Raw genomic sequence first — 57671 nt, forward strand, 5'->3', positions numbered from 1 at the left:
GCGCAGGGCTTTTTTTACTTTGGCTTTTAACAGCAGTTCGGCCTTCTGCTGATGGGCGAGCGCCAGACAGCAGTGCTCTAATTTACCGGTGATTTCGCCGGTGCGAATCATCGACAGATAGATCGGGGGAAATGCCTGCGGCCACTGCTGAAGGCCCTCAGAGAGCGAGATGCCCTGTGCCAGTCGTTCGGCAAGCGTGCTGAGCAGCGCCCGCCACTGCGGCGCAGGGGGCTGCTCAGCAAGAAGCGCTAGCCCGTCGGAGAGCGTGAGACCGGCCTGTAGCAGCGTGGCGAGCTGGCTGATAACCGCGCTGCTATGCTGCGCTCGCCATAAGGCGCCGTTGACCGTCCGGCGTTTCAGTTTTGTCACGGTGATGTGCTGGCGCTGTAAGGCCAACAGTGCCGCCGGCCGATGGGCCGCCCACAGGGTACCGCTTTGTGCGTCGCCGTCGGCCGTTAATCCCCACCAGTACCATAGCTGTTCACTCATCTTTCGGCATTCCGAGAACGCGGAATAGCTCTTCCTGCGTTGTCAGCCCTTGTTCGACAGCCAGGCAGCCGCTTTCAAATAGCGTACTCATACCCGCCAGCCGGGCGTGGTTCATGAGTTCAGCAGGCGTTGCGCCATTGGCAATACCCTGGCGTATGGGCGCGGTGACGGGGAGAACCTCAAACAGCGCCAGGCGCCCCTGATAGCCGCCGTAGCAGTGGCGGCAACCGGGAGCCGCCCAGTGCGGCAGCGGGCGTGGCCATAGGGCGTGTGGGAACCTGTGCTCACCGCTGGTTTTCTGGCGGCAGTGCGGGCACAGCTTGCGCACCAGACGCTGTGCGACAACCATCACCAGCGCCGATGACACCATCCAGCGCGCTACCCCCATTTGTTCTAAGCGGATTAAAGTTTCGACCGTTGAGTTGGTATGCAGCGTTGAGAGCACCAGATGCCCGGTTTGCGCCGCTTTGATGGCTATCTCCGCCGTTTCACCGTCGCGGATTTCACCGACCATCACAATATCCGGGTCCTGACGTAGCAGGGATCGTAGGACGCTTTGAAAGGTCAGCCCGCTTTTCACGCTCACCTGAGTCTGATTAAGACCATCCAGCGGAATTTCGATCGGGTCTTCCACGCTGCAAATATTCACCTCAGTATGGTTCAGGCTTTGCAGTGCGCTATAGAGCGTGACCGTTTTCCCACTGCCGGTAGGGCCGGTCACCAGGATAAGCCCTTGCGGCTGACTCAGTGCGGCCTGAAATAGTTCTAAGGCCGTGGATGACATGCCGAGGCGCTGGAGATCCAACGCCTGTTCGACCTTATGTAGCAAACGCAGCACCACCTTTTCGCCGTAGCGGCAGGGCAGCGTCGAGATGCGAAAGGAGAGCGGCTTCCCAGCGATATCCAGCGTAAATTGACCATCCTGCGGCAATCGACGTTCAGCAATATCCAGGTTGCCGAGCACCTTGAGGCGGGCAATCAGTGGCGTCATCAGCGGCAGCGGTACCGTGGGTAGCGCATGCAGCACACCGTCTACCCGCAACCGGATGCGCAGGTAGTGTTCTGAAGGTTCAAAATGGATATCGGATGCCCGCTGCGATAGCGCCTGCTTGAGGAGCCGATCGAGTCTGACTACCACGTTGTCACTCTCTTCGGGAACGGTTGGTGTCGCCTTCTGAGCATTTTGCTCCAGGTATTTGTCCATTCGCTCCTGGTCCCAGCACTCAATATCGACCCGCTTTTGGGTTGCGAAGCGCAAGGCCTCCAGCAGTTCCCCTGGCGGCGCGCCGACGACGGCAATATTCAACTCCCCTTCGTCGTTATTCAGCAGCACCGCGTGATGGCGCTGGCACAGCGTTAACAGCTGTTCGTTTTTCATGGTGAGAGCCCTGGTTTATTGTGCGTCAAAGCGGAAGACATCCTCACAGGCTTGCTGCAAGGCGCTGTCGCTCTGGATAGCGCAGGTACGCTGCCAGCCGGTAATGCCATTGGCGTTATCCCAACCGGGGACCAGCGTAACGCTCAAGCCGTTCAGACTCTCTTGCCCGGTGAGCGTGACCGTGCCTTTGGCAATGCTCATGCCTGAGACGTAGCGCGTGGTGGTCGGTGAAGGAATACCGTTACTGCCCGCATCGCAGTTATCCACGCCGCCGCGATCGAGCGCGCAGAGTTCGACCGCCGTACGATAGGGGACGAAGGTTTGTAGCATGTCGGTGAGTGCGGCTTTGCGCAGGTAGTTCTGATAGGCCGGAATGCCGATGGCGCTGAGAATGGCGATAATGCCGATAACCACCATCAGTTCGATAAGAGTGAAGCCCTTTTGATTGTCCATGATCTGCTCCTTGCTGAATCTGGTGCCACTGTGTCAGAGCGGTACCGGCATCGCGAGGGACAAAAACGCAGACAGGAAACGGCCTTCCAGATTTTTTACAGCAGTTGCAGCGTTGCAGGGGATAGGGGAATCAGGTTCGAAAAAAATGCCCTCGCGCAGGAGGGCATCGGGTGACGATTTAGCGGAAACGCATGGAGAGGTCGAGGGCGCGGACGTGCTTGGTCAACGCGCCGACGGAGATGTAGTCCACGCCGGTTTCGGCAAATTCACGGAGGGTGTCGAAGGTGACGTTGCCGGAGACTTCCAGCTGTGCCTGGCCTTGGGTGATGTTCACCGCTTCACGCATCTGCTCGGTATTAAAGTTATCGAGCATGATGATATCGGCCCCGGCCTTCAGCGCTTCGGTCAGCTCCTGCAGGCTTTCTACTTCGACTTCCACCGGAACGTCCGGGTGCAGCCAGAAGGCTTTTTCTACCGCCTGACGCACGGAGCCGGAGGCAATAATGTGGTTCTCTTTAATCAGAAATGCGTCGGAAAGCCCCAGTCGATGGTTCGCACCGCCGCCGCACAGCACGGCATATTTCAGCGCGGTGCGCAGGCCCGGCAGCGTTTTGCGGGTATCCAGCAGTTGGGTGTGGGTGCCTTCCAGCAGTTCGACATATTTGCGGACTTCGCTGGCCACGCCGGAGAGCGTTTGCACGAAGTTCAGCGCGGTGCGTTCACCGGTCAGCAGCACACGGGAAGGGCCATCGATTTCAAACAGCGGCTGGTCGGCTTTCACCGCGTCGCCGTCGGCTACATGCCAGGTGAGCGTGACGTCATCGCCGGCGAGCTGAATAAAGACTTCTTCAACCCAGCGTTTGCCGCAAAATACGCCATCTTCACGAGTAATGACCACCGCATGTGAGTGGCTGTTTTCCGGCAGCAGTTGTGCGGTAATATCATTATGGGCATCAACTTCTCCTCCCAGATCTTCACGCAGCGCTTGGGCAACCGCGTTGGGGATATCGAGGTTGATACGTTCAAGTAGCGCGTCACGTCGATGGTCTGAGTTATAACGGCGAGGCGGCATAATAAAGCTCCAAATTGGTAACGATGCGAAAGTTTGAAACATGCTACTCTGAACCGACTGGCATAACCATATATACTCGTCGTACTTCAAGCCGCAGCTGCGTTAGCTTTCTTCGCTCACCCCAGTCACGTACTTATGTACGCTCCCGGGGATTCGCTGCGTCGCTGCCTTGCTGCAACTTGAATTACTTAGAGTATAAAGGTCGTATACAAGGAGATCCTGAATGCAGTTAGATAAGGGCTGGCTGGTGGGCGTACGGCACGTGCCGTCTCCGCACCATGATGGTCGCCCGGAGGATGAAGCGCCTTCATTGTTGGTTGTGCATAATATTAGTCTGCCGCCAGGCCAGTTTGGCGGTCCGTGGATTGATGCGCTGTTTACCGGCACGATCGACCCCGATGCCGATCCGTTCTTTGCGGAAATCGCCCATTTGCGTGTTTCTGCCCATTGCCTGATTCGCCGGGATGGCGAAATTGTGCAGTACGTTCCTTTTGATAAACGCGCCTGGCATGCCGGAGTCTCCTCCTATCATGGCCGTGAGCGCTGCAATGATTTTTCTATCGGCATTGAGCTTGAAGGCACCGATACGCTGGCCTATACCGATGAGCAGTACCAGCAGCTGGCGGCGTTAACCCAGTTGCTTATTCGCGAGTACCCCGCGATCGCCGACAATATGACCGGCCACTGTGATATTGCGCCCGTGCGTAAAACTGACCCCGGTCCAGCGTTTGATTGGGCCCGTTTTCGTGCACTGGTCACCCCCGTCGAATAAGGAGATGACATGACGCTGTTTACCACGCTTCTGGTTCTGTTTGCGGAGCGACTGTTTAAGCTCGGCGAGCACTGGCAGCTCGATCACCGCCTCGAGACGCTGTTCCGGCGAGTGAAGCACTATTCCATGGCGGCAACGCTGGTGATGACCATCGTGGCGATGGTCATTGTGGGTATTATCCAGCGTGCGCTGGATGGGCTGCTGTTTAACGTTCCGGAACTGCTGTTCTGGATCCTACTGGGCCTGCTTTGCATCGGCGCGGGTCGCGTGCGTATGCATTATCATGCCTATCTTAAAGCGGCTTCCCGCGATGATGCCCATGCGCGTGAGGCGATGGCCAGCGAACTGACGATGATCCACGGCGTACCGGCGGGCTGCGATGAGCGCGAATTCCTGCGGGAGCTGCAAAACGCGCTGCTGTGGATTAACTACCGCTTCTATCTGGCGCCGCTGTTCTGGTTCGTGGTGGGCGGTACGTGGGGGCCAGTGGCGCTGATGGGGTATGCGTTTTTACGCGCCTGGCAGTCCTGGCTGGCGCGCTACCAGACGCCGCATCATCGTCTGCAGTCGGGTATTGATGCGATTTTACACGTGGTGGATTGGGTTCCAGTACGCTTGGTCGGCGTGGTGTACGCGCTGGTTGGACATGGTGAGAAAGCGCTTCCGGCGTGGTTTGCGTCACTGGGCGACCGTCACTCTTCGCAGTATCAGGTACTGACCCATCTGGCGCAGTATTCGCTCGCTCGTGAGCCGCACGTGGATAAGGTGGCGACGCCAAAAGCCGCGGTATCGATGGCGAAGAAGACCTCGTACGCGGTAGTGGTAGTGATGGCGCTGCTGACGATTTACGGAACGTTGGTGTAGTTTAGCGCCTCCTCGGAGTCGACGTGAACGTCTCGTCCGGGCGACAAACAAACGCCCGCAGGTCGCTGCGGGCGGGATAGGTTTACAACGTATCTGCCGGTGGAATACCGAAGTCGGGCATGCCATCCTCTTTCCAGCGCACCGTTTTCAGGCGCGTATGGCGATTCGGGTCATACAGCGGGTCACCTTCAATTTCCGTGTAGTTCCTCGCGTGATAGACCAGCACATCTTCGCCCTCAGGGGTCTGCGTAAAGCTGTTATGCCCCGGCCCATACTGACGATTTTCATAGCTGGTGGTAAACACCGGCTGCGGTGATTTGTGCCAGTTGGCGGGCTGCGTCATATCGGCGTCTTTATCAATCCACAGCAGCCCCATGCAGTAGTTTTCGTCGGTGGCGCTGGCGGAGTAGCTGATAAACAGACGGTTACCGTGCGTCACCACGGCGGGCCCTTCATTGACCAGAAAACCTCGACACTCCCAGTCGAACTCCGGTTTGCTGAGCAGCACTGGCTCGCCCTTAATCGTCCACGGGTTTTCCAGCTCGGCCAGATACAGGTTGGAGTTACCGGCAATATCCGGCGATTTCTGCGCCCAGAGATACCACCGTTTTCCCTGATGCTGGAAGGTGGTGGCGTCCAGACAGAAGGTATCGAACGGCGTTTTGACCTGGCCTTTCTCTACCCACGTGCCGGTTAACGGGTCGGCATCGCGACATTCCAGTGCAAACATACGATGCTGGAACATTCCCAGCGCATCCAGCGCCTGTGTGTGGGCCGCCGCAAAGTAGATGTACCATTTACCGTCGATAGCATGCAGTTCGGGAGCCCAGATGAGATTGCTCATCGGGCCGCTTTCCGGTTTACGCCAGACCACAACCGGCGCTGCGGTTCTCAGGCCGTCCAGGCTATTGGCGCGACGGATCTCCAGCCGGTCATACTCTGGCACCGAGGCGATAAAGTAGTACGCCCCCTGGTGATGCAGAATAAACGGGTCGGCGCGTTGTTCAATAAAGGGGTTCGGCCAGTTCTTCATCAGGCTTTCCTTGCGTGTTCAGTGGATTGCAACTCTTGCTGGTATTCATTCAGCTCACGGTAGTTGGTGCGGCGTTTTTCCAGATCTTCCTGAATCTGTTTCATCAGGCTGCGGTCTACTTTCAGCAGGCGGACGACGCCCGCGGTAATCAGATAGCCTACGCCCGGAATGACGGTGAACAGCAGCATAATGCCGTTGATAGTGGTATCGCTTTGCGCTTTGGCACCCGCGTCGTAGCCGTACCAGGAGAGCAGGAAACCCACCATTGCCCCTGCTACTGCCAGGCCGACTTTCAGGAAGAACAGGTTACCGGAGAAGCTGATGCCGGTAATGCGTTTACCGGTTTTCCATTCGCCGTAGTCGTCCACGTCAGCCATCAGCGACCAGTGCAGCGGGGAAGGGATCTGGTGCAGCACGTTCAACAGGAAGTAGAGCACCACAATCAGCGTGGTGGCGTGTGGGTCGAAGAAATAGAAGGCCACGGAGAAAATCGCCAGCGCAATGTTGGTCCAGAAGAAGACCTGCAGTTTGCACCAGCGGTCGGTCAATACTTTCGCCAGCATACTGCCGATCATCATACCGACCACGCCGAGGCTGATGAAAATAGTCGCGAAGTGGGTGCTTTCCCCCATAACCCAGGTGACGTAATACATGGTCGCCGCCATGCGGATAAAGCCGGGGCAGACGTTACACAGCGTCAGCAGCAGAATGCGTACCCACTGGTCGTTTTTCCAGACGTCTTTTAAATCCTGCTTCAGTTCGTCGTTGGTTTGCACTGCAGGGCGTACACGTTCGCGTACGGTGGCAAAGCAGAACAGGAACATGCACATGCCGATAAACGCCAGCACGGTCATTGCCATCTGGTAGCCTTTGGCTTTATCCGCGCCGCCGAACCAATCAGCCATTGGCAGCAGGGTCAGCGACAGCAGCAGCGTGGCAATACCGACCAGAACAAAGCGGTAGGACTGGCAGGCCACGCGCTCTTTCGGATCGTTGGTGATAACGCTTCCCAGAGAGCAGTAAGGAATGTTGATCGCGGTGTAGGTGATGGAGAGCAGGAAGTAGGTAACAAAAGCATAGATAACTTTGCTGCTATAGCTCCATTCCGGCGTAGTGAACATCAGCACGCTGAACAGGGCGTAGGGGAAGGCTATCCACAGCAGCCAGGGACGAAAGCGGCCATATTTACTGCGAGTGCGGTCGGCCATGGCGCCCATGATGGGGTCGGTGACCGCATCAATCACGCGAATGGACAGCAGCAACACGCCCACCAGCGCCGGGGCTAAACCAAAAATATCGGTATAAAAGTAGTTAACGAACAACATGATAGCGCCGAAGATGATGTTGCATCCCGCGTCGCCCATACCATAGCCAATCTTCTCTTTTACTGACAGTTTACTTGTGTTCATCGCCAGGTCTCTCATGGGGAGTATAGAGACGATTATTGGCCGCAGAATGGGGGAACGCTTAGCAGGATAACGTTGTTGATATGGATAATATTGCTGCTATGGGGAAAGTGTGAAGCAGGTAACAGGCCGTGGTAGCGGTTTGCAGCCGCTACCACATGTGGATAATCAGCGAAGATCGGCGGCTGGAACCAGCACGCGGGTTTTGCCGTAGATGATAGTGAGGATCATCGGGACGCTAAAGGCGACGATAATCGCAAACACTTCATAAATGGCTTTCGACTCTGGCCCGCTAAACAGCCCCAGCTCGAAGACGTTGAGCACCGGCAGGAAGCTGTAGGTTTTGACCTCCAGCAGCCCGGTGATTGCCCCGCCCAGCGCCGCGCCGATACAACCGAAGATAAACAGCATCCGGTACTTCAGGTTCACGCCGTACAGCGCCGGTTCAGTGATACCGAAGAAGGCCGAGATAGAGGCGGAGATAGCCAACTGCTTGTCCTTGAGGTTACGGGCAATAAAGATAGCGCCAAACGCTGCGCCGAACTGCCCCATCACTGCGGACATAAACATCGCCATCACCGTATCGTAGCCGTTAACCTGCATGTTAATCAGGGCAATCGGGATGATCCCCCAGTGCACGCCGAAGACCACAAACAGCTGACCAATTCCCGCCAGCAGCGCACCGGACAGCATCGGACTCAGGTTATAGAGCCAGGTGTAGCTGTTAGCGATACCAATACCGACATAGTCAGCAATGGGGCCAATCACGGTGAAGACCACGAAGCCACTGATAATCAACGACAGGCACGGCACGAACACCAGCGCGGCGATTTCTGGCACCCACTTTTTACACCAGCGCTCGACATAGCTGAGGAACCAGACCGCAAAAATCGCCGGGATCACCGCACCGCCGTAGATTTTCAGCGGGAAGGCGAGGTTGAAGATCTCAACGTGGTCCGGCGTGGTTGCGTCGGTCAGCGGGAAGACCATCGCAGCGGTCAGCGCCAGTGCGGTGAAGCGGTTGGTTTTGAACTTATCCGATGCGGTGACGGCAATAAACAGCGGTAGCATCACGAACACGCCGCTGGAAAGGGCGTTAAAGACCACGAACAGCCAGGATTTGGTCGAAATAAGCTCCAGCGTTTGCAGCAGCACGACCAGACCTTTTACCACCCCAACGCCTGCCAGGACGCCGATGTAAGGGGTAAAAATCGCTGAAAGCGTGCTCAGCAGGCGGTTAAACGCGGACGCCTTCTGCTCTTGCTCCTGCTTATGCACCGGGGCGGCACCCTGCGCGCCGGGCATCAGCTCGCTCAACGCCGCAAAGATCTTCTCCACCTTAGGACCAATCACAATCTGGAACTGACTGCCGTTATTGACCAGCTTCACGACCTCGGAAAGCTCATACAGGCTTTTCTCATCGACCTGCGAGTCGTCTTTCAGATTCAGACGCAGGCGAGTTGCGCAGTGGTTTGCGTGTTCGATATTCTCCTGACCGCCAACGGCGGTCAGGATCTGTTGTGCAACGGCTAAATATTGAGTCGCCATAACGAGGCACCTTTATCAGTAGGTAGGGTACAGGCTGTTGTTCAGGCGTAGTCGCCTGGTTTGGTTTTACTTTTTACCGCCACGCCGAAGTCGGTGAAGATGCGCTGCGGCAGGTTATTGCCTTTTGCCTCGGCGATGTGATGCGCGAGGATCTGGAACGGAATCACCATCACCAGCGGCAGTGCGGTTTCCGGCAGCGCAACGTTGAGCGCCAGGGTATGCGGGTCATCGCTTGCCTGCGGGGTGACGGTATAGACGTAGTCGGTATGACGCTGTTCATACTGGCGCAGCAGCACCAGGCGCTCGCGGGCCACGCTCGGCACGTCGAGGAAGAACAGGCGGTGCTGTGGATTAATCTCGAAGTACGGGCCATGCATAAAGACTTCCATCTCAATTCCCTGAGAAGGGACGCGCACCGTTTCGGTAAATTTGGTCGCCATCTCCATGCATACGCCGACCGCCGGGCCGTAGCCAATGCTGGTGAAGCGCGGGGAGGCGGTCAGCTCTGGCTGCCAGCGGGTAAAGAACGTTTCGGTCGCATCAATGATTGATGGGATAGCGTTGACCGCCTCGCGCAGCATCGCCAGCTCCTGCTGCTCACGCGCGTCGTCGATAGCGTCAACGGCGCGAGCGTGGCGCAGCCCCAGCAGCATCAGCGTCAGGATGGTGGCCACGTAGCCTTTGGTCACGTAGCCCACGCGTTCTTCACCGATATCAAGCAGGACAAAGCGGTCAGCCGTTTTTGCCAGCTCGCTCTGGGGCTTGCTGGTCAGGCCGACGGTTTGCACGGCGTACTGCTGTTTCAGCGTTTCCAGCGCGTGCAGCGTTGAGGTGCTTTCACCGCTTTGTGAGACGGCGACAACCGTGCCAATCGCCGGGTTATGTTTTTCAAAATGCTGATAGTGGAACGGTTCTGCGATGGTCAGACGAACCGCGGAGAGGCTTTCCACATAGTATTTTGCACTGACCGCCGCGTTTGCGCTGGAGCCGGTTGCCAGCACCAGCCACTCGCGAGCATCGGTAATGGCCGGAACGTTGTGCGGGTAGTTATCCAGGATATGGGCAAGCGTCGCCTGCTCTTCGTGGATATAGGTCATCATGGTGGGTTTCATTGCGGCCTCTCTTGACTGAAAACTGAAAACGTTTTCAGTAAAATATTATGAGAGAAAATGTATCGTCAATTTTACGTATATTGATTTGTGATGCGGATCTGAATATTTAGTGTTCAGCTGGCCCGCAGGCCAGCCGGGGAACTACGCGGATTCACCGGCGACCAGCACCGGCGTGATGGTGTGGGCTTCTGGCAGCATATCCTGCAGCAGGGTCATCATCTGGCGGATAACCTGTTGACCAATCTCGTCATTTTTATGGTTAACGGTGGTAATGCGCGGAATGAAATATTCACTGCCGGGGAAATACTCGCAGCTGGCAATGGCCACGTCGTCGGGAACGGACAGGCCGTTATCTTTCAGCGCCCGCATCGCGCCCATGGCGACGCGATCGTTAATTGCCAGAATCGCCTGAGGCAGGGGACGTTCAGATTTAATCAGCCGTAGCGCGGCCTCATAGCCATGCTCCGGGTAGAAGTTGGTTTCGATAATCACCGCGCTGTCGCTGGCAATACCGGCGGCATTGAGCGTGCCCAGGAAGGCGTTGACGCGCTGCCCGGTCATGTAGACGTTGGATGAACCGCCGATAAACGCCATCTCGCGATAGCCTTTGTCGAGCAGATGACGGGTGACCATTTGCACGCAGTTGATCTGGTCACGTTCGAGGCAGGTGTAGTCGTAGCGCGCCAGCTTGCGCCCAACCACCAGTACCGGCAGCGAGGCGATAAGCTTCTGTAACCCTTCAAGATAGCTCTCAGGGATTTTCAAATAGTCGATGTTGCCGCCAAGGATAATCACGCCGTCGAGCTGGCTATCGATGATGGTGCTGAAGATCTGATCTTCGGCAATCACCTGCGAGGAGCTGGAGCGTTTGTTTGCCGATTGGGTATCGAAGAGGATGATTTTGTACCCGGCCTGCAGGCAGGCTTTTTCGATTTGCTCAACCAGGGTGGCGAAGTAGGGGTTGGTGATGTCCGAGACGACAACGGCCAGCGTCATGCTTTTGCGCGAAATCATGCTGCGCGCCATCAGATTGGGGCTGAACTGGTGTTCGTCGATGACCTGCTGCACTTTGGCGCGGGTCTTGTCGGATACCCAACTGTTGTTGTTGAGCACGCGGGACACGGTGGCAATAGAGACGTTTGCCAGCTCGGCAATGTCTTTGATCGTGAGGTTTTTTTTCATTAGCCACCCAGGTCCTTTTGTCGACGGTAACGCTGGAATGGTACATCACTTTTGCGCAGGGGAGAACGCTCTGCACCCAATGGGTACAGAGCGTGGACAGGATTAATGTGCTTTCGCGGTTTTGGCGCTTTTCTGTTTGAACATAAAGCCAATACCCAGAATGACGATCCACACCGGAATCAGCCATACCGAGATAGCCATGCCCGGCGTCATCACCATGATGACCAGAACGGCCGCCATGAAGATCAGGCAAATCCAGTTCCCTAACGGGTAGAACAGTGCCGGGAAGCGAGTGGTAACGCCCTGCTGCTGTTTGGCTTTACGGAATTTCATGTGTGCCAGGCTAATCATCGCCCAGTTAATCACCAGCGCGGAGACCACCAGGGCCATCAGCAGGCCGAACGCGGATTCTGGTGCCAGGTAGTTGATCAGCACGCACAGTGCGGTAACCACGGCGGAAACCAGAATGGTGTTCACTGGCACGCCGCGTCTATCAACGCTCAGCAGCGCTTTCGGGGCATTGCCCTGCTGCGCCAGGCCAAAGAGCATGCGGCTGTTGCAGTAGACGCAGCTGTTGTACACGGAGAGCGCAGCGGTCAGGACCACGATGTTCAGGGCATTCGCCACGAACGAGTCGCCCAGTTCATGGAAGATAAGCACGAACGGACTGACGTCTGCGGTGACGCGGGTCCACGGCATCAGAGAGAGCAGTACCGCCAGCGAGCCCACATAGAAAATCAGGATACGGTAGATAACCTGGTTGGTGGCTTTTGGAATGCTCTGCTCTGGGTTATCCGCTTCTGCTGCGGTGATACCTACCAGCTCAAGGCCGCCGAAGGAGAACATGATAATTGCCATCATCATCACCAGCCCCATCCAGCCGTGAGGCAGGAAGCCGCCCTGTTCCCACAGGTTGCGTACGGTAGCCTGCGGGCCAGCGGTGCCGCTAAACAGCAGCCACGCGCCGAACAGGATCATGGCGATAACGGCAACGACTTTAATGATCGCAAACCAGAACTCCATCTCACCGAACACTTTTACGTTGGTCAGGTTGATGGCGTTAATGGCGATAAAGAAGACGGCCGCTGATACCCAGGTAGGGATCTCAGGCCACCAGAACTGGATGTATTTACCGACGGCGGTCAGTTCCGCCATGGCAACCAGTACGTACAGCACCCAGTAGTTCCAGCCCGATGCGAAGCCTGCGAAGTTGCCCCAGTATTTATAGGCAAAGTGGCTAAAGGAGCCTGCAACCGGCTCTTCAACCACCATTTCGCCGAGCTGGCGCATGATCATAAAGGCAATAAAGCCCGCGATAGCGTAACCCAGAATGATACCCGGACCGGCAGACTGGATAACGGAGGCGCTGCCGAGAAACAGGCCTGTGCCGATAGCGCCGCCCAGAGCGATCAGCTGTATATGGCGGTTCTTAAGGCCGCGCTTAAGCTGTGCGCCTTGTTGTTGACCTTCCATTGTGAAACCTCGTGTGTGGTTATTATTGTCACGCTGTCTGCGTATGTACTTAGAAAATTCCGTTTTCTGTATTGTTATGTTTACGAATCGCTTTTCTGAAATAGAGGTAAGACTCTTTCGTCATGTGCAGAATAGTGGTAAGTGCGCCGGAATGCACCTGCTTTATGAAGGGATGATGACGACCTGGGTAAAAAGCCGACAGCTGTCACGAGAGCGTGCAAATATTACATTGCCCACTATATGGGTATTTATCACATAAAAATGAATTTATATTCATTTTATTGGTAATTGAAACGGTTCAGTTTGCGTAATATTGTTTTTATTTAGTTAATTGTACTTCTTTATAGGTAAAGCTGTTTTTTGTGCAAAGTTACATTTCTGAAACATCATTTCTGTAATGTTGTTAAAAAGTGCCGGGTTTACTGATTTCAATCAAAACCTGTATGGACATAAGGTGAATACTTTGTTACTTTAGCGCTACGAACTTGAAATTGGTAAGACCAATTGACTCCGGGCTAATGGCAGAGACAGGGAACAATGGCCTACAGCAAAATCCGCCAACCAAAATTATCCGATGTGATTGAGCAGCAGTTGGAGTTTTTGATTCTTGAGGGGACGTTACGCCCCGGCGAAAAACTTCCACCTGAACGCGAACTGGCAAAACAGTTCGACGTTTCTCGCCCTTCGCTGCGTGAGGCTATCCAGCGCCTCGAAGCCAAAGGGCTCCTGCTTCGTCGCCAGGGCGGCGGGACTTTTGTTCAAAGCAGCCTATGGCAGAGCTTCAGCGACCCGCTGGTTGAGCTTCTGTCCGATCACCCTGAATCCCAATTTGATCTGCTTGAGACCCGTCACGCGCTTGAAGGTATCGCGGCTTATTACGCGGCACTGCGCAGCACTGATGAAGATCGCGTACGCATTCGCGAGCTGCATCAGGCCATCGAACGGGCTCAGCAGTCGGGCGACCTCGACGCTGAATCTGACGCCGTCGTCCAGTATCAAATTGCGGTCACCGAAGCCGCCCACAACGTAGTACTGCTTCATCTGCTACGGTGTATGGAGCCTATGCTGGCGCAAAACGTTCGCCAAAACTTTGAGTTGCTGTATGCCCGCCGGGAGATGCTCCCGCAGGTCAGTAACCACCGTACAAGCATCTTTGATGCGATTATGGCCGGCGAGCCCGAGCAGGCGCGTGAAGCGTCGCACCGCCACCTGGCCTTCATCGAAGAGATTTTGCTGGACAGAAGCCGTGAACAGAGCCGCCGTGAGCGCTCGTTACGCCGTCTCCAGCAGCGAAAGGATTAATATTTTTTCCGGCAGTCGTTTGACCGGAAAATGTGGAAAATGCGCCATTAGAGCGCGGCAACTAAACGCAGAACCTGTCTTATTGTGCTTTCCCACGAAAACACAATGGGACAGGTTCCAGACAAATCAACGTACTAGATAGATAAGGAATAACCCATGTCAGAACGTTTACTCAATGACGTGGATCCGATCGAAACTCGCGACTGGCAACAGGCGATCGAATCGGTCATCCGTGAAGAAGGTGTTGAGCGCGCTCAGTATCTTATCGACCAACTGCTTTCTGAAGCCCGCAAAGGCGGCGTTCAGGTAGCTGCGGGTGCAGGTGCTAGCGGTTACGTCAACACTATTGCCGTTGAAGATGAACCGGAATACCCGGGTAATCTGGAGCTGGAGCGTCGTATTCGTTCTGCTATCCGCTGGAACGCCATCATGACCGTGCTGCGTGCGTCTAAAAAAGACCTCGAGCTGGGCGGCCACATGGCTTCCTTCCAGTCTTCAGCGACCTTCTACGAAGTGTGCTTCAACCACTTCTTCCGTGCGCGCAACGAGCAGGATGGCGGCGACCTGGTTTACTTCCAGGGTCACATCTCTCCGGGCGTATATGCACGTGCGTTCCTGGAAGGTCGTCTGACCGAAGAGCAGATGAACAACTTCCGTCAGGAAGTTCACGGTAAAGGTCTGTCTTCTTACCCGCACCCGAAACTGATGCCAACCTTCTGGCAGTTCCCGACCGTATCTATGGGCCTGGGTCCAATCGGTGCTATCTATCAGGCTAAATTCCTGAAATACCTGGAACACCGTGGTCTGAAAGACACCTCCAAGCAAACCGTTTATGCCTTCCTGGGCGACGGCGAGATGGATGAGCCAGAATCTAAAGGTGCGATCACCATCGCGACCCGTGAAAAACTGGACAACCTGGTCTTCGTTATCAACTGTAACCTGCAGCGCCTTGATGGCCCGGTTACCGGTAATGGCAAGATCATTAACGAACTGGAAGGTATCTTCGCGGGTGCTGGCTGGAACGTTATCAAGGTTATCTGGGGCGGTCGTTGGGATGAGCTGCTGCGTAAAGATACCAGCGGTAAACTGATCCAGCTGATGAACGAAACCGTTGACGGCGACTACCAGACCTTCAAATCCAAAGACGGCGCTTACGTACGTGAGCACTTCTTCGGTAAATATCCAGAAACCGCAGCGCTGGTTGCCGACTGGACTGACGAGCAGATCTGGGCCCTGAACCGTGGTGGTCACGATCCGAAGAAAGTCTTCGCTGCACTGAAAAAAGCGCAGGAAACCAAAGGCAAAGCAACCGTAATCCTCGCCCATACCATTAAAGGTTACGGCATGGGTGACACCGCTGAAGGTAAAAACATCGCTCACCAGGTGAAGAAAATGAACATGGACGGCGTGCGCTATATCCGCGACCGTTTCAACGTTCCTGTCACCGACGAGCAGGTTGAAAAACTGTCTTACATTACCTTCCCGGAAGGTTCTGAAGAGCACACCTATCTGCACGCCCAGCGTGAAAAACTGCACGGCTACCTGCCAAGCCGTCAGCCTAACTTCGATGAGAAGCTGGAGCTGCCGACCCTGGAAGATTTCGGCCCGCTGCTGGAAGAGCAGAATAAAGAGATCTCTACCACTATCGCGTTCGTACGTGCCCTGAACGTGATGCTGAAGAACAAATCCATCAAAGACCGCCTCGTGCCGATCATCGCCGATGAAGCGCGTACCTTTGGTATGGAAGGTCTGTTCCGTCAGATTGGTATCTACAGCCCGAACGGTCAGCAGTACACCCCGCAGGACCGCGAGCAGGTTGCATACTACAAAGAAGACGAGAAAGGCCAGATTCTGCAGGAAGGTATCAACGAACTGGGTGCCGGCGCATCCTGGCTGGCTGCTGCGACCTCTTACAGCACCAACAACCTGCCGATGATTCCGTTCTACATCTACTACTCCATGTTCGGTTTCCAGCGTATCGGTGACCTGTGCTGGCAGGCAGGCGACCAACAGGCTCGCGGCTTCCTGGTAGGGGGTACTTCCGGTCGTACGACGCTGAACGGCGAAGGTCTGCAGCACGAAGATGGTCACAGCCATATTCAGTCTCTGACTATCCCGAACTGTATCTCTTACGATCCATCTTACGCGTACGAAGTTGCGGTCATCATGCACGATGGTCTGGAGCGCATGTACGGTGAGAAACAAGAGAACGTTTACTACTACATCACCACGCTGAACGAAAACTACCACATGCCGGCTATGCCAGCAGGTGCCGAGGAAGGTATCCGTAAAGGTATCTACAAACTCGAAACCATCGAAGGTAGCAAAGGTAAAGTTCAGCTGCTGGGCTCTGGTTCTATCCTGCGTCACGTACGTGAAGCAGCGCAGATCCTGGCGAACGACTACGGCGTTGGCTCCGACGTGTACAGCGTAACTTCCTTCACCGAACTGGCACGTGATGGCCAGGATTGTGAGCGTTGGAACATGCTGCACCCAATGGAAACTCCACGCGTGCCTTACATCGCTCAGGTGATGAACGACGCGCCAGCGGTAGCCTCCACCGACTATATGAAACTGTTTGCTGAGCAGGTTCGTACTTATGTACCGGCTGATGATTACCGTGTACTGGGTACCGACGGCTTTGGCCGCTCTGACAGCCGTGAAAACCTGCGTCACCACTTCGAAGTTGATGCTTCCTACGTGGTAGTAGCGGCACTGGGCGAACTGGCTAAACGTGGCGAAATCGATAAGAAAGTGGTTGCGGAAGCAATTACCAAATTCAATATCGATGCAGAAAAAGTTAACCCGCGTCTGGCGTAAGAGGTAAAAGAACAATGGCTATCGAAATCAATGTACCGGACATCGGGGCTGATGAAGTTGAAATCACCGAGATCCTGGTCAAAGTAGGCGACAAAGTTGAAGCTGAACAGTCGCTGATCACCGTAGAAGGCGACAAAGCCTCTATGGAAGTTCCGTCTCCTCAGGCTGGTATCGTTAAAGAGATCAAAGTCTCTGTTGGCGATAAAACTGAGACCGGCAAACTGATCATGATTTTCGATTCCGCCGACGGTGCAGCAGCAGCTGCACCTGCTAAGGCAGAAGAGAAGAAAGAAGCAGCGCCAGCGGCAGCACCTGCTGCAGCAGCGGCAAAAGACGTACACGTTCCAGATATCGGTGGTGACGAAGTTGAAGTCACTGAGATTCTGGTCAAAGTGGGCGACACCGTAACCGCTGAGCAGTCACTGATCACCGTAGAAGGCGATAAAGCCTCTATGGAAGTTCCGGCACCGTTCGCGGGCACCGTGAAAGAGATCAAAGTGAACACCGGCGACAAAGTGTCTACCGGCTCCCTGATCATGGTCTTCGAAGTGGCGGGCGCAGCGCCAGCAGCCGCTCCGGCACAGGCTGCAGCTCCAGCAGCAGCGGCTCCGGCAGCAGCAGCGGGCGCGAAAGACGTTCACGTTCCGGATATCGGCGGTGACGAAGTTGAAGTGACCGAAGTGATGGTGAAAGTGGGCGACAAAGTTGCCGCTGAGCAGTCACTGATCACCGTAGAAGGCGACAAAGCCTCTATGGAAGTTCCGGCTCCGTTCGCGGGTACCGTGAAAGAAATCAAAATCAGCACTGGTGACAAAGTGTCCACTGGTTCCCTGATTATGGTCTTCGAAGTGGAAGGCGCAGCACCTGCCGCCGCTCCAGCTGCCGCGGCTCCAGCCCCTGCTGCTGCACCGGCTCAGGCTGCTAAACCAGCTGCGGCACCGGCTGCGAAGGCTGAAGGTAAAACCGAGTTCGCTGAGAACGACGCTTACGTTCACGCAACCCCGCTGATTCGTCGCCTGGCGCGCGAATTCGGCGTTAACCTGGCGAAAGTGAAGGGCACGGGTCGTAAAGGCCGTATCCTGCGCGAAGACGTTCAGGCTTACGTGAAAGAAGCCGTTAAACGCGCTGAAGCGGCTCCGGCTGCAGCAGCGACTGGCGGCGGTATCCCGGGCATGCTGCCTTGGCCGAAAGTCGACTTCAGCAAGTTTGGTGAAATCGAAGAAGTGGAACTGGGCCGTATCCAGAAAATCTCTGGTGCTAACCTGAGCCGTAACTGGGTGATGATCCCGCACGTTACTCACTTCGATAAGACCGATATCACCGATCTGGAAGCGTTCCGTAAACAGCAGAACGCCGAAGCTGAAAAACGTAAACTGGACGTGAAATTCACCCCAGTGGTCTTCATCATGAAAGCCGTTGCTGCCGCTCTGGAACAGATGCCGCGCTTCAACAGCTCTCTGTCTGAAGATGGTCAGCGCCTGACCCTGAAGAAATACATCAACATCGGTGTTGCGGTTGATACGCCAAATGGTCTGGTTGTTCCAGTCTTCAAAGACGTGAACAAGAAGAGCATTACCGAGCTGTCCCGTGAACTGACTGTGATCTCTAAGAAAGCGCGTGACGGTAAGCTGACTGCTGGCGAAATGCAGGGCGGTTGCTTCACCATCTCCAGCATCGGCGGCCTGGGTACGACCCACTTCGCGCCGATTGTTAACGCGCCGGAAGTGGCGATCCTCGGTGTCTCCAAGTCCTCTATGGAGCCAGTGTGGAACGGTAAAGAGTTTATGCCGCGTCTGATGATGCCAATTTCTCTTTCCTTCGACCACCGCGTGATCGACGGTGCGGATGGTGCGCGCTTTATCACCATCATTAACAATATGCTGTCCGACATTCGCCGTCTGGTGATGTAATAAAAAAGCCGGCCTGACGGCCGGCTTTTTTCTGGTAACCTCAGGGTGATTTGGGGTTATCAGCAACAAAGGACAAAATCGTTTGCCGTTTGTTGTTTAAAAATTGTTAACAATTTTGTAAAATACACGCGGATAGAACGTCCCGGTGGATGATGGGCGTAATAACTATAACGTCAGACCGCCGGATACAAATGATAGAGGTCATGATGAGTACTGAAATTAAAACTCAGGTCGTGGTACTTGGGGCGGGCCCTGCGGGCTACTCTGCTGCATTCCGTTGCGCTGATTTAGGTCTGGAAACCGTAATCGTAGAACGTTACAGCACCCTCGGTGGTGTTTGTCTGAACGTTGGCTGTATCCCTTCTAAAGCACTGCTGCACGTAGCAAAAGTTATCGAAGAAGCCAAATCACTGGCTGAACACGGTATCGTCTTCGGCGAGCCGAAAACCGATATCGACAAAATTCGTACCTGGAAAGAGAAAGTTATCACTCAGCTGACCGGTGGTCTGGCTGGTATGGCCAAAGGCCGTAAAGTTAAAGTGGTAAACGGTCTGGGTAAATTCACCGGGGCAAACACCCTGGAAGTGGAAGGTGAGAACGGCAAAACCGTGATCAACTTCGACAACGCTATCATCGCGGCGGGTTCCCGTCCGATCGAACTGCCATTCATTCCACATGAAGATCCACGCGTTTGGGACTCCACAGACGCACTGGAACTGAAAGAAGTGCCAAAACGCCTGCTGGTTATGGGCGGCGGTATCATCGGTCTGGAAATGGGTACCGTATACCATGCGCTGGGTTCAGAGATTGACGTGGTTGAAATGTTCGACCAGGTTATCCCGGCAGCAGACAAAGACATCGTTAAAGTCTTCACCAAACGCATCAGCAAGAAATTCAACCTGATGCTGGAAACTAAAGTGACCGCCGTTGAAGCAAAAGAAGACGGTATCTACGTTTCCATGGAAGGCAAAAAAGCCCCTGCAGAAGCACAGCGTTATGACGCCGTGCTGGTGGCTATCGGTCGCGTACCGAACGGTAAAAACCTCGACGCGGGCAAAGCTGGCGTAGAAGTTGACGAGCGTGGCTTCATCCACGTCGACAAACAGCTGCGCACCAACGTGCCGCACATCTTTGCTATCGGCGATATCGTCGGTCAGCCAATGCTGGCGCACAAAGGTGTTCACGAAGGTCACGTTGCCGCAGAAGTTATCGCAGGCCAGAAACACTACTTCGATCCGAAAGTGATTCCATCCATCGCGTATACCGATCCGGAAGTTGCCTGGGTTGGTCTGACCGAGAAAGAAGCGAAAGAGAAAGGCATCAGCTATGAAACCGCCACCTTCCCGTGGGCTGCTTCTGGCCGTGCTATCGCTTCCGACTGCGCAGACGGTATGACCAAACTGATCTTCGACAAAGAATCTCACCGTGTTATCGGTGGTGCGATTGTCGGCACCAACGGCGGCGAGCTGCTGGGTGAAATCGGTCTGGCTATCGAAATGGGCTGTGACGCTGAAGATATCGCGCTGACCATCCACGCTCACCCGACTCTGCATGAGTCTGTTGGCCTGGCGGCAGAAATCTTTGAAGGTAGCATTACCGACCTGCCGAACGCGAAGGCGAAGAAGAAGTAATCTTCTGATCCGTAGCCCGGCCGAGCATAGCGACGCCGGGGAACGCACGGTCCTCCCGGTGTCGGCTAACGCCTCGTCCGGGCTACCATAGAATAAGCGGCTTAACGGCCGCTTTTTTTATGCTTTCTGTCAACGACTTATGTCAAACCGTAGCAAAGATTGCGAAGCGGGTTACAGTTTTCCAGCACTATTGCCGCATTTTCGGCGCTTTCCTCCGTTTTTCCTCCCTCAGACGTGAAACGTTCTGATATAGCTTGCTGCACTTTGAATAATAATCACGGATTAAACTGATAGCAGGCTAACAAATTGGAGTGCAAAAAATGAAAACGTTTCTGACGACGGCGGCCCTGGCGGCCACGCTGGTTTCCGGTATGGCGATGGCGAGTGACGCGACGATCCCGTGGGCGGATAACAGCGGTGGTACGGAAAGCACGCACATTGCCGCGATGGGGCAGGATCTGAATGCACAGCATCAGCAGATTACGAAGACGCAGGAAGGGGTATGGGCCGATAACTCCGGTAGCATCAGCGCTGATGAAGCCGCGTTGACCAGCAGCAAACCGTTGGTGCAGGGTCACCCGGAACTGATGCCGCATCAGGGTTAAGCTAACGGTGTGAAGAGTGCCCGGCAGCGTATAGACGCCGCCGGGCATTTTTTTACTCTGCGACCGCCTGCCAGCCCGCGCTGGCATCGGGATCAAAGTGGGCAATCGCCTGCGCTTGTTGTTCAGACTCGACGCCCAGATTCGCCTCATAGACGCGATCGTTTTGGTCGATCATAAAGCTCATCACGCCGGTCTGCCCCCACTCAACCGGCCAGGCCAGCAGGGCAACGGCACCTTTATCACCTTCCGGCAGAATGCGGAAGTGGTAGCCGTGATAGCCTTCCCCCGGTGCATTTGGGCTGAAGTTTGGCCCTAATGGGCTTGGCGCTTCTCCAGGGGCCGCTGGCCAGTAGAGGCCATCTTTTTTCCCGTCGCTGCTGATGATTTTCTGCGCCCAGGCGTGGTTCAACTGGTAGTAATCCTGCTGAGCATCGACGTAAGCATGCATCGCCTGAATGGCCGACAGTTCATTACGCCCAATCGCGCGGGTCAGAATCTCATCCTTCCCGGCAGACATGTTAAATTCCCAGCCTTTGGCGCTTTTCTCCATCGGAATCGGTAGTCGCCAGCCGTCGTTGCCAACGTCCAGCCAGGCGGTATTGGCCTGAATGACGATGCGGTGGCTGACCTGCCAGTCGCGCAGGAAGCGGTCAACGGCATCTTGGTCGACGCCGTCCGGCGGCAGGAACTGCTGCCAGTTATCGCCGAGTAGCTTATCCAACTCGGCATCATCTTTCTGGGTCACCGCATTGACCAGCGCGCTAGCGGCCTGGTCTGGGGTGGTGAAGGTTTGCTGCGCCAGCGCCATCAGTGGTGACATTGCCAGCGCCAGCAGCGCTATCTGTATCTGCTTTTTCATCACGTTATCCTTTAGCGTCGACGGAACTCATGGTGCCCGGCAGGGCTACCGCTGTGCTGCTCGCCGCCGAGCCCGGAGGCATGGCGGCTCTGCAACCCGCGAGACTGCTGTGCCTGCCATGACGGTGCGCGGCTGTCGTTACCGCTGAGCGCCGTGTTATGCAGACCGCCGCCGTTGGCGCGCAGCGCACTGTTCTGGCCCATCATTCCGGCGTTCAGATGCGGCGTCTGGCCGTTCAAGCGCTCGTGCGTTTGCAGATTTTGACGCTGAGTCGCGTTGAGCTGCGGACGCTGCTGGGTATGCTGAGTCGCCGCCGCGCGCTGCTGTACCGGGTGCGTCTGCGCACGGTTTGTCGGCGCGTCATAGCCGCGGAAGTTATTGCGCTGCGCCGCCTGATTCCACTGCTGTGTTGCCGCATTACGCTGGGCATCACGCGAACCCAGTGCAGCTGGGCTGGCGTTGCCGCTGCTGGTATGCGTACGCTGCTGCAGTTGCGACATCGCTGCCTGACGCTGGCTGTCGCGGTTAGGCTGCGCGTGCTGGGTTGCGCTCAACCCGCCGGCCACATCGGTTTGATGCGGAGCAACCACGCCCGGCGTCTGGTGCGTGGCGCTCAGCCCTCCGGCGACGTTGGTCTGGTGGAACTGCTGAGTCACGCTGTTGTTTGGGTACGGCGTGTTGCCGCGATACGCCGGGTTGTGCTGCCAGCCCATCGTCTGGCCGCTGATGTTCTGACCGCTTATCTTGTTGAAGTTATTCACATTGATGTTGATGTTATCGCCATTATGCTGATAGCCGCCGTGATCATAATGATCGTCATGATGATCATCGTCGTGGTGGTGATGGTCGTCATCATCCCAATCGATGCTGCTGAAAATCGCATAGGTGGTTGCTACGCCAAGGCTATAGCCGAAGCCGCGTACAAAGCTGTCGGCAAACTGTTCCCCCGGAGGCGGCGGCAGATAGACCGGCGGCGCGGAGGTATAAGGCCAGCTGCTGCCGTAAACCACCGTCGGATTGTAGTTCGGTACGTAGACCACCTGCGGATTGCTCGGCTCAATCTTGATAACCGTTGGAGCGCTGCTGGCGGTATGCGTCGAGGTCGATGAGGCCACGCGTTTGGTGGTGGTGACCGTCTGCTGCGGCGTCGACTTCAGCGAACCGGTTTGCTGGGCGAGCTGGCGCAGTTTCTGCACGGCGTCCATCACGTCCTGCGGTTGCGCCAGAAATGCGTTGCCGAGGTTGGTCACCCACTGCGGATCTTCCCCCATCATGCCCGTCAACTGCGGGAAAGCGACCAGTGATTTTACGCTGACATCCCACGGCTGATTCGCCACGGCTTTCACCGCTGCATCCCCCTGCTGGCCGGGATGATCTTTCGACCACTGCACTGCTTGCGTGACATTATCCGGATAGGTTGAGGCCATCAGCACCTGCGATAGCAGCGGGTCTGGGTAGAGTGCGATAGGCGCTACCCACTGCGTGATTTGCGCGGTGGTGTAGGTGACCGGGGCAGGGGCGGCTTCAGGTGCCGCCGCCGTGACTGCAGGCGGCGCATCAGGGGTGACGGGCTCCCGGCTTTTGACGTACAGCGTGCCGGCCGCTGCGAGCAGCCCGGCGCTGCAGATAAGCGCAATATAGTGAGGCTTAAAGGGCAAAGTCATGGTGGTTCTCCAGGGAACTACACAGTCCGTAACAGAGGAGTCGGATATGCCGCGAGTATAAAGAGACTATTGTTTGTTTTTTGATTAAAGCAGGGATTTTTGCGGTTGTCGGAGAATTCTGACAAGAGTTTACACTGCTGAAGAAAGGGGAAAACGGTCTGTTTACGGCGTGATTATTGCCCGCTTATCGTCCTCTTAGATGTCATACTTTCATAACAAAATGTTTAATACCCTGGCCATTCGATGGTTTTTTTTCATCGTAAAAAGGCTTTTTTTAATCTGTTATATCAACATTAACGATTCAGCAAATATTTAATGTTGCTTTTTTGTAAACAGATTAACACCCTCCAGAAATCCTGCTATGCTGGCCTCGCGGTACCGGGCTTTTACCCTACAAACTGCTGTCTCACAGGAGCGTGAAGAGATCGCCGACCGCATATGACAATGAGAGCGAGGAGATACCGTCGTGCTAAAAGAATACCGTGAGCACGTAGCTGAGCGTGCCGCCGAAGGGATTGTTGCCAAACCCTTAGATGCTACCCAAATGGCCGCGCTGGTTGAGCTGCTGAAGAATCCGCCTGCTGGCGAAGAAGAATTCCTGTTAGACCTGTTAACCAACCGTGTGCCGCCGGGCGTTGATGAAGCCGCCTACGTTAAAGCGGGTTTCCTCGCTGCCGTCGCAAAAGGCGAAGCCACCTCCCCACTGGTTACCCCAGAAAAAGCCATTGAACTGTTAGGCACCATGCAGGGTGGTTACAACATCCATCCGCTGATTGATGCGCTGGACGATGCGAAACTGGCCCCGATTGCTGCCAAAGCGCTGTCCCATACCCTGCTGATGTTTGATAACTTCTACGATGTAGAAGAGAAAGCCAAAGCGGGCAACGCCTACGCTAAGCAGGTTGTTCAGTCCTGGGCTGATGCCGAATGGTTCCTGAACCGCCCTGCGCTGGCAGACAAAATCACCGTTACCGTTTTCAAAGTGACCGGTGAAACCAACACCGATGACCTGTCTCCGGCGCCGGATGCCTGGTCTCGCCCGGATATCCCTCTGCACGCTCTGGCGATGCTGAAAAACGCCCGTGAAGGCATTGACCCGGATCAGCCTGGTGCCGTTGGCCCGATTAAACAGATCGAAGCCCTGCAGCAGAAAGGTTTCCCGCTGGCCTACGTGGGCGACGTTGTGGGTACCGGTTCTTCCCGTAAATCGGCGACCAACTCCGTACTGTGGTTCATGGGTGACGATATCCCTCATGTGCCGAACAAACGCGGCGGCGGTCTGTGCCTCGGCGGCAAAATTGCACCTATCTTCTTCAACACCATGGAAGATGCGGGCGCGCTGCCAATTGAAGTGGACGTTTCCAACCTGAACATGGGCGACGTGATTGACGTGTACCCGTTCAAAGGCGAAGTGCGTAACCACGAAACCGACGAACTGCTGGCCACCTTCGAGCTGAAAACCGACGTACTGATCGACGAAGTACGTGCCGGTGGCCGTATCCCGCTGATCATCGGCCGTGGCCTGACCACCAAGGCGCGTGAAGCGCTGGGTCTGCCGCACAGCGACGTATTCCGTCAGGCAAAAGACGTGGCGGAAAGCAGCCGCGGCTTCTCTCTGGCTCAGAAAATGGTTGGTCGCGCCTGTGGCGTGAAAGGTATTCGTCCGGGTGCATACTGCGAACCGAAGATGACCTCCGTAGGTTCTCAGGATACTACCGGCCCAATGACCCGTGATGAACTGAAAGACCTGGCGTGCCTGGGCTTCTCTTCTGACCTGGTGATGCAGTCCTTCTGCCACACTGCCGCGTATCCTAAGCCGGTAGACGTGACCACGCACCACACGCTGCCAGACTTCATCATGAACCGTGGCGGTGTCTCCCTGCGTCCGGGCGACGGCGTTATCCACTCCTGGCTGAACCGTATGCTGCTGCCAGATACCGTGGGTACCGGCGGTGACTCCCACACCCGTTTCCCAATCGGTATCTCCTTCCCGGCGGGTTCTGGTCTGGTGGCGTTTGCCGCAGCGACCGGTGTGATGCCGCTGGATATGCCTGAATCTGTACTGGTTCGCTTCAAAGGCAAAATGCAGCCGGGTATCACCCTGCGTGACCTGGTTCATGCGATCCCGCTGTACGCGATTCGCCAGGGCCTGCTGACCGTTGAGAAGAAAGGTAAGAAAAACATCTTCTCTGGCCGCATCCTGGAAATCGAAGGTCTGCCGGATCTGAAAGTTGAGCAGGCGTTCGAGCTGACCGATGCTTCCGCAGAGCGTTCCGCTGCGGGCTGTACCATCAAGCTGAACAAAGAGCCAATCGTTGAGTACCTGACCTCCAACATCGTTCTGCTGAAGTGGATGATCGCGGAAGGCTACGGCGACCGTCGTACGCTGGAACGTCGTGTACAGGGCATGGAAAAATGGCTGGCGGATCCGCAACTGCTGGAAGCTGATGCTGACGCAGAATACGCGGCGGTGATCGACATCGATCTGGCTGATATCAAAGAGCCAATTCTGTGTGCACCAAACGATCCGGACGACGCGCGTCTGCTGTCTGACGTGCAGGGCGAGAAGATCGACGAAGTGTTCATCGGTTCCTGCATGACCAACATCGGCCACTTCCGTGCTGCTGGTAAGCTGCTGGATAACCATAAAGGCCAGCTGCCAACCCGCCTGTGGGTGGCTCCGCCAACTCGTATGGATGCGGCTCAGCTGACCGAAGAAGGTTACTACAGCGTGTTCGGTAAGAGCGGTGCGCGTATCGAGATCCCTGGCTGCTCCCTGTGCATGGGTAACCAGGCGCGTGTAGCGGACGGTGCGACGGTGGTGTCGACCTCAACCCGTAACTTCCCGAACCGTTTAGGTACCGGTGCGAACGTCTTCCTGGCGTCCGCAGAGCTGGCAGCAGTTTCGGCGCTTATCGGTAAGCTGCCAACTCCGGAAGAGTATCAGACCTTCGTGGCTCAGGTTGATAAGACGGCGGTAGATACCTACCGTTACCTGAACTTCGACCAGCTCTCTCAGTACACCGAGAAAGCGGACGGCGTCATCTTCCAGACCGCAGTATAAAAAGTAGCCCGGACGAGATGCGATAGCATCGACTCTGGGAACTCCCCGGCGGCGCTACGCTTGGCCGGGCGACCAAAAAAGGGTGAGAGTTCAGACTCTCACCCTTTTTATATTAAGTACCGTACTGATATTGATGCTCTGCCTATTATTAATTTTACTTAATTCATTGAAAAGTAAGTTTATTATATCTCTGTTTTTATCTAATTATACGGTTGTTATTATTTGCTGGTTGCTATTTGTATAGATGTCGGAGTTTGTACCGATGCCAGATAATTGAATGTGGCAGGTTTATTACTGAAAATACGCATGGCGGGATTTTGGCTCTTAATTTGTGAGCGGTGATGGCCACAGAGATTATCACGTTCACACGGCCAGCCATCATGGTCGCCATCCATCTTCGTGTTAGGGCAATTTTTTAATACCCACCTAGCCTCTTCACAGGTCGCCATTTCACTGCAGTAATGACGATTATTACATTCATAACCGTATGAATATATGCTTAAAAATGTAGATAAAATAATTATCAATTTGCTGGTTTTTCTCATTTTTTCATTCCTTTGATGAAAGAGATTATTGATATAATCATATGTTCGAGATATCTGTAAAATAATTTATTGAAGATTGCTATATTAATAGTATTCATAACGAATAAATTATTTGATTATATTTTACATATTAATTGGTCAATATACCCAGAGGCGATCGCCCATCATGATCAATCTTTCACCATTGCCCTGACATATCTCCACCAAAGCGCTGGTGGTGTGGGCGATTGTCGTGATGTTTTTTTCCCACTCTGCGGGCTATCGTACTGCTTTTATCCTCTCCAACTGCGATAATTACCTATAGGTACAATGCAGCGGTGACGCATTGCCTTTGTAGAGGAACAGATTATGGATTATGAATTTCTGCGTGACGTTACCGGAGGGGTAAAAGTACGTATGTCGATGGGCCATGAAGTGGTCGGTCACTGGTTTAATGAAGAGGTCAAAGACAACCTCTCGCTACTGGACGAAGTCGAACAGGCTGCACGTACCGTCAAAGGCAGCGAACGCTCATGGCAGCGCGCGGGGCATGAATACACCCTGTGGCTGGACGGCGAAGAAGTGATGGTTCGCGCCAATCAGCTGGAGATTTCCGGCGATGAGATGGAAGAGGGGATGAGCTACTACGATGAAGAGAGCTTGTCGCTTTGCGGCGTTGAAGACTTTTTGCAGGTCGTTGCCGCCTACCGTGAGTTTATGAAGCAGCGCTAACGGATGCGGAGCCTGCGGGCTCCGCATTAGCGTGTAAACGCTACTGTATGTTTTTTATCTCAAATCTATCTGCCTCGATAGCGTTAATAAGATAGTTAGCTTTTTCGTCATCAGGTCTCTTTTCTCTGTAAGCGTTAAGTGCTCTGAGCGCGTTCTTTTTATCACCACAGGAAATGTAGGCTACCCCCTGGATAAGTTGCGCTTGAATATATCCACCTTTGATCGCCGTATCAAAATAATTAACGCTTTGCTTACATTTTCCTGAACTTAAAAGAAATACACCATAGAAATAATTTGACTCTTGATCATCTGGTTTACTTTTTAATAGCCTCTGATAAAGTTCCGCTGCACGCATACCGCTATCGGGAATATTGAGCGTATAGCCAATATGATTGACCAGTGCACCTCTTCCTAATATATCAAAGTGTGGATCAGGAGTGTTGTTAATATATATATTTAGCACGCTGATGAGTCCAAGAGTATCGCGAGTTGCTCGTTTTTTCTCTTCTGCAGAATCGAACTTTGCTGGGTGCTGAAAAGCATGCTGCATAAGGTCTTGAAGTATAGTATCTAAATACTTTATATTTAATGAATATTTCGTGCCAGATGGTCCTTCTTTCTTTTGCGGTATTTTTTCTAAATCATAGTTGCCATATGGAGTTGCGTAAGCATCCGTGTTTATGAAAATCAAAAGCACAATAAGGAACGTTCTTTTTATAAATGGTATCATATAATTTCCTTTTATATCCCAGATGGTGTGCGTTCACCTGATTCAATACCTCGAAGATATTACTATTATCGTTAATGGTTTTCTAATGAAAACAATATTATATTAAGCAAAAAATGATATTTATTGATCGTGTTTATTTTTCTATTATGAATAATTCAGCGGAGAGAACATGGACTCATACACAAATCAGGCGCATTTTTTCACTATGCGCCTGCTCCGTTCTACTTAATACAACTTATTTGACGTAGGCCAACAGGCTCAGCGAGTCGCGAGCCAGCGCTTTGCACTTCTTCGAGGTAGGAATGCCGATGCCGCTGAGATCGCGGTAGCTGTCTTCACCCAGCGCCTTCATGTTAAAGGTATCGTAGTTGCTGAGATCCCACTGATTTTGCTGGGCAAAAAAGACCAATGCGCGACGAATTTGCGTGTTCGGCAGATTCTGGTAACCACAGTCGTTTTTCAGGAAGACAAATACCGCCGTGAGATCGGCCATATCTTCTGCTTCAGACTCGCTTAAAGCATAACTGGAACTGGACATCGCCAGCAGCGAACCAAGCAGTACCGTTCGGAAAAACGTCTTCATTTCTTCTACCTTACATCGTCGATATTCAACGTTAACATACTTCCAGAAGCGGCGGGAGGCTTTCTTAAAGCTTTCTGCTTGACCTTCCCGCAGGGGTAGGGTTTAAGCTCAATTAATCACCAGAAGCCGAAAAGGATGTAACGATGCATCGTCGTGATTTTATCAAACTCAGCGCCGCTATCGGCGTTGCCAGCGCCTTGCCTCTGTGGAGCCGTGCGGTATTCGCCGCCGAGCGCACCATGCTTCCCATTCCTCCCTTGCTTGCCGCTGACGCGGATAATCAGATCTTGCTGACCGTTCAGGTCGGAAAGACACAATTTGCTGGAAAAACGGCGACAACCTGGGGCTACAACGGCAGCCTGTTAGGGCCGGCTATTCAGCTGCAGCAGGGCAAGCCGATTACGGTGAAAATTAACAACACCCTGCCGGAAGCGACCACCGTGCACTGGCACGGCCTGGAAGTGCCGGGTGAGGTTGACGGCGGCCCTCAGGGGGTTATCCAACCGGGTGGCAGTCGGAGTGTGACGTTTACGCCAACCCAGCGCGCAGCAACCTGCTGGTTCCACCCGCATCAGCACGGTCAAACTGGCCGACAGGTAGCGATGGGGCTGGCGGGCCTCGTGCTCATCGAAGATGAAGATAGCCAGAAGCTGATGCTGCCTAAGCAGTGGGGCATCGACGATGTGCCGGTGATTATGCAGGACAAGAAATTTACCGCCGCCGGTGAGATTGACTATCAGTTGGATGTCATGAGCGCCGCGGTGGGCTGGTTTGGCGATACGCTGCTGACCAACGGCGTGACCTACCCGCAGCATACGCCGCCAAGAGGCTGGCTGCGCCTGCGCCTGTTGAACGGCTGTAACGCCCGTTCGCTGACTATTGCAACCAGCGATAAGCGCCCGATGTATGTCGTTGCCAGCGACGGCGGGCTGTTGGCCGAGCCGGTGAAAGTGAGCGAACTGCCGATGCTGATGGGCGAACGCTTTGAAGTGCTGGTGGATGCGCGCGACGGTAAACCATTCGATCTCCTGACCCTCCCGGTGACGCAGATGGGCATGGCCGTCGCGCCGTTCGATAAGCCCGTGCCGGTACTGCACGTGCAGCCTATCGGTATCCCGGGATCGGCAACGCTGCCGGACACTCTCGTAGCAATGCCTGCGCTGCCATCGCTCGATGGGCTGACCGAGCGTAAGCTCCAGCTCTCAATGGACCCGATGCTCGACATGATGGGCATGCAGGCGCTGATGCAAAAGTACGGCAATCAGGCGATGGGCAGCATGGATCACGGCAGCATGATGGGCCACGGCGGCATGAAGATGGATCATGGCGGAATGGGTAACATGCACCACGGCGACGGCGGCTTTGATTTCCACAATGCTAATCGCATCAACGGCAAGGCGTTCGATATGAACGTGCCGATGTTTGCCGCCGCCAAAGGGCAGTATGAGCGCTGGGTTATTTCCGGCGAAGGCGACATGATGTTGCACCCGTTCCACATTCACGGCACCCAGTTCCGCATACTGCGTGAGAACGGACAGGTACCGGCGGCGCACCGTGCAGGCTGGAAGGATACGGTTCGCGTCGAAGGCGGCGTCAGCGAAGTGCTGGTGAAGTTTGACCATAGCGCGCCGAAAGAACAGGCCTATATGGCGCACTGCCACCTGCTGGAGCATGAAGATACCGGCATGATGCTCGGCTTTACCGTTTAACCTGCCACCGGATAGCGACCCCGCTATCCGGTAACCCTCTGTGGCCGATATAGATTTCAGCCATATTATTCAGCCAACTTCTCGCTATACTCCTGTGGTTAACGATTAATCATGAGGTAAGAATGGCTATCTTTGGTAAGGCTCTGGCAGCCTCTTTTGTCATGCTGGTGGCGGTATCGGCGCACGCTGACATGAAGATGGAACGTAAAGACATTCCTGAATTAAAGCTGAGCATCGAGATCCCGCAGACGCTTACGCCAATGCCTGATGACATGGCGAAAATCAAATACCCTTCTGAAAACCGCCCGCAGGTCATTTATGGCGACGAACGTGGCAAAGCGTCCTTAGGCATCAGCAACGGTCGTCATGCGCTGCCCGCAGACAAGCTTGATGTGGCAAAGGATGCGACGCTGAAAATGCTGAATAATTTCAAGCCGAAGGCGGAAGCCGTCACGGTGGATGGGCATAAGGCGTGGTTGATTACCTTCCGCTCTCAGGCGCCGGATACTGAGATTCTGAATATGCTGCTGGTGGCGTCAGAAAACGATAAGGCCGTGCAGGCTGCCTTTAACATGACAAAAGATTTGGAAGGGCAGTATAAGGATGTGGCCAGGGCTTCGTTGCTGTCGATTAAGTTTGATAAGTAAATCGGCCGGGCCACAACGTTCGTAGCCCGGGCGAGGCGTTTACGCCGACCCCGGGGTCGGCGCTAACGCTTACTTCACGTCGTCAGGTAACGCATAGGCGACGATATAATCACCCATCTTCGTACCAAACGATCCGTGACCGCCTGCGGAAATGACCACGTACTGCTTGCCATTCACCTCATAGGTCATCGGCGTTGCCTGACCGCCTGCTGGCAGACGACCCTGCCACAGTTTCTCACCGTTGCTCATGTTGTAAGCTCGCAGGTAGTTATCGGCAGTAGCGGCGATAAACAGCACGTTACCGGCTGTGGAGATTGGGCCACCCAGCATCGGCATACCCATATTAAACGGCAGCGGAACCGGCAGTGGGAACGGCAGGCTATCCTGCGGTGTACCCAGACGTTTTTTCCACACTACTTCGTTAGTTTTCAGATCCAGCGCCGAGATATAACCCCAGGCTGGCTGTTTGCACGGCAGGCCAAACGGTGACAGGAACGCGTTCAGCGTCACGCCAAACGGCACGCCGTACTGCGGCTGAATACCAGACTCGGTACCGCTGGATTTCGCGTCTTTCGGTGGCTCCATCGGGTTGCCTGGGCCACGTGGGATCAGCTTCGACACGAACGGCAGCGCCATCGGGTTAGCAATCGCCACCTGGCGGTTAGGGTCAACGGAGATACCGCCCCACTCGAACATCCCCAGGTTACCCGGGAACACCAGCGTGCCCTGCTCGGATGGTGGGGTGAAGATGCCTTCATAGCGCAGTTTGTGGAACATCACGCGGCACACCAGCTGATCGAACATGGTGGCGCCCCACATGTCCGCACCGGTCAGATCTTTCTTCGGACGGAAGCTCAGGTCGGAGAACGGCTGGGTTTTGGTGACGTAGTCGCCTTTGGCTGCACCCTGAGGAACCGGTTTTTCCGGTGCCGGCACAACCAGCTCGCCGTTACGGCGGTCGAGCACGAAGATATTACCGGTTTTCGCCGGGGCGTAGATGACCGGCACCGTCTTACCGTCAACGCTGATATCTGCCAGCGTTGGCTGGGACGGCATATCCATATCCCACAAATCGTGGTGAACGGTCTGGTAGCTCCAGGCAAGCTTACCGGTGGTCGCATTCAGCGCCACAATTGAGCTCGCGTAGCGTTCCTGCTCTGGCGTACGGTTGCCACCCCAGATATCCGGCGTGGTGACACCCATCGGCAGATAGACCAGATCCAGCTTCGCGTCATAGGCCGCTGGCGCCCAGGAGTTCGGCGAGTTGAAGGTATAATGCGAACCTGCTGGCGGGATAGCGTTTGGATCTTTCGCACCCGGATCAAAGGCCCACAGCAGCTTGCCGCTGTTAACATCAAAGCCGCGAATCACGCCAGACGGCTCACGGGTAGAGAAGTTATCGGTGACCGCACCGGCAATCACGATGACTTTATCTGTGATAATCGGTGGTGAAGTCGGTTCGTACATGCCCGGCGTGGTGACCGGCATGTCGGTTTGCAGGTTGAGAATGCCTTTGTTGGCAAAGCTCTCGCACAGCTTACCGGTGTCGGCGTTGAGGGCGAAGATACGGCCATCGTTCACCGGCAGGATAATGCGGCGAGGGCAGTCGGCAACCACGTCAGGTGACGCGTTTGCGGCGGTCGCTTCATGGTAAGAGACGCCACGGCAGGTCACGTGCTGGAAGCTCGGGTCAGTGCCGAGTTGCGGGTCAAAGTGCCATTTCTCTTTACCGGTCGCTGCATCCAGGGCAAACACGCGCTGGTGAGCGGTACAGAGGTAGAGCATATTACCAATCTTGATCGGGGTGACTTCGTTGGTGATTTCACCCGGATCGTTTGGCTGCTTCAGGTCGCCGGTGCGGAATACCCAGGCTTCCTTCAGGTTGTGTACGTTGTCGGCATTAATCTGCTTTAACGGCGAGAAGCGCTGGCCTTCCTGGTTACGCCCATAGGCTGGCCAATCCTGGTCTGCGACCTGGGAGATTGGCTCGGCCGGTGTCGCATCTGCGCTCAGCGTGCCGTTAACCTCCTGGGGGTCGTGGAAACCGGCCCAGGTGAGGATACCGGCGCTGATAATCAGTGCGACGAGCAAAGCCGCCACGGCACCGCTTGACGGCACCACCAGACGACGCCAGACAAACGGCAAAATCAGCCAGACGCCGAAGATAACCAGCACGTCGCTGCGCGGCGTCAGCGCCCAGAAGTCAAAGCCGACTTCCCACACGCCCCATACCATGGTTGCCAGCAGCAGTAAGGCGTAAAGCCACAGCGCTGAACGCTTTGCGCGCCACAGCTGTGCCGTAATGCCCAGCATCACCAGGCCAGCGATAGGGTAATACCAGGAACCCCCAATCGCGACCAGCCATACGCCGCCAATCAGTAAATACAGGCCGCAGAATGCCGCAAAGAGGGCGGTTAGCCTCCCGAGCAGTCCTGGACGTTGATGATTTGTTTCAGCCATAGAAAAGTGTCCGTTTGTTTGTTAATTATTGCTTTCATTTCATTATAGGATTTAACAAGTGTGATCGAAATCACAAATTGAGCTTTATTATCGAATTAGCCGCGTCAATCGTTTTGCTGGTATACTTTCACGCTTGCTGATCAACCTCGCGGCTCTGGGTTAACGGGTTGAGTGATTTACATTTAAAATCATGTGGTTAGTTAAATGAAACATACTGTTGAAGTGATGATCCCGGAAGCGGAGATCAAGGCGCGTATCGCTGAACTGGGTCGTCTGATTAACGAGCGTTATAAAGACAGCGGTAGCGAAATGGTGTTAGTCGGTCTGCTGCGCGGCTCGTTCATGTTCATGGCCGACCTGTGCCGTGAAGTACAGGTTCCGCACGAAGTCGATTTTATGACGGCTTCCAGCTATGGCAGCGGTATGTCCACCACCCGCGACGTGAAAATCCTCAAAGATCTCGATGAAGATATCCGCGGTAAAGACGTGCTGATCGTTGAAGACATCATCGACTCCGGCAACACCCTGTCGAAAGTGCGTGAGATTCTGAGCCTGCGTGAGCCGAAGTCGCTGGCAATTTGTACGCTGCTGGATAAACCAACCCGTCGCGAAGTTGAAGTGCCGGTTGAGTTTGTCGGCTTCTCCATCCCGGACGAATTCGTGGTGGGTTATGGTATTGATTACGCTCAGCGTTATCGCCATCTGCCATACGTTGGCAAAGTGGTGCTGTTAGACGAGTAAGTTTGCAGGTAGCCCGGACGAGGCGGAATTCCGACTCCGGGACATGCCCGGCGTCACTGCGTTCGGCCGGGCGACAAGGGATGATTTCCCTTACTTATGATTGATGTGCTTTAACTTGAGGTTGGAAATTCCGTGGCGGTAACGCTGCTCGAGGGTTTCGCGGCTGACAGCGGTCACATCAAGATCGCGCAGTAGGCCGTCGTGAATACCGTACGCCCAACCGTGAATCATCACCTTCTGCCCACGTTTCCATGCTGATTGCATAATCGTCGAGTGGCCCAGGTTATAAACCTGCTCCATCACGTTCAGCTCGCATAGCGTATCCATGCGGCGTTCCGGCGGCATCTCGCCCAGCAATGAACTATGTTTGAACCAGATATCGCGAATGTGCAGCAGCCAGTTGTCGATTAACCCCAGTTCCGGGTTTTCAACCGCCGCCTGTACACCACCGCAGCCGTAGTGGCCACAGATAATAATGTGTTCAACTTCCAGCACATCAACGGCATACTGCACCACGGAAAGGCAGTTGAGATCGGTGTGGATAACCAGGTTTGCGACGTTACGGTGAACGAACAGTTCGCCAGGCTCAAGCCCGGTCAGACGTTCGGCGGGGACGCGGCTGTCAGAACAGCCAATCCATAAAAAACGGGGTTTTTGCGCTTGCGACAGTGTCGCAAAAAAGCCGGGATCCTCTTCTCTCAGCATTTTTGACCATAGTGCGTTATTGCTGATGAGTGTATCAATGTCTTTCATGGAGGCTTGTAACCAAGTGAAGTGCGTTGGGCTAATATAGGGCAACTCCTGATTTATTAAAACTAAATATCAAGTATCAGAATGTAAGGTAAGCGAAAATCTATGACCATTGCACTGGAATTAGAGCAACTGACAAAGACCTATCCTGGCGGCGTACAGGCGCTGCGTGGGATCGATCTGCAAGTCGAAGCCGGTGATTTCTACGCGCTTCTGGGGCCGAACGGGGCGGGTAAATCGACGACCATCGGGATTATCAGTTCGCTGGTGAATAAAACCTCCGGGCGCGTGAGCGTATTTGGTTATGACCTGCAAAAAGATGTGGTCAACGCCAAACGTCAGCTCGGGCTGGTGCCGCAGGAGTTCAACTTCAACCCGTTTGAAACCGTGCAGCAAATCGTGGTGAACCAGGCAGGCTACTACGGCGTTGAACATAAAGAAGCGGTCATCCGCAGCGAAAAATACCTGAAGCAGCTCGATTTGTGGGAAAAACGCAACGAACGTGCGCGGATGCTCTCCGGCGGGATGAAGCGTCGTCTGATGATTGCCCGCGCGCTGATGCACGAGCCGAAGCTGCTGATCCTTGATGAACCGACTGCGGGCGTAGATATTGAACTGCGTCGCTCTATGTGGGGCTTCCTCAAAGATCTCAACGATAAAGGCACCACCATCATTCTGACCACTCACTACCTGGAAGAAGCAGAAATGCTGTGCCGCAATATCGGCATCATCCAGCGCGGTGAACTGGTAGAGAACACCTCGATGAAAGAGCTGCTCTCCAAGCTGAAGTCTGAAACCTTTATTCTCGACCTGGCGCCAAAAAGTCCGCTGCCGAAGCTCGAAGGTTACAAGCACACGCTGGTGGATACCTCGACGCTGGAAGTCGAAGTGCTGCGCGAGCAGGGGATTAACAGCGTCTTTGCGCAGTTGAGTGCGCAGGGTATTCAGGTACTGAGTATGCGTAATAAAGCGAACCGCCTCGAAGAGCTGTTTGTATCGCTGGTTCATGAAAAACAAGGAGATCGCGCATGATGCAGCTTTACTGGGTTGCGCTGAAAAGCATCTGGGCGAAAGAGATCCACCGCTTTATGCGTATCTGGATCCAGACGCTGGTGCCACCCGTCATCACCATGACGCTGTACTTTATTATTTTCGGCAACCTGATCGGCTCCCGTATCGGTGAAATGCACGGCTTTACCTATATGCAGTTTATCGTGCCGGGCCTGATCATGATGGCGGTGATCACCAACGCTTATGCCAACGTGGCCTCGTCGTTCTTTAGCGCCAAGTTCCAGCGCAATATTGAAGAGCTGCTGGTGGCACCGGTGCCAACGCACGTTATCATCGCAGGGTTTGTCGGCGGTGGCGTGGCGCGCGGCCTGTGCGTGGGGGTTCTGGTCACCGCGATTTCGCTGTTCTTCGTGCCGTTCCAGGTTCACTCGTGGGTATTCGTGGCGTTGACGCTGATCCTCACCGCGGTGCTGTTCTCGCTTGCCGGCCTGCTTAACGCGGTCTTCGCCAAGACCTTCGATGACATCAGCCTGATCCCTACCTTCGTGCTGACGCCGCTGACCTACCTCGGCGGGGTGTTCTATTCGCTAACGCTGCTGCCGCCGTTCTGGCAGGGGCTGTCGCACCTGAACCCGATCGTCTACATGATTAGCGGCTTCCGCTACGGCTTCCTCGGCATTAACGATGTCCCGCTGGTCACCACGTTTGGCGTGCTGGTGGTGTTCATCGCGGCGTTTTACCTGCTGTGCTGGTATCTCATCCAGCGCGGCCGCGGCCTGCGCAGCTAATCGTGCTGTATTTTCCGGTAGGTAAAACCTGCCGGGAACCGTTCTTTGACAGTCATCACCCCTATTTATTGATTGCTCAGCTAAACTGCTTGCCTGCTAAGGAGGTAAGCGATGTTAGGTTGGGTCATTTCCTGCCATGACGACAAAGCACAGGAATTGCTGGATCGTCTGGAAAAAAAATATGGGCCGCTGCCACAGTGCCGGGCAGTCAATTACTGGCGAGGCCAGAGTTCAAATATGCTCAGCCGCATGATGTGCGACGCGCTGCATCAGACTGATTCCGGCGACGGGGTTATCTTTCTCACCGATAGCGCGGGCGCGGCTCCCTATCGCGTGGCGGCGCTGATGAGCCATAAGCACAGCGGTTGCGAAGTGATCGCGGGTATCCACTATTCATTAATCGAGCAAATGATTCCTCTGCGGGACTCCCTCAGCAGCAGTGACTTTCGCGATCGCATTGTGACGCTGGGTTCGCCCGGAGTGACCAGCCTGTGGCATCAGCAGCAGAAAAATCCGCCGTTTGTTCTGCTACACGATCTGTATGAGTCTTAAACATTGGTATTGATGGCGCTTTTGTTACAATAGTAGAGTCGTTTCCCGCTTCGGTTACTGCTCATGGCTATACGTTCGGTTGTTTTCCTGCTGTTTTTCCTCGCCGGTAGCGTCGCTGCTGCGTTGCCCACCCGCTATATGCAGACGACGGAAGACGCCGCCATCTGGGCGCGTATCGGCAATAAAACCATGACCGTTGGCAACCTTCGCGCCGGGCAAATTATCGCCATTGAGCCGGACGTGGAAGATTACTACACCTTTAGCTTCGGTTTCGGTAAAGGCTTTATCGATAAGGGGCACCTTGAGCCGGTACAGGGGAAGCAGCGCGTTGAGGATGGTCTGGGCGATTTAAACAAGCCGCTGAGCAATCAGAACCTGGTCACCTGGAAAGATACGCCTGTCTACAACGCCCCGGATATCGGCAGCGCGCCGTTCGGTACGCTGGCGGAGAACCTGCGCTATCCGGTTATCAACAAGCTGAAAGACCGCCTCAATCAGACCTGGTATCAGATTCGCATCGGTGAACGCCTGGCCTATATCAGCGCGCTGGATGCCCAGGTGGATAACGGCATTCCGGTCATCACCTATCACCATATTCTGCGCGATGAAGAGAACACCCGTTTTCGCCACACCTCTACCACGACTTCGGTGCGCGCCTTTAGCAACCAGATGACCTGGCTGCGCGATATGGGCTATACCACGCTGACCATGTATCAGCTTGAGGATTACGTCCATAACCGTACCAATTTACCTGCCCGCGCGGTGGTGATTACCTTCGATGATGGGCTAAAGTCGGTCAGCCGCTACGCCTACCCGATACTCAAGCAATACGGCTTTAAAGCTACGGCGTTTATTATCACCTCGCGTATTAAGCGCCACCCGCAGAAGTGGGCGCCGAAGTCGCTGCAGTTTATGAGTATTTCCGAGCTGGAAGAGATTAAAGACGTCTTTGATTTCCAGTCACACACCCACTTCCTGCACCGGGTGGATGCGCAGCGTCGGCCAATTCTGCTGAGCCGTAGCTATCACAATATCCTGTTTGATTTTGCGCACTCGCGACGGGCGCTCTCGCAGTTCAATCCACACGTGCTGTACCTGTCCTACCCGTTTGGTGGCTATAACGCGACGGCGATACAGGCAGCGGGCGATGCCGGTTTTCATTTAGCAGTGACGACGGTGAAGGGGAAGGTGAAGCCGGGAGATAATCCGATGCTGTTGAAGCGTCTGTATATTCTGCGGACGGATTCGCTGGAGACGATGTCGCGGTTAATCAGCAACCAACCGCAAGGGTAAACAAGCGCTCCGCCGTGACGGAGCGCTCGGTATTACGCAACCTGAACCGGGATCGCTTTCGCGGTGCGTTTCATCTCGTTGTCGCCTTCGAAGTAAGCCACGTTCGGGCGCCAGGTACGGGCTTCTTCATCACTCATGGTGACAAAGCTCGCGATGATCACGATATCGCCTACGTCAGCGTTGTGCGCCGCAGCGCCGTTGACGGAGATGATTTTAGAACCGCGTTCAGCCGCGATGGCGTAGGTGGAGAAACGCTTGCCGTTGTTCACGTTCCAGATATCAATGGCTTCGTTTTCCAGAATACCGGCGGCGTCGAGGAAGTCCTGGTCAATCGCGCAGGAGCCTTCATAGTGCAGGTCGGCATGCGTGACTTTCACGCGGTGGAGTTTGCCCTGCAGCATTGTGCGAATCATAGCGTCTACCTTTAATTCTTAACGGAAACAAAGCAGTTCGCGACTGCTTTGAGAAATTTCGCAGGCAGTATTGCCCGATTTATACCAGGTGTCCATATGCGATTAACCTTGCTTACGATTAATTGCGCATCGTCACGCATTACCTGCTGCAAACGATATTGTCTTGCAGAAGCGCCGCCGGGAAAGGCGCGAAAACTACAGCTCTACGCTCTGGTTATCAATCAGACGCGCCTGGCCCAGCCAGGCGGCCATCAGGATCACCGCGCGTTTGCTGCTGTCGGTCAGGTCGAGCAGGGTATCTGCGTCGCGAATCTGGATATCATCGGCGCGGAAGCCTTTCTCGTTCAGCTCCTGCTCGGCGATAGCAATCATCTCTCCCTGATCACGCTCACCGGCCTTCAGTTTTTCCGCCACGCGGCTCATCACTTTGTACAGACCCGGCGCGATTTTGCGCTGCTCTGCGGTGAGGTAACCGTTGCGGGAGCTGAGTGCCAGACCGTCTTTGGCGCGGATAATCGGCACGCCGACGATCTCAATGTCGTAGCCAAGGTCGGCCACCATCTTGCGGATCAGCGCTAGCTGCTGGAAGTCTTTCTCACCGAAACAGGCGATATCCGGCTGGATCAGGTTGAACAGCTTGCTGACGATGGTCGAGACGCCGCGGAAGTGGCCCGGACGGCTCGCGCCTTCCAGCATAGTCGAAAGGCCCGGTACGTCGACGAAGGTCTGGCTTTCGGTACCCTGCGGATAGATTTCCGCTTCCGACGGCGCAAAAACGAAATCGACTTTACGTTTGTTCAGCTTCTCGCAGTCTTCCTGCAGCGTACGCGGGTAGCGCGCCAGGTCTTCGACACGGTCGAACTGCATCGGGTTAACGAAGATGCTGACCACCACTACGTCCGCACGGGTTTTGGCTTCTTCAACCAGCGTCATATGGCCGTCGTGCAGGTTGCCCATGGTGGGAACCAGCGCAACGCGCTTACCTTCCTGACGCAGACGACGGATATGCTGGCGCAGCAGCGGCAGGGTTTCAATAATCAGCACAACATGACTCCTTAATGGAAACTATGTTCTTCGCCCGGATACGCCCCGGACTCGACTTCCGCCATATACTGCCGTACCGCGGCGCGCATGTCGCCCGCTTCGGCGAGGAAGTTTTTGGCAAATTTAGGAATATGGCCGCCGGTGATGCCGAACGCATCGTGCATCACGAGGATCTGCCCGTCGGTGACGTTGCCAGCACCGATGCCGATAACCGGAATCGACAGTGCTTCGGTGACGCGTTTTGCCAGCTCAACCGGTACGCACTCCAGCACCAGCAGCTGCGCGCCTGCGGCTTCCAGCGCCAGCGCATCGTCGAGCAGAACCTGACCGGCGTCGCCGCGGCCCTGTACTTTATAGCCGCCGAAGATGTTGACCGACTGTGGCGTCAGCCCCAGGTGACCGCATACCGGTACGGCGCGGTCGGTCAGCATTTTCACGGTATCAACCAGCCAGGCGCCGCCTTCAATCTTGACCATATTGGCGCCAGCACGCATGACCGCTGCCGCGTTTTCAAACGCCTGTTCCGGCGTGGCGTAGGCCATAAACGGCAGATCGGACAGCAGCAGGCAGTGTGGCGCGCCGCGACGAACGGCGTGAGTGTGGTAGGCGATGTCTTCAACGGTCACCGGCAGCGTGGAATCGTGGCCCTGCACGGTCATGCCAAGAGAGTCGCCAACCAGCATCACGTTGATGCCTTCGTCTGCGAACAGTTTGGCAAAGCTGTAGTCGTATGCCGTGATGGTCGCGAAGCGTTTTTTCTCTTGTTTGCATTTCTGCAATAAAGCGATGGTGGTCGGTTTCATAATAATCCCTGATGGTAAGATCGTATTACCCGGCATTCTAACAGCCGAAATCAGGGGGGCAATGACTTTAGGCAAACGATACCAGGTAGCGCAGGGATCGCTAAAAAAGGTAGGGGCGCTACCAGCGCGCAGGGCAGTTTTCCGCCAGTGCATCAAGGCGCTGACGCAGGCTGACACCATCCGGGAAGATAAGCGTTGGGGCAATTTCGAACAGTGGCCACAGCATAAAGCCGCGGTTGTACATGTCATAGTGCGGGACGGTCAGATTATCGGTATGAATAATATCCTGACCAAACAGCATGATGTCTAAATCGAGGGTACGCGGCCCCCAGCGTTCGGCTTTGCGCTGACGCCCCTGCTGCAGTTCGATACGCTGGGTATGGCTGAGCAGCACATCGGCGGCGAGCGTGGTTTCCAGCGCCACGGCGGCGTTCAGGTAATCGGGTTGATCCTGTGGGCCGAGCGGCGGGGTGCGGTAGAACGCAGAGACGGCAGCGACCCGGCTTTCCGGGATCGCATTGAGCGCCTCAACGGCAGCGTTCACCTGTTCCAGCGGAGAGGCGAGGTTGCTGCCGATGGCGATATAGGCAACGGTCACGCACTGCCCTCACGGCGCGGCGCGCGTTTGCGCGGACGGCGATGGCGACGACGGGTGTCTGGTTCATCGCCCAGCTCGTTGAGCATATCTTTCTGTGCCGGTGGTGCAACCACCTGGAACTCGCCCCACCATTGGGTCAGACGCTGCAGCTCGCCGTTGTGCTCAGCTTCGGCACGCAGGGCCAGCAGGTCGTAAGCGGCGCGGAATTTTGGATGCTCCATCAGCTTCCAGGCGCGTTTACCCTGACGACGGGACATCCGTAGCTGCAGCTGCCAGATATCACGCACCAGCGTGGTAATACGTTTTGGAATCGCCAGCGAACGGCAGGCTTCATCCAGCACTTCGTTCATCGCCAGTGCGAAGGCATCGTAATAGGCCAGCCCGCTCTCCTGAGCGATTTTCTGCGCCATCTCCAGCAGCGGATACCAGAACATCGCGGCGAACAGGAACGCCGGATTAACGCGCATATCGTTATGAATGCGGGTGTCGGTGTTTTTCAGCACCTGAGAGATGATGCGTTCCATCGGGCTATCACCGTCTTCAGTGAAGTAACGGGTGATGGTCGGGAACAGCGGCTGGAACAGATTGTATTCGCGCAGCAGCTTGTAGGTTTCTAAACCATAGCCTGCCTGCAGCAGCTTAAGGGCTTCTTCAAACAGGCGCGCTGGCGGCACGTCGTTCATCAAGGTTGCCAGACGTGGAATTGGTTCAGCGGTTTCCGGGCTGATACGCATATCCAGCTTCGCAGCAAAGCGCACGGCGCGCAGCATACGCACCGGGTCTTCACGGTAGCGGGTTTCCGGGTCGCCAATCAGGCGGATCACGCCGTCGATCAGATCCTGCATACCGCCAACGTAGTCACGAACGGTGAAGTCCGCCACGCTGTAATAGAGGCTATTGATGGTGAAGTCGCGGCGCTGGGCATCTTCTTCGATGGAGCCGAAGATGTTATCGCGCAGCAGCATACCGTTTTGCCCACGCTGTGAGGTGGTGCGATCGGACTGGCCGTCTTCGTGGTGACCACGGAAGGTGGCGACTTCGATAATTTCAGGGCCGAACATGACGTGCGCCAGACGGAAGCGGCGGCCCACCAGACGGCAGTTGCGGAACAACTTGCGAACCTGGTCAGGCGTGGCGCTGGTGGTCACGTCGAAATCTTTTGGTTTTTTGCCTAGCAGCAGGTCGCGAACGCCGCCGCCAACGAGGTAAGCCTCGTAGCCTGCTTTGTTCAGACGATAAAGAACCTTGAGGGCATTCTCGCTGATATCTTTGCGTGAAATAGCGTGCTGCTCGCGCGGAATAACGGTCATAGCAGGTTTAGCGACGGCGTTTTCAGCCTCGCTCTCCTCACGGCTCAGCACCTTGCGGCAAAAATTAGCGACTCGGGTAAAAATGGTGCACCTCGGTAATATCTGACTTTGGGACAAAAAAATAGCGGCTAATCATAGCTCAGCATAACGCATTTGAGAATGGCGGATTGATCTTCACCATTTCAGGCACCTGATTTAGCGACCACAGCGCGACAGCATTGTGCAGTAATTCTGCCGTGCTGAAATCCTGCCATTGCGCCGGAATATCCTGGCCTAAAAAGCGCAGCGCCTCGATAAGGACGGGACGCGGATCGCCGGTTGGTAGGGCAGGTGCATGATTTTGCTTCGAAAGTTTAGCACCTTCTTCATTCAATGCCAGCGGCAGATGAATATAGTCTGGTGCCTGCCAGCCAAACTGCTGGTAGAGGGAAATCTGTCGCACGGTGGGTTCAATCAAATCCGCGCCGCGAACGATTTCGGTGACTCCCTGAAACTGGTCATCCACCACCACCGCGAGATTATAGGCAAACAAACCATCACGACGATGAATAATGAAATCTTCACGAGCGAGACGTTCGTCGGCCTTGATCGTGCCACGCAACAGGTCGGTGAATTCGGTTACCGGATGCGTCTGACGCAGACGCAGGGCTGCGTTCTCAGGGCCGTGGTTGAGGTCACGGCAGTGACCATCGTAGGTGCCGCCGATGCTCTGGATGCGCGCACGGGTGCAGGTGCAGTAGTAGCATAGGTTCTGGCTTTTCAGCCACGCGAGGGCTTCACGATAGGCATCGTGACGCTGTGATTGCCAGAGAACGTCGCCGTCCCAGTGCAGGCCGTAATGTTCCAGCTGATGCAAAATGGTGGTTGCAGCACCGGGAACTTCACGAGGGGGATCGATATCTTCGATGCGAACGCGCCAGATGCCCTGCTGAGCACGAGCTTGTAGATAGCTTCCCAGTGCGGCAATTAGCGAACCAAAATGCAGCTCACCGGAGGGGGAAGGGGCAAAGCGCCCAATGTATGGTTGTGTTGACATATTTATGGCAATAAAAAAACAACAAGGCGGGAGAGATTCCCGCCTTGAAGTGAGAGCGTTAGCGTTCTATCAACCTGCCATCTGCTTTTCGCGGATTTCTGCCAGCGTTTTGCAGTCAATGCACAGGTCGGCCGTTGGACGTGCTTCCAGACGACGGATACCAATTTCCACACCGCAGGATTCGCAGTAGCCGAAATCTTCATCTTCCACTTTCTTCAACGTCTTCTCGATCTTTTTGATCAGCTTACGTTCACGATCGCGGTTACGCAGTTCGAGGCTGAACTCTTCTTCCTGTGCGGCACGGTCTACCGGGTCCGGGAAGTTTGCTGCTTCGTCCTGCATGTGAGTAACGGTGCGATCGACTTCATCCCTAAGTTGATTACGCCATGCTTCAAGAATACGTCGGAAGTGCGCCAGCTGGGCTTCGTTCATATACTCTTCGCCCGGTTTCACCTGGTACGGCTCCACCCCTGCGATGGACAGAATACTCAGGGACGATGTTTTACGGTTTTGCCCTTCTTGCATGTTGCTTCTCCTTAACACGCACTATCGATCCCCGTGTTCGGGGGAAAAATCAGGCCGCTATAAATAACAGATGCTTTTCCACATGGCAATTATCTAAACGTAACACTTGACAATGCTGTGAAGAAAAGCGTATTTGCGCCGCAGCCCGAACACTTTCTATGCAGATACCCCCGGTGATAACGCAATGGGTAACGGCGATATCAGAGTCATATTATCGGCAGAAAGTTCCGCTTTATAAGCCAAAATCTCTACCCCCTTTCTCTTTGCTTCAATGAGTAACTCTGCGTATTTAGCATCAATATGGTGTGCAGGAGAGAAATATTCAATGGCTGAGTGCAAGATAGTAAACAGTAAAACGGCGCGTTCGCCCCTGGCGACAACGCCCATCAGCTCGCGTAAATGCTTCTGTCCGCGCACGGTCACGGCATCCGGAAAGTAACCAAATTCATTTTCCGCAAGTGTGACTGACTTCACTTCAATATAGCAGTTGGGACGATCATCTGCCTGTAACATGATGTCAATTCTGCTGCTTTCTTCACCGTATTTCACTTCGGTTTTCAGGGTGTTGTAGCCGGTGAGTTCGGGAAGACGCTGAGCCAGAATTGCCTCTTTTGCCAGGGTGTTTGCCCGCAGCGTATTGACGCAGATAAATGCCCCTTGCTGGGTTTGAGTTAATTCCCACGTATGTGGATATTTTCGTTTAGTATTTTCTGATGTCGAATACCAAACGGTGTCACCTGGGGTTGCGCAACCGGTCATTGCGCCGGTGTTGGGGCAGTGCAGCGTGAAGGTTTCACCTTCGGGGGTGACAACATCAGCGAGGAAGCGTTTGTAGCGTTGAATCAGCGTGGCGTGCTTGAGCGGTGGCGTAAACTTCATACGTTTTCCTTATTATGATTCGCTGAGCGTCCAGCGCTGTAACGGCGTGTATTTTGTGCGTCCCCTGACAAAGCGTGATTCGTATAGCGCGAACCCGGTCACCGGAAACGTCCAGAGAAAGCCGGGAGCAGGGATAGGCACCGCCTGCGCGGCGTTGCGCAGCAGCGTCAGGTGCGGGTGAAACGGCTGCGGGCTTTGATAACAGCCGCTGCGGGCGGCCTGAGCGCGAAGCATATTGGCGAGCTGCAGCAGCCCGCGCGGCGGCTGGCGCGTGCCGAGCCACACCACGCGCGAGCGCAGCCACTGCCCGGCATCATCCAGATTCAGCGTAAAACCGGGCTGGCGAATACGCCCGGCCATAGCGGCCAGCGCCCGCTGTTTCTCCTCACTCACTTCCCCCAAAAACGCCAGCGTAATATGCAGATTGGCGGCGACCACGGGTACGCCAGCGTCGTCGGCAAAATTATCGGCACGCCACTGCACCAGCTGCTTCTGGATGGGCTTTGGGATCTCAACGGCGAAAAACAGCCTTTTTGACTCTGACATGGTGGGGACTCGGTTATGAATTGAGGCGATGCTACAATGTCCGCCGTTTAATGTTAACCCTCTGGAGCCATTCGTGTCCCTGTTGCCGGTCGCAAGCATCCTTCCTGAACTCCTTCATGCCTTACAGCAATCGCCGCAGGTGCTGCTGAACGCGCCAACGGGGGCGGGTAAATCCACCTGGCTGCCGCTGCAAATTTTACGCGAAGGCAGCATCAACGGGCGTATTTTGCTGCTGGAGCCGCGCCGTCTGGCGGCCCGCAACGTGGCGCAGCGCCTGGCGGAACTGCTGGGTGAGAAGCCGGGAGAAACGGTCGGCTACCGCATGCGTGCGGAAACCTGCGTGGGGCCGGCTACCCAGTTAGAGGTCGTGACCGAAGGGATCCTGACGCGTATGATCCAGCACGATCCCGAACTGTCGGGTGTGGGGTTAGTGATCCTCGATGAATTTCACGAACGCAGTCTACAGGCTGACCTCGCGCTGGCGTTGCTGCTGGACGTTCAGCAGGGGCTTCGCGATGACCTCAAGCTGCTGATCATGTCGGCCACCCTTGATAACGACAAGCTGCAGCGTCTGCTCCCGGATGCGCCGGTGGTTATCTCCGAAGGTCGTGCGTTTCCGGTGGAGCGTCGCTATCAGTCGCTGCCTGCGCACCAGCGCTTTGATGAGGCGGTGGCTATGGCGACGGCGGAACTGCTGCGTCATGAAAGCGGTTCGCTGCTGCTCTTTTTACCGGGGGTTGGCGAAATTCAGCGGGTGCAGAATCACCTGGCGGAGCGCGTAGCCGACGACGTCCTGCTCTGCCCTTTATATGGCGCGCTGCCGCTCAGCGAGCAGCGTCAGGCCATTCTTCCCGCCCCATCAGGCAAGCGGAAGGTCGTGCTGGCAACCAATATTGCCGAAACCAGTCTGACCATCGAAGGTATTCGCCTGGTGGTGGACAGCGCCCAGGAGCGCGTGGCGCGTTTCGACGTACGCAGTGGGCTAACACGGCTGATAACTCAGCGCATAAGCCAGGCCTCGATGACCCAACGTGCCGGGCGTGCAGGGCGTCTGGAGCCCGGCGTGTGTGTGCACCTGCTGGCAAAAGATCAGGCCGAGCGTGCAGCGGCGCAGAGTGAAGCGGAAATATTGCAAAGCGATCTCTCATCGCTGCTGCTCGAACTCTTGCAGTGGGGCTGTAACGACCCGTCGCAGCTCAGCTGGCTGGATACACCTCCCGCGGTAAATCTGGCGGCGGCGCGTCGCCTGCTGACGCAGCTTGGCGCGTTGGCCGATGAGCGATTAACGGCGAAAGGGCTGAAAATGGCGGCGCTGGGGAATGACCCGCGCCTTGCCGCGATGCTGGTGGCGGCGGATAGCGACGCTGAAGTGGCCACGGCGGCGCGGCTGGCGGCTATTCTGGAAGAGCCTCCGCGCGGCGGCAGCGGCGATTTGATGCAGGCCTTTACCCGTTCGCAGGGGCAGTGGCAGCAGCGTAGCCAGCAGCTTTGTAAACGGCTTAATCGCCGTGCAGGGCAGCCTGACAGCGACGCGATTCCCGCGCTGCTGGCGCAGGGCTTCCCCGACCGCATCGCGCGCCGACGCGGGCAGGAAGGACGCTATCAGCTCGCTAACGGCATGGGGGCGATGTTAGACGCCGACGATGCGCTGAATCGCCACGAATGGCTGATTGCGCCGCTGCTGTTACAGGGTAATGCCTCGCCGGATGCGCGAATCTTGCAGGCCTGTGCGCTGGATATTGATGCGCTGGTGTCGCGCTGCCCGCAGCTGCTTCAACAATCTGACACTATTGAGTGGGATGATAACCAGGGCACGCTGAAAGCGCTGCGCCGAAGCCAGATTGGCCAGTTGACGCTGAGCGTGCGCCCGCTGGCGAAACCATCGGAAGAGGAACTGCACCGGGCGATGCTCACCGGCATTCGCGAGAAAGGGTTAAGCGTGCTCAACTGGACGAACGAAGCGGAACAGCTACGCTTGCGTTTACAGTGCGCTGCGCGTTGGCTGCCGGAAGATGCGTGGCCTGCGGTGGATGACGTCTCGCTGCTAGAGGCGCTGGAGAGCTGGCTGCTGCCGCACATGAGCGGCGTTCACTCGTTGCGCGGCTTGAAATCGCTGGATGTTCATCAGGCGCTGCTGGAATGGTTGCCCTGGTCATTACGACAACGTCTGGTGAGTTTGCTGCCAACTCATTACACTGTGCCCACAGGAAGTCGGATAGCTATTCGCTATGATGATGAAAACCCGCCGGCTTTGGCGGTGCGTATGCAGGAGATGTTTGGCGAAGCCAGCACGCCGACTATCGCCGAAGGGCGAGTCGCGCTGGTGCTCGAACTGCTTTCACCGGCGCAGCGCCCGCTGCAGATCACTCGCGATTTAAGCGCGTTCTGGCAGGGGGCGTACCGGGAAGTGCAAAAAGAGATGAAAGGGCGCTATCCGAAGCACGTCTGGCCAGACGATCCGGCAAACACCGCGCCGACGCGGCGGACGAAAAAGTATTCGTGATGGCGTAGTTACCGGCCGAGCGAATGCGACGCCAGGGAAAAACTGCATAAAATTGAGAGATATCTTCTTCTGCCCCGTGGCAGAAGAATTGAGAATCAGGCCTTTATGCCTGAATGTTGCGGAGAGAAAGCATGGCGGGGAATGACCGCGAGCCGATTGGACGTAAAGGCAAGCCTGCACGTCCGGCAAAGCAAAAGGTAAGCCGTCGACAGCTCAGAGACGATGAGTATGACGACGATTATGATGATGATGGCTACGACGATGAAAAACCGCGCTCGCGTAAAGGCGGCGGAAAAGGGAAAAAACCGCGCGGTAAACACCGCTGGTTCTGGTTCCTGGTAAAACTCGGCATCGTTTTTGCCGTGCTGATGGCCATTTATGGCGTGTACCTGGATCAAAAAATCCGTAGCCGCATCGACGGTAAAGTCTGGCAGCTGCCAGCGGCAGTCTATGGCCGCATGGTGAGCCTTGAGCCGGATATGCCGATCAGCAAAAAAGAGATGGTTCAGCTGCTGACGGCGACCCAGTATCGCCAGGTGTCGGCGATGACGCGGCCCGGCGAATTTACCGTGCAGGCCAACAGTATTGAGATGATCCGTCGCCCGTTCGATTTCCCGGACAGCAAAGAAGGGCAGGTGCGCGCGCGTCTGACCTTTGATGGCGATCACCTGGAAACCATCGAGAACCTGGACAGCAATCGACAGTTTGGCTTCTTCCGTCTCGACCCGCGCCTTATCACTATGATGTCCTCGCCAAACGGCGAGCAGCGTCTGTTTGTGCCGCGCAGTGGTTTCCCGGATCTGCTGATCGATACGCTTATCGCCACCGAAGACCGTCACTTCTACGAGCATGATGGTATCAGCTTCTACTCGATGGGCCGTGCGGTGCTGGCGAACCTGACCGCCGGGAGAACGGTGCAGGGGGCGAGTACGCTGACCCAGCAGTTGGTGAAGAACCTGTTCCTCTCCAGCGAACGTTCCTACTGGCGTAAGGCGAACGAAGCCTACATGGCGCTGATCATGGACGCCCGCTACAGCAAAGACCGCATTCTTGAGCTGTATATGAACGAGGTCTACCTCGGTCAGAGCGGCGACAATGAAATCCGCGGCTTCCCGCTGGCGAGCCTCTACTACTTCGGTCGTCCGGTAGAAGAGCTGAGCCTTGACCAGCAGGCACTGCTGGTGGGCATGGTGAAAGGGGCCTCGGTCTACAACCCGTGGCGTAACCCAAAACTGGCGCTGGAGCGTCGTAACCTGGTTCTGCGCCTGCTGCAACAGCAGAAGGTTATCGACCAGGAGCTGTACGACATGCTGAGCGCGCGTCCGTTGGGCGTGCAGCCGCGCGGTGGGGTGATTTCACCGCAGCCTGCGTTTATGCAGATGGTACGTCAGGAGCTGCAGGCGAAGCTGGGCGATAAAGTGAAAGATCTCTCCGGCGTGAAGATCTTTACTACCTTCGACTCGGTTGCGCAGGATGCCGCAGAAAAAGCGGCGACCGACGGTATTCCGGTGCTGAAGAAACAGCGTAAGCTGAGCGACCTTGAAACCGCGATGGTGGTGGTCGACCGCTTCAGCGGCGAAGTGCGCGCGATGGTTGGCGGCGCTGAACCGCAGTTTGCGGGCTACAACCGTGCCATGCAGGCGCGTCGTTCGATTGGTTCTCTGGCAAAACCGGCGACCTATCTGACGGCCTTAAGCCAGCCGAACCAGTACCGCCTGAATACCTGGATTGCCGATGCGCCAATTGCGCTGCGTCAGCCGAATGGTCAGGTGTGGTCACCGCAGAACGATGATCGTCGCTACAGCGGTCAGGTAATGCTGGTGGACGCGCTGACACGTTCCATGAACGTGCCGACCGTTAACCTCGGTATGGCGCTGGGTCTGCCAGCGGTCACCGACACCTGGCTGAAACTGGGCGCGCCGAAAGATCAGCTCAACGCCGTACCGGCGATGCTGCTCGGTGCGCTGAACCTGACGCCGATTGAAGTGGCCCAGGCGTTCCAGACCATCGCCAGCGGCGGTAACCGCGCACCGTTGTCGGCGCTGCGTTCGGTGATTGCGGAAGACGGTACCGTGTTGTACCAGAGCTATCCGCAGGCTGAGCGTGCCGTTCCGGCACAGGCGGCTTATCTGACGTTGTGGACTATGCAGCAGGTTGTGCAGCGTGGTACTGGCCGTCAGCTGGGCGCGAAATACCCGAACCTGCATCTGGCGGGGAAAACCGGGACCACTAACAACAACGTCGATACCTGGTTTGCCGGGATTGATGGGCGTGAAGTGGTGATCACCTGGGTAGGCCGCGATAATAACCAGCCGACCAAGCTGTACGGCGCCAGCGGTGCGATGTCTATCTACCAGCGTTATCTGGAGACCCAGTCGCCTATCGCGCTGGATCTGACGCCGCCGGAAGATGTGGTGAACATGGGCGTGGACGATGGCGGTAACTTCGTCTGCGGCGGCGGTGGCACGCGTATGCTGCCGGTCTGGACTACCGACCCGGATTCACTCTGCCAGCAGAGCCAGCAGGCTATCGAGCAGCAGCAGTCAGCGAACCCGTTTGACTCATCTTCTTCACAGCCTCAGCAGCAGCAACAGCAGCAGCCGGCGCAGGAGAAGAAAGACAGCGACGGCGTGGCTGGTTGGATTAAGGATATGTTCGGCGGGAATTAATAGCGCTCTGACGGGGATCGGTGCCAATCCCGGCGTCACTTCGTTCGTCCGGGCTACAACATAGGCTGTAGCCCGGACGAGGCGTTCACGCCGACTCCGGGATGGCTCGATACCGTATTAATACTAAGCCTCTGCATCGTGCAGGGGCTTTTTTTATCTCTAAGTTTTTTCTTTTTCTTAACGCCATTATTTCATCTGTTTAATTCTTAACCCCTTAATTCTGGTAGGGACTTATATCGCTTGCTATGCGTCCAATGCATGACCTATTATTCCCATCGTTATAATAATAATTCTCGTTTACGTTATCATTCACTTCATCAGAGATATACCAATGGCGCGTCTAAAAACTGCTCAGCCAACCCACTCGCTGCGTAAACTCGCAGTTGTAGTAGCCACGGCGGTTAGCGGCATGTCTGTATATGCACAGGCAGCAGAACAACCTAAAGAAGAAACCATCACCGTCACCGCAGCTCCGGCGGCTCAGGAAAGTGCCTGGGGTCCGGCGGCGACGATTGCGGCAAAACACTCCGCAACGACAACCAAGACTGATACTCCGATTGAGAAGACTCCGCAGTCTGTTTCGGTGATTACCCGTCAGGAGATGGATATCCATCAGCCGACGACCGTTAAAGAAGCAATGGCGTACACGCCAAGTGTCTTCTCTACTCGCGGAAGTTCTTCGACTTATGATGTGGTTTCTATCCGTGGTTTTACGTCGCCAACAACGGTTAACACCAACCAGTATCTGGATGGTATGAAGCTTCAGGGAAATAACTACTCTGAAGTCTCTATGGACCCTTATTTCCTGGAACGCGTAGAAGTGATGCGCGGGCCAACTTCCGTGCTGTACGGCAACAGCAACCCTGGCGGTATCGTCAGCATGGTCAGCAAACGCCCGACCACTGAACCGCTGCGTGAAATTCAATTCAAAATGGGCACAGATAACCTCTGGCAGACCGGTTTTGACTTTAGTGATGCGATTGATGACGCAGGCGTGTGGTCTTATCGCCTGACCGGTTTAGGCCGCAGCCAGGACACACAGCAGGATATGGCCAAAGCGAGTCGTTATGCTATCGCTCCATCCTTCAGTTGGCGTCCGGATGATAAAACGGACTTCACCTTCCTGAGCAACTTCCAGAGCGATCCGGATGCGGGTTACTACGGCTGGCTGCCGCGTGAAGGTACGTTGGTTCCGTACGTTGATGCCAACGGCAATTCTCACAAGTTGCCGACTGACTTCAACGAAGGCGAACAGGACAACAAAATGCAGCGCCGCCAGCAGATGGTGGGCTACAGCTTCTCTCACGAGTTTAACGACACCTTCACCGTGCGCCAGAACCTGCGCTACGACCAGGTGAAAACCCTGTACCGTTCGGTATATGGTTTTGGTTACATTAATCCGGGTCAGATCCAGCGTAAGTATGTGCGTTCAGATGAGAACCTCAATGCCTTCACGGTTGATACGCAACTGCAGTCCGATTTTGCTACGGGCGATGTTGAGCATACTCTGCTGACAGGCGTTGACTATTCACGCATGCGTAACGATGTGAACGCAGTGTATGGCGATGCCAACGCGCTGGATATGAATAATCCGCAGTATGGCAACCCTGGTGTCAAGATCACCTCTCACTATGTCGTGCTTAACCGTATGGAGCAGACTGGTCTGTATGCACAGGATCAGATGGAGTGGGATAAATGGGTGCTGACGCTGGGTGGTCGTTATGACTACGCGATGGCTTCAACCTTAACTCGTTCCGACAACTCTCTGGCTCAGAACCATGACCAGCAGTTCACCTGGCGTGGTGGTCTTAACTATCTGTTTGATAATGGTATTTCACCATATTTCAGTTATAGCGAATCTTTCGAGCCAACGTCGGGAACGACCAAAGAAGGCAAGCCGTTCGACCCATCTCGCGGTAAGCAGTATGAAGCCGGTGTGAAGTACGTACCAAAAGATATGCCGGTAGTACTGACGGGGGCGGTGTATCAACTGACCAAAGACAAGAACCTGACTTCCGATCCGAACGATACCACCGGCTGGTATAGCGTTCAGACCGGGGAGATTCGTTCTCGCGGTATTGAGCTGGAAGCAAAAGCAGCGGTTAATGAAAACATTAACGTGACGGCAGCTTATAGCTACACGGATGCGGAATACACTGAGGATACGACCTTCAAAGGTAAGCGTCCTGCAGAAGTACCGCGTAACCAGGCTTCTCTGTGGACGGATTATACCTTCTACGACACGGCGCTGAGTGGTCTAACCTTCGGTGCAGGTGTTCGTTATACCGGTTCTACCGTCAGCTACTACAAAAACGATACCACGACTGGCAAGAAAAACGAGCAGTTTAGCGTAGGCGGTTATACCGTCGCCGATGCGATGGTGAAATACGATCTGGCGCGCGTAGGCCTGCCGGGTTCATCCATTGCCGTTAACGTCAATAACCTGTTCAACCGTGAATACGTCTCCAGTTGCTATAGCGAATACGCGTGCTACTGGGGCGCTGAGCGCCAGGTTGTTGCTACCGCAACGTTCCGTTTCTAACCACCTCCAGGGCGCGGGTTTTCCGCGCCCTTTAACATGTTGACGGTTATGCAGGACAAGACAACTCATTCTGATACGACCTTTTCTCTGGAACAGGTCGTTTTTCGCGTTCCAGGCCGTACGCTTCTTCATCCTCTCTCCCTGACTTTTCCCGCGGGCAAAGTGACCGGCCTTATCGGCCATAACGGCTCGGGTAAATCCACGCTGCTGAAAATGCTTGGCCGCCATCAGCCGCCGTCGGAAGGCGAGATCCTACTGGACGGCCAGCCGCTGGCGAGCTGGAACAGTAAAGCTTTTGCCCGTAAGGTTGCCTATCTGCCGCAGCAGTTGCCGCCTGCAGAAGGGATGACCGTGCGTGAACTCGTCGCCATTGGTCGTTACCCGTGGCACGGCGCGCTGGGCCGTTTCGGCGTGGCCGATCGTGAAAAGGTCGAGGAAGCGATTTCCCTCGTGGGGCTTAAACCGCTGGCGCATCGGCTGGTCGATAGCCTCTCCGGCGGCGAACGTCAGCGCGCGTGGATTGCCATGCTGGTGGCGCAGGATAGCCGCTGTCTGCTGCTCGATGAGCCAACCTCGGCGCTCGATATTGCCCATCAGGTTGACGTGCTGGCGCTGGTGCACCGCTTAAGCCAGCAGCGTGGCCTGACGGTGGTTGCCGTGCTGCACGATATCAACATGGCGGCGCGCTACTGCGACTATCTGGTGGCGCTTCGCGGCGGTGAAATGATTGCTCAGGGCTCGCCGGACGAACTGATGCGTAGCGACACGCTGGAGCAGATTTACGGCATCCCAATGGGTATTCTTCCGCATCCAGCCGGTGCCGCACCGGTAAGTTTTGTCTATTGATGACTGATTCGAATTTGATAAACCGCCGCCGTTTTCTGGCGGCGATGGCGCTCTCGCCGCTGCTCTGGCAGATGCAAAAAGCCCAGGCCGCGCCGGTGAACGCTGAACGTATCGTGGCGCTGGAGTGGCTGCCCGTCGAGCTGATGCTGGCGCTGGGCGTCACCCCTTACGGCGTGGCGGATATCCCTAACTATCGCATGTGGGTCAACGAACCGGTGCTGCCGGACTCGGTGATTGACGTGGGGCTGCGTACCGAACCCAATCTTGAACTGCTGACCCAGATGAAGCCCTCGATGCTGGTCTGGTCTGCGGGCTATGGCCCTTCACCAAAGATCCTCGCGCGTATTGCGCCGGGGCGCAGCTTTGCCTTCAGCGACGGTAAACAGCCGCTGGAGCAGGCGCGGCGCTCGCTGCTAGAGATGGCGGAACTGCTCAATAAGCAGGACGTCGCTCATCGCCATCTGGCGGAGTTTGATGCCTACATCGACAGCCTCAAGCCGCGCTTTGTCTCGCGTGGCGAACGCCCGGTGCTGATCATGTCGCTGCTCGACCCTCGCCATATGCTGGTGTTTGGCCCGAACTGCCTCTTCCAGGAGATCCTCGATCGTCTGGGCGTGAAGAACGCCTGGCAGGGGGAGACAAACTTCTGGGGTAGCACGGTGGTCGGTATCGACCGCCTGGCGGCCTACAAAGACGTCGATGTGCTCTGCTTTGACCACGGTAATGCCGCTGATATGCGCCAACTGGCCGCCACCCCGTTATGGCAGGCGATGCCGTTTGTCCGCGCGAACCGGGTGCAGAACGTTCCGGCGGTCTGGTTCTACGGCGCGACGCTGTCGGCGATGAACTTCGCTCGCATTCTTGATAACGCACTGGGAGGCAAAGCGTGAAGACGACCCGCTCTCCTTTTGCCACGCTGTTGCTGCTGGCGCTGTTTATTGCTGGGCTGGCGCTGACCTGGTTTAACTTCAACATTGCGCTGCCTCACCCCCTCTGGTTCCAGGCAATACGCCAGCCGGATATTAACGCCATCGATCAGATGCTGTTCCACTACAGCCTGCTGCCTCGCCTGACTATCTCACTGCTGGTCGGCGCCGGACTGGGGCTGGTGGGCGTGCTGTTCCAGCAGGTGCTGCGTAACCCATTGGCTGAGCCAACCACGCTTGGCGTGGCTACCGGCGCGCAGTTGGGGATGACCATTACCGCGCTGTGGGCCATTCCAGGCGTGCTGGCCTCGCAGTTTGCCGCACTGGCGGGGGCCTGCATCGTCGGTGCGCTGGTCTTCGGCGTGGCGTGGGGCAAACGCCTCTCGCCGGTAACGCTAATTCTGGCCGGGCTGGTGGTGAGCCTGTACTGCGGCGCGATAAACCAGCTGATGGTGATTTTCCATCACGACCAGCTGCAAAGTATGTTCCTGTGGAGCACCGGGACGCTGACCCAGACCGACTGGAGCATCGTGCAACGTCTGTGGCCGCAGTTGCTCGGCGGCGTGATGCTCACGCTGTTGCTGCTGCGCCCGTTAACGCTGATGGGGCTGGATGACGGCGTGGCCCGCAACCTGGGTCTGGCGCTCTCGCTGGCGCATCTGGGGGCACTGACGCTGGCTATCGTTATCAGCGCCTTCCTCGTCAACGCGGTAGGGATTATCGGCTTTATCGGCCTGTTTGCCCCGCTGCTGGCGAAGATGCTGGGCGCACGACGCTTGCTCTCCCGCCTGATGCTGGCCCCGCTGATTGGCGCGCTGATTCTGTGGCTCTCCGATCAGATAATCCTCTGGCTTACCCGGGTGTGGATGGAAGTCTCCACCGGCTCCGTGACCGCGCTGATTGGTGCGCCGCTGCTGCTTTGGCTGCTGCCGCGACTGCGCAGCATGAGCGCACCGTCGATGAACGCTAACGACAGTGTGGCGAATGAACGTCAGCACGTGCAGTGGTTTGCGCTGGGCGGGCTGGTGATTCTGCTGGTGGCGGTGTTCGTTGCCCTGTCGCTGGGCCGCGATGCGCACAGCTGGCACTGGGCGAGCGGTACGCTGCTCGACGAACTGATTCAGTGGCGCTGGCCGCGTATTGCCTCGGCGCTGATTGCCGGGGTGATGCTGGCGGTGGCGGGCTGCATTATTCAGCGCTTAACCGGCAACCCGATGGCGAGCCCGGAAGTGCTGGGGATCAGCTCCGGCGCGGCGTTTGGCGTGGTACTGATGCTGTTTGTGGTGCCGGGCAACGCGTTTGTCTGGCTGCTGCCGGCGGGCAGCCTGGGCGCGGCGGTCACGCTGCTGGTTATCCTGATTGCCGCCGGGCGCGGCGGATTTTCACCGCACCGAATGCTGTTGGCGGGGATGGCGCTGAGTACCGCGTTCACCATGCTGCTGATGATGCTGCAAGCGAGCGGTGACCCGCGTATGGCGCAGATTCTGACGTGGATTGCCGGTTCAACCTATAACGCGACCGGCAAGCAGGTGGCGCAGTCGGCTACTGCTATGGTGATTTTCCTGCTGCTGGTGCCGCTTTGCCGCCGCTGGTTAACCATCCTGCCGCTGGGTGGCGAAACGGCGCGCTCTATCGGTATGGCGCTATCACCGGCGCGTATCAGCCTGCTGCTGCTGGCGGCGTGCTTAACGGCGGCGGCGACGCTGACCATCGGGCCGCTAAGCTTTGTCGGGCTGATGGCGCCGCATATTGCGCGCATGATGGGCTTCCGCCGAACGATGCCGCATATCGTGATGTCGGCGCTGATTGGTGGGCTGATACTGGTGTTTGCTGACTGGTGTGGGCGTATGCTGATGTTCCCGTATCAGGTGCCA

At 55.7% G+C, this 57671-nt stretch carries 48 protein-coding genes (2 of these 48 only partly in view); 22 read left to right on the forward strand and 26 right to left on the reverse strand.

Annotated elements, in window-relative coordinates; genetic code table 11:
• The 4 genes from hofC to nadC all read right to left on the reverse strand — a co-directional run.
• A protein-coding gene (hofC, locus tag AB2B48_RS21805) for a protein transport protein HofC (RefSeq protein WP_368300194.1) crosses the window boundary here: on the reverse strand, positions 1 to 489 show its start. Its footprint begins 714 nt before the window's first position; the window shows 489 of its 1203 coding nt (coding positions 1-489); the start codon lies at positions 487 to 489; its stop codon lies beyond the left edge, outside the window.
• A complete protein-coding gene (gene gspE / locus AB2B48_RS21810) occupies positions 482 to 1867 on the reverse strand; it encodes a type II secretion system protein GspE (protein ID WP_368300195.1) in 1386 nt (461 codons plus the stop codon). Before gspE ends, hofC begins: the two co-directional genes overlap by 8 nt.
• A gap of 15 nt (positions 1868 to 1882) precedes the next feature.
• A complete protein-coding gene (gene ppdD, locus AB2B48_RS21815; protein ID WP_185668528.1) occupies positions 1883 to 2320 on the reverse strand; it encodes a prepilin peptidase-dependent pilin in 438 nt (145 codons plus the stop codon).
• Between the two features lie 178 nt (positions 2321 to 2498).
• Positions 2499 to 3392 (reverse strand): carboxylating nicotinate-nucleotide diphosphorylase, encoded by an 894-nt coding sequence (gene nadC, locus AB2B48_RS21820; RefSeq protein ID WP_185668527.1) that lies wholly within the window; start codon positions 3390 to 3392, stop codon positions 2499 to 2501.
• A 223-nt stretch (positions 3393 to 3615) separates the two neighbouring features.
• Between nadC and ampD the strand changes: the two genes are divergently transcribed.
• Positions 3616 to 4164, forward strand: coding sequence for a 1,6-anhydro-N-acetylmuramyl-L-alanine amidase AmpD (ampD, locus tag AB2B48_RS21825; protein WP_185668525.1), 549 nt, complete (start codon positions 3616 to 3618; stop codon positions 4162 to 4164).
• 9 nt (positions 4165 to 4173) lie between these two features.
• Complete coding sequence (gene ampE / locus AB2B48_RS21830) at positions 4174 to 5028, forward strand: beta-lactamase regulator AmpE (protein ID WP_185668523.1); 855 nt, start codon at positions 4174 to 4176, stop codon at positions 5026 to 5028.
• Positions 5029 to 5110: 82 nt separating this feature from the next.
• On the opposite strand, the gene AB2B48_RS21835 is transcribed toward ampE, so the two are convergent.
• The 6 genes from AB2B48_RS21835 to aroP form a co-directional block, all read right to left on the reverse strand.
• Positions 5111 to 6061: a family 43 glycosylhydrolase gene (locus AB2B48_RS21835; RefSeq protein WP_368300196.1), complete on the reverse strand. Its 951-nt coding sequence runs from the start codon at positions 6059 to 6061 to the stop codon at positions 5111 to 5113.
• Entirely contained in the window at positions 6061 to 7476 is a 1416-nt protein-coding gene (locus AB2B48_RS21840) for a glycoside-pentoside-hexuronide (GPH):cation symporter (RefSeq protein ID WP_185668616.1), read from the reverse strand. The genes AB2B48_RS21835 and AB2B48_RS21840 overlap by 1 nt, the downstream gene beginning before the upstream one ends.
• A gap of 159 nt (positions 7477 to 7635) precedes the next feature.
• The gene (locus AB2B48_RS21845; protein ID WP_368300198.1) at positions 7636 to 9015 is read right to left on the reverse strand and encodes a PTS transporter subunit EIIC; all 1380 of its coding nucleotides are present in this window, start codon (positions 9013 to 9015) and stop codon (positions 7636 to 7638) included.
• Positions 9016 to 9056: 41 nt separating this feature from the next.
• Positions 9057 to 10127 carry an SIS domain-containing protein gene (locus AB2B48_RS21850; RefSeq protein WP_368300200.1) on the reverse strand — a complete coding sequence of 357 codons (1071 nt, stop codon included), beginning with the start codon at positions 10125 to 10127 and terminating at the stop codon, positions 9057 to 9059.
• 141 nt (positions 10128 to 10268) lie between these two features.
• Complete coding sequence (locus tag AB2B48_RS21855; RefSeq protein WP_368300201.1) at positions 10269 to 11309, reverse strand: LacI family DNA-binding transcriptional regulator; 1041 nt, start codon at positions 11307 to 11309, stop codon at positions 10269 to 10271.
• Between the two features lie 102 nt (positions 11310 to 11411).
• A complete protein-coding gene (gene aroP, locus AB2B48_RS21860) occupies positions 11412 to 12782 on the reverse strand; it encodes an aromatic amino acid transporter AroP (protein ID WP_220440854.1) in 1371 nt (456 codons plus the stop codon).
• A gap of 537 nt (positions 12783 to 13319) precedes the next feature.
• Here aroP and pdhR point away from each other — a divergent pair.
• The 5 genes from pdhR to AB2B48_RS21885 all read left to right on the forward strand — a co-directional run bounded on the left by pdhR (position 13320) and on the right by AB2B48_RS21885 (position 21050).
• On the forward strand, positions 13320 to 14084 hold the full coding sequence (pdhR, locus tag AB2B48_RS21865; protein ID WP_185668515.1) for a pyruvate dehydrogenase complex transcriptional repressor PdhR: 765 nt from the start codon (positions 13320 to 13322) through the stop codon (positions 14082 to 14084).
• Between the two features lie 156 nt (positions 14085 to 14240).
• A complete protein-coding gene (gene aceE, locus AB2B48_RS21870) occupies positions 14241 to 16904 on the forward strand; it encodes a pyruvate dehydrogenase (acetyl-transferring), homodimeric type (RefSeq protein WP_185668513.1) in 2664 nt (887 codons plus the stop codon).
• 14 nt (positions 16905 to 16918) lie between these two features.
• On the forward strand, positions 16919 to 18814 hold the full coding sequence (aceF, locus tag AB2B48_RS21875; RefSeq protein WP_368300203.1) for a pyruvate dehydrogenase complex dihydrolipoyllysine-residue acetyltransferase: 1896 nt from the start codon (positions 16919 to 16921) through the stop codon (positions 18812 to 18814).
• Between the two features lie 206 nt (positions 18815 to 19020).
• The gene (gene lpdA, locus AB2B48_RS21880) at positions 19021 to 20445 is read left to right on the forward strand and encodes a dihydrolipoyl dehydrogenase (RefSeq protein WP_185668615.1); all 1425 of its coding nucleotides are present in this window, start codon (positions 19021 to 19023) and stop codon (positions 20443 to 20445) included.
• A gap of 320 nt (positions 20446 to 20765) precedes the next feature.
• Positions 20766 to 21050 carry a hypothetical protein gene (locus tag AB2B48_RS21885; RefSeq protein ID WP_220440852.1) on the forward strand — a complete coding sequence of 95 codons (285 nt, stop codon included), beginning with the start codon at positions 20766 to 20768 and terminating at the stop codon, positions 21048 to 21050.
• A gap of 52 nt (positions 21051 to 21102) precedes the next feature.
• Here the strand turns inward: AB2B48_RS21885 and AB2B48_RS21890 are convergent, their stop codons facing one another.
• Both AB2B48_RS21890 and AB2B48_RS21895 read right to left on the reverse strand, forming a co-directional pair.
• Positions 21103 to 21909: a DUF2950 family protein gene (locus AB2B48_RS21890; protein ID WP_368300204.1), complete on the reverse strand. Its 807-nt coding sequence runs from the start codon at positions 21907 to 21909 to the stop codon at positions 21103 to 21105.
• An 11-nt stretch (positions 21910 to 21920) separates the two neighbouring features.
• The gene (locus AB2B48_RS21895) at positions 21921 to 23573 is read right to left on the reverse strand and encodes a DUF3300 domain-containing protein (RefSeq protein WP_368300205.1); all 1653 of its coding nucleotides are present in this window, start codon (positions 23571 to 23573) and stop codon (positions 21921 to 21923) included.
• Between the two features lie 466 nt (positions 23574 to 24039).
• On the opposite strand from AB2B48_RS21895, the gene acnB reads away from it, so the two are divergent.
• The gene (gene acnB / locus AB2B48_RS21900) at positions 24040 to 26637 is read left to right on the forward strand and encodes a bifunctional aconitate hydratase 2/2-methylisocitrate dehydratase (protein WP_185669255.1); all 2598 of its coding nucleotides are present in this window, start codon (positions 24040 to 24042) and stop codon (positions 26635 to 26637) included.
• Between the two features lie 218 nt (positions 26638 to 26855).
• Here the strand turns inward: acnB and AB2B48_RS21905 are convergent, their stop codons facing one another.
• Positions 26856 to 27182 (reverse strand): excalibur calcium-binding domain-containing protein, encoded by a 327-nt coding sequence (locus tag AB2B48_RS21905; RefSeq protein ID WP_368300206.1) that lies wholly within the window; start codon positions 27180 to 27182, stop codon positions 26856 to 26858.
• A 348-nt stretch (positions 27183 to 27530) separates the two neighbouring features.
• On the opposite strand from AB2B48_RS21905, the gene yacL reads away from it, so the two are divergent.
• Positions 27531 to 27893, forward strand: a complete 363-nt coding sequence (gene yacL / locus AB2B48_RS21910; protein WP_185669254.1) for a protein YacL — start codon at positions 27531 to 27533, stop codon at positions 27891 to 27893.
• 40 nt (positions 27894 to 27933) lie between these two features.
• Here the strand turns inward: yacL and AB2B48_RS21915 are convergent, their stop codons facing one another.
• Positions 27934 to 28623 (reverse strand): tetratricopeptide repeat protein, encoded by a 690-nt coding sequence (locus AB2B48_RS21915; RefSeq protein ID WP_368300207.1) that lies wholly within the window; start codon positions 28621 to 28623, stop codon positions 27934 to 27936.
• A gap of 235 nt (positions 28624 to 28858) precedes the next feature.
• Positions 28859 to 29206, reverse strand: coding sequence for a YacC family pilotin-like protein (locus tag AB2B48_RS21920; protein ID WP_035891920.1), 348 nt, complete (start codon positions 29204 to 29206; stop codon positions 28859 to 28861).
• A gap of 143 nt (positions 29207 to 29349) precedes the next feature.
• Here AB2B48_RS21920 and cueO point away from each other — a divergent pair, with 143 nt between their 5' ends.
• Both cueO and AB2B48_RS21930 read left to right on the forward strand, forming a co-directional pair.
• Complete coding sequence (cueO, locus tag AB2B48_RS21925) at positions 29350 to 30915, forward strand: multicopper oxidase CueO (RefSeq protein ID WP_368300210.1); 1566 nt, start codon at positions 29350 to 29352, stop codon at positions 30913 to 30915.
• Positions 30916 to 31037: 122 nt separating this feature from the next.
• Complete coding sequence (locus AB2B48_RS21930; RefSeq protein WP_368300211.1) at positions 31038 to 31562, forward strand: hypothetical protein; 525 nt, start codon at positions 31038 to 31040, stop codon at positions 31560 to 31562.
• Between the two features lie 69 nt (positions 31563 to 31631).
• Here AB2B48_RS21930 and AB2B48_RS21935 read toward each other — a convergent pair whose 3' ends face one another.
• A complete protein-coding gene (locus AB2B48_RS21935; RefSeq protein WP_368300212.1) occupies positions 31632 to 34022 on the reverse strand; it encodes a glucose/quinate/shikimate family membrane-bound PQQ-dependent dehydrogenase in 2391 nt (796 codons plus the stop codon).
• A 204-nt stretch (positions 34023 to 34226) separates the two neighbouring features.
• On the opposite strand from AB2B48_RS21935, the gene hpt reads away from it, so the two are divergent.
• Positions 34227 to 34763, forward strand: a complete 537-nt coding sequence (hpt, locus tag AB2B48_RS21940; RefSeq protein WP_035891924.1) for a hypoxanthine phosphoribosyltransferase — start codon at positions 34227 to 34229, stop codon at positions 34761 to 34763.
• Between the two features lie 90 nt (positions 34764 to 34853).
• Here hpt and can read toward each other — a convergent pair whose 3' ends face one another.
• A complete protein-coding gene (can, locus tag AB2B48_RS21945) occupies positions 34854 to 35516 on the reverse strand; it encodes a carbonate dehydratase (RefSeq protein WP_106925477.1) in 663 nt (220 codons plus the stop codon).
• Positions 35517 to 35618: 102 nt separating this feature from the next.
• Here can and AB2B48_RS21950 point away from each other — a divergent pair, with 102 nt between their 5' ends.
• From AB2B48_RS21950 to AB2B48_RS21965, 4 genes are all read left to right on the forward strand, one after another.
• On the forward strand, positions 35619 to 36545 hold the full coding sequence (locus AB2B48_RS21950) for an ABC transporter ATP-binding protein (protein ID WP_368300214.1): 927 nt from the start codon (positions 35619 to 35621) through the stop codon (positions 36543 to 36545).
• A complete protein-coding gene (locus tag AB2B48_RS21955) occupies positions 36542 to 37312 on the forward strand; it encodes an ABC transporter permease (RefSeq protein WP_333495954.1) in 771 nt (256 codons plus the stop codon). Before AB2B48_RS21950 ends, AB2B48_RS21955 begins: the two co-directional genes overlap by 4 nt.
• A 111-nt stretch (positions 37313 to 37423) precedes the next feature.
• A complete protein-coding gene (locus AB2B48_RS21960) occupies positions 37424 to 37864 on the forward strand; it encodes a PTS sugar transporter subunit IIA (protein WP_185669249.1) in 441 nt (146 codons plus the stop codon).
• 63 nt (positions 37865 to 37927) lie between these two features.
• A complete protein-coding gene (locus AB2B48_RS21965) occupies positions 37928 to 39157 on the forward strand; it encodes a polysaccharide deacetylase family protein (RefSeq protein WP_368300215.1) in 1230 nt (409 codons plus the stop codon).
• 32 nt (positions 39158 to 39189) lie between these two features.
• On the opposite strand, the gene panD is transcribed toward AB2B48_RS21965, so the two are convergent.
• The 9 genes from panD to thpR form a co-directional block, all read right to left on the reverse strand.
• Complete coding sequence (gene panD, locus AB2B48_RS21970; protein ID WP_035891933.1) at positions 39190 to 39570, reverse strand: aspartate 1-decarboxylase; 381 nt, start codon at positions 39568 to 39570, stop codon at positions 39190 to 39192.
• Between the two features lie 195 nt (positions 39571 to 39765).
• Positions 39766 to 40614, reverse strand: a complete 849-nt coding sequence (gene panC / locus AB2B48_RS21975; RefSeq protein WP_185669247.1) for a pantoate--beta-alanine ligase — start codon at positions 40612 to 40614, stop codon at positions 39766 to 39768.
• Between the two features lie 11 nt (positions 40615 to 40625).
• Complete coding sequence (panB, locus tag AB2B48_RS21980; protein ID WP_368300216.1) at positions 40626 to 41417, reverse strand: 3-methyl-2-oxobutanoate hydroxymethyltransferase; 792 nt, start codon at positions 41415 to 41417, stop codon at positions 40626 to 40628.
• A 118-nt stretch (positions 41418 to 41535) separates the two neighbouring features.
• Positions 41536 to 42015: a 2-amino-4-hydroxy-6-hydroxymethyldihydropteridine diphosphokinase gene (folK, locus tag AB2B48_RS21985; protein ID WP_220440843.1), complete on the reverse strand. Its 480-nt coding sequence runs from the start codon at positions 42013 to 42015 to the stop codon at positions 41536 to 41538.
• Positions 42012 to 43409, reverse strand: coding sequence for a polynucleotide adenylyltransferase PcnB (gene pcnB / locus AB2B48_RS21990; protein ID WP_220440858.1), 1398 nt, complete (start codon positions 43407 to 43409; stop codon positions 42012 to 42014). Before pcnB ends, folK begins: the two co-directional genes overlap by 4 nt.
• A gap of 55 nt (positions 43410 to 43464) precedes the next feature.
• Positions 43465 to 44361 carry a tRNA glutamyl-Q(34) synthetase GluQRS gene (gene gluQRS / locus AB2B48_RS21995; protein ID WP_368300217.1) on the reverse strand — a complete coding sequence of 299 codons (897 nt, stop codon included), beginning with the start codon at positions 44359 to 44361 and terminating at the stop codon, positions 43465 to 43467.
• Between the two features lie 69 nt (positions 44362 to 44430).
• Positions 44431 to 44886 carry an RNA polymerase-binding protein DksA gene (dksA, locus tag AB2B48_RS22000; protein ID WP_035891939.1) on the reverse strand — a complete coding sequence of 152 codons (456 nt, stop codon included), beginning with the start codon at positions 44884 to 44886 and terminating at the stop codon, positions 44431 to 44433.
• Between the two features lie 156 nt (positions 44887 to 45042).
• The gene (gene sfsA / locus AB2B48_RS22005) at positions 45043 to 45765 is read right to left on the reverse strand and encodes a DNA/RNA nuclease SfsA (protein ID WP_185669243.1); all 723 of its coding nucleotides are present in this window, start codon (positions 45763 to 45765) and stop codon (positions 45043 to 45045) included.
• 12 nt (positions 45766 to 45777) lie between these two features.
• Positions 45778 to 46311 (reverse strand): RNA 2',3'-cyclic phosphodiesterase, encoded by a 534-nt coding sequence (gene thpR, locus AB2B48_RS22010; protein WP_368300218.1) that lies wholly within the window; start codon positions 46309 to 46311, stop codon positions 45778 to 45780.
• Between the two features lie 73 nt (positions 46312 to 46384).
• Between thpR and hrpB the strand changes: the two genes are divergently transcribed.
• The 6 genes from hrpB to fhuB all read left to right on the forward strand — a co-directional run.
• On the forward strand, positions 46385 to 48814 hold the full coding sequence (gene hrpB, locus AB2B48_RS22015) for an ATP-dependent helicase HrpB (RefSeq protein ID WP_368300220.1): 2430 nt from the start codon (positions 46385 to 46387) through the stop codon (positions 48812 to 48814).
• A gap of 131 nt (positions 48815 to 48945) precedes the next feature.
• On the forward strand, positions 48946 to 51483 hold the full coding sequence (gene mrcB / locus AB2B48_RS22020; protein WP_368300222.1) for a bifunctional glycosyl transferase/transpeptidase: 2538 nt from the start codon (positions 48946 to 48948) through the stop codon (positions 51481 to 51483).
• 331 nt (positions 51484 to 51814) lie between these two features.
• Complete coding sequence (gene fhuA / locus AB2B48_RS22025) at positions 51815 to 54025, forward strand: ferrichrome porin FhuA (protein WP_368300224.1); 2211 nt, start codon at positions 51815 to 51817, stop codon at positions 54023 to 54025.
• 48 nt (positions 54026 to 54073) lie between these two features.
• Positions 54074 to 54871 carry a Fe3+-hydroxamate ABC transporter ATP-binding protein FhuC gene (fhuC, locus tag AB2B48_RS22030; RefSeq protein WP_368300225.1) on the forward strand — a complete coding sequence of 266 codons (798 nt, stop codon included), beginning with the start codon at positions 54074 to 54076 and terminating at the stop codon, positions 54869 to 54871.
• Positions 54871 to 55761 (forward strand): Fe(3+)-hydroxamate ABC transporter substrate-binding protein FhuD, encoded by an 891-nt coding sequence (gene fhuD, locus AB2B48_RS22035; RefSeq protein WP_368300226.1) that lies wholly within the window; start codon positions 54871 to 54873, stop codon positions 55759 to 55761. Before fhuC ends, fhuD begins: the two co-directional genes overlap by 1 nt.
• Positions 55758 to 57671, forward strand: partial view of a Fe(3+)-hydroxamate ABC transporter permease FhuB gene (gene fhuB / locus AB2B48_RS22040; protein WP_368300228.1) — the 5' portion only. The gene runs 69 nt beyond the window's last position; the window shows 1914 of its 1983 coding nt (coding positions 1-1914); its start codon is at positions 55758 to 55760; its stop codon lies off the right edge, out of view. Before fhuD ends, fhuB begins: the two co-directional genes overlap by 4 nt.

Origin of the sequence: Kluyvera sichuanensis (assembly GCF_040930405.1) — a bacterium.
Taxonomy (GTDB): Bacteria; Pseudomonadota; Gammaproteobacteria; order Enterobacterales; family Enterobacteriaceae; genus Kluyvera; species Kluyvera sichuanensis.

Coding starts and splice junctions, on each gene's coding strand:
- can (WP_106925477.1), bottom strand. CDS start 35,516: ATGAAAGACATTGATACACTCATCAGCAATAACGCACTATGGTCAAAA.
- ampE (WP_185668523.1), top strand. CDS start 4,174: ATGACGCTGTTTACCACGCTTCTGGTTCTGTTTGCGGAGCGACTGTTT.
- fhuC (WP_368300225.1), top strand. CDS start 54,074: ATGCAGGACAAGACAACTCATTCTGATACGACCTTTTCTCTGGAACAG.
- pdhR (WP_185668515.1), top strand. CDS start 13,320: ATGGCCTACAGCAAAATCCGCCAACCAAAATTATCCGATGTGATTGAG.
- AB2B48_RS21935 (WP_368300212.1), bottom strand. CDS start 34,022: ATGGCTGAAACAAATCATCAACGTCCAGGACTGCTCGGGAGGCTAACC.
- nadC (WP_185668527.1), bottom strand. CDS start 3,392: ATGCCGCCTCGCCGTTATAACTCAGACCATCGACGTGACGCGCTACTT.
- lpdA (WP_185668615.1), top strand. CDS start 19,021: ATGAGTACTGAAATTAAAACTCAGGTCGTGGTACTTGGGGCGGGCCCT.
- gluQRS (WP_368300217.1), bottom strand. CDS start 44,361: ATGTCAACACAACCATACATTGGGCGCTTTGCCCCTTCCCCCTCCGGT.
- AB2B48_RS21955 (WP_333495954.1), top strand. CDS start 36,542: ATGATGCAGCTTTACTGGGTTGCGCTGAAAAGCATCTGGGCGAAAGAG.
- AB2B48_RS21915 (WP_368300207.1), bottom strand. CDS start 28,623: ATGATACCATTTATAAAAAGAACGTTCCTTATTGTGCTTTTGATTTTC.
- AB2B48_RS21885 (WP_220440852.1), top strand. CDS start 20,766: ATGAAAACGTTTCTGACGACGGCGGCCCTGGCGGCCACGCTGGTTTCC.
- ampD (WP_185668525.1), top strand. CDS start 3,616: ATGCAGTTAGATAAGGGCTGGCTGGTGGGCGTACGGCACGTGCCGTCT.
- aceE (WP_185668513.1), top strand. CDS start 14,241: ATGTCAGAACGTTTACTCAATGACGTGGATCCGATCGAAACTCGCGAC.
- fhuA (WP_368300224.1), top strand. CDS start 51,815: ATGGCGCGTCTAAAAACTGCTCAGCCAACCCACTCGCTGCGTAAACTC.
- panB (WP_368300216.1), bottom strand. CDS start 41,417: ATGAAACCGACCACCATCGCTTTATTGCAGAAATGCAAACAAGAGAAA.
- cueO (WP_368300210.1), top strand. CDS start 29,350: ATGCATCGTCGTGATTTTATCAAACTCAGCGCCGCTATCGGCGTTGCC.
- dksA (WP_035891939.1), bottom strand. CDS start 44,886: ATGCAAGAAGGGCAAAACCGTAAAACATCGTCCCTGAGTATTCTGTCC.
- AB2B48_RS21850 (WP_368300200.1), bottom strand. CDS start 10,127: ATGAAACCCACCATGATGACCTATATCCACGAAGAGCAGGCGACGCTT.
- AB2B48_RS21960 (WP_185669249.1), top strand. CDS start 37,424: ATGTTAGGTTGGGTCATTTCCTGCCATGACGACAAAGCACAGGAATTG.
- fhuD (WP_368300226.1), top strand. CDS start 54,871: ATGACTGATTCGAATTTGATAAACCGCCGCCGTTTTCTGGCGGCGATG.
- AB2B48_RS21835 (WP_368300196.1), bottom strand. CDS start 6,061: ATGAAGAACTGGCCGAACCCCTTTATTGAACAACGCGCCGACCCGTTT.
- sfsA (WP_185669243.1), bottom strand. CDS start 45,765: ATGAAGTTTACGCCACCGCTCAAGCACGCCACGCTGATTCAACGCTAC.
- yacL (WP_185669254.1), top strand. CDS start 27,531: ATGGATTATGAATTTCTGCGTGACGTTACCGGAGGGGTAAAAGTACGT.
- AB2B48_RS21920 (WP_035891920.1), bottom strand. CDS start 29,206: ATGAAGACGTTTTTCCGAACGGTACTGCTTGGTTCGCTGCTGGCGATG.
- AB2B48_RS21965 (WP_368300215.1), top strand. CDS start 37,928: ATGGCTATACGTTCGGTTGTTTTCCTGCTGTTTTTCCTCGCCGGTAGC.
- AB2B48_RS21845 (WP_368300198.1), bottom strand. CDS start 9,015: ATGGCGACTCAATATTTAGCCGTTGCACAACAGATCCTGACCGCCGTT.
- thpR (WP_368300218.1), bottom strand. CDS start 46,311: ATGTCAGAGTCAAAAAGGCTGTTTTTCGCCGTTGAGATCCCAAAGCCC.
- AB2B48_RS21930 (WP_368300211.1), top strand. CDS start 31,038: ATGGCTATCTTTGGTAAGGCTCTGGCAGCCTCTTTTGTCATGCTGGTG.
- AB2B48_RS21905 (WP_368300206.1), bottom strand. CDS start 27,182: ATGAGAAAAACCAGCAAATTGATAATTATTTTATCTACATTTTTAAGC.
- panD (WP_035891933.1), bottom strand. CDS start 39,570: ATGATTCGCACAATGCTGCAGGGCAAACTCCACCGCGTGAAAGTCACG.
- aroP (WP_220440854.1), bottom strand. CDS start 12,782: ATGGAAGGTCAACAACAAGGCGCACAGCTTAAGCGCGGCCTTAAGAAC.
- hpt (WP_035891924.1), top strand. CDS start 34,227: ATGAAACATACTGTTGAAGTGATGATCCCGGAAGCGGAGATCAAGGCG.
- AB2B48_RS21890 (WP_368300204.1), bottom strand. CDS start 21,909: ATGAAAAAGCAGATACAGATAGCGCTGCTGGCGCTGGCAATGTCACCA.
- gspE (WP_368300195.1), bottom strand. CDS start 1,867: ATGAAAAACGAACAGCTGTTAACGCTGTGCCAGCGCCATCACGCGGTG.
- ppdD (WP_185668528.1), bottom strand. CDS start 2,320: ATGGACAATCAAAAGGGCTTCACTCTTATCGAACTGATGGTGGTTATC.
- AB2B48_RS21855 (WP_368300201.1), bottom strand. CDS start 11,309: ATGAAAAAAAACCTCACGATCAAAGACATTGCCGAGCTGGCAAACGTC.
- AB2B48_RS21950 (WP_368300214.1), top strand. CDS start 35,619: ATGACCATTGCACTGGAATTAGAGCAACTGACAAAGACCTATCCTGGC.
- AB2B48_RS21895 (WP_368300205.1), bottom strand. CDS start 23,573: ATGACTTTGCCCTTTAAGCCTCACTATATTGCGCTTATCTGCAGCGCC.
- mrcB (WP_368300222.1), top strand. CDS start 48,946: ATGGCGGGGAATGACCGCGAGCCGATTGGACGTAAAGGCAAGCCTGCA.
- aceF (WP_368300203.1), top strand. CDS start 16,919: ATGGCTATCGAAATCAATGTACCGGACATCGGGGCTGATGAAGTTGAA.